The 57,671-nt window shown below is 70.6% G+C and carries 47 protein-coding genes and 1 pseudogene (2 of these 48 cut by a window edge); 32 read left to right on the top strand and 16 right to left on the bottom strand.

The annotated features are described in order from the left end of the window. The 6 genes from G3I60_RS28000 to G3I60_RS28025 form a co-directional block, all read left to right on the top strand. Positions 1–620 carry the end of a bifunctional diguanylate cyclase/phosphodiesterase gene (locus G3I60_RS28000; protein WP_138354931.1) on the top strand. The gene continues 1,519 nt to the left of window position 1, outside the view, so only the last 620 of its 2,139 coding nucleotides appear in the window; its start codon lies off the left edge, out of view; it ends in the stop codon at positions 618–620. Between the two features lie 129 nt (positions 621–749). Next, entirely contained in the window at positions 750–1,046 is a 297-nt protein-coding gene (gatC, locus tag G3I60_RS28005) for an Asp-tRNA(Asn)/Glu-tRNA(Gln) amidotransferase subunit GatC (protein WP_138354932.1), read from the top strand. Between the two features lie 5 nt (positions 1,047–1,051). Then, the gene (gatA, locus tag G3I60_RS28010) at positions 1,052–2,545 is read left to right on the top strand and encodes an Asp-tRNA(Asn)/Glu-tRNA(Gln) amidotransferase subunit GatA (RefSeq protein ID WP_164296656.1); all 1,494 of its coding nucleotides are present in this window, start codon (positions 1,052–1,054) and stop codon (positions 2,543–2,545) included. Beyond that, complete coding sequence (locus tag G3I60_RS28015) at positions 2,542–2,781, top strand: hypothetical protein (protein ID WP_138354934.1); 240 nt, start codon at positions 2,542–2,544, stop codon at positions 2,779–2,781. The genes gatA and G3I60_RS28015 overlap by 4 nt, the downstream gene beginning before the upstream one ends. Positions 2,782–2,792: 11 nt before the next feature. After that, positions 2,793–4,301, top strand: coding sequence for an Asp-tRNA(Asn)/Glu-tRNA(Gln) amidotransferase subunit GatB (gatB, locus tag G3I60_RS28020; RefSeq protein ID WP_164607863.1), 1,509 nt, complete (start codon positions 2,793–2,795; stop codon positions 4,299–4,301). Positions 4,302–4,490: 189 nt separating this feature from the next. Next, positions 4,491–6,713, top strand: coding sequence for an MMPL family transporter (locus G3I60_RS28025; RefSeq protein WP_164296660.1), 2,223 nt, complete (start codon positions 4,491–4,493; stop codon positions 6,711–6,713). Here the strand turns inward: G3I60_RS28025 and G3I60_RS28030 are convergent. After that, positions 6,703–8,625, bottom strand: a complete 1,923-nt coding sequence (locus G3I60_RS28030; protein WP_138354937.1) for a serine/threonine-protein kinase — start codon at positions 8,623–8,625, stop codon at positions 6,703–6,705. The genes G3I60_RS28025 and G3I60_RS28030 overlap by 11 nt on opposite strands. Positions 8,626–8,806: 181 nt before the next feature. On the opposite strand from G3I60_RS28030, the gene G3I60_RS28035 reads away from it, so the two are divergent. The 3 genes from G3I60_RS28035 (at position 8,807) to G3I60_RS28045 (ending at position 12,997) form a co-directional block, all read left to right on the top strand. Then, positions 8,807–9,415 (top strand): hypothetical protein, encoded by a 609-nt coding sequence (locus tag G3I60_RS28035; RefSeq protein ID WP_138354938.1) that lies wholly within the window; start codon positions 8,807–8,809, stop codon positions 9,413–9,415. A gap of 233 nt (positions 9,416–9,648) precedes the next feature. Continuing rightward, the gene (locus tag G3I60_RS28040; RefSeq protein ID WP_164607865.1) at positions 9,649–9,864 is read left to right on the top strand and encodes a hypothetical protein; all 216 of its coding nucleotides are present in this window, start codon (positions 9,649–9,651) and stop codon (positions 9,862–9,864) included. A 37-nt stretch (positions 9,865–9,901) separates the two neighbouring features. Further along, positions 9,902–12,997 (top strand): helix-turn-helix transcriptional regulator, encoded by a 3,096-nt coding sequence (locus tag G3I60_RS28045; RefSeq protein WP_164607867.1) that lies wholly within the window; start codon positions 9,902–9,904, stop codon positions 12,995–12,997. Here G3I60_RS28045 and G3I60_RS44695 read toward each other — a convergent pair. The 3 genes from G3I60_RS44695 to G3I60_RS28055 all read right to left on the bottom strand — a co-directional run bounded on the left by G3I60_RS44695 (position 12,978) and on the right by G3I60_RS28055 (position 15,645). Continuing rightward, the gene (locus tag G3I60_RS44695) at positions 12,978–13,139 is read right to left on the bottom strand and encodes a DUF6191 domain-containing protein (protein ID WP_203674013.1); all 162 of its coding nucleotides are present in this window, start codon (positions 13,137–13,139) and stop codon (positions 12,978–12,980) included. The genes G3I60_RS28045 and G3I60_RS44695 overlap by 20 nt on opposite strands. 17 nt (positions 13,140–13,156) lie before the next feature. Continuing rightward, entirely contained in the window at positions 13,157–14,353 is a 1,197-nt protein-coding gene (locus G3I60_RS28050; protein ID WP_343241971.1) for a PQQ-dependent sugar dehydrogenase, read from the bottom strand. 248 nt (positions 14,354–14,601) lie between these two features. After that, positions 14,602–15,645 carry an aldo/keto reductase gene (locus tag G3I60_RS28055; protein ID WP_164607872.1) on the bottom strand — a complete coding sequence of 348 codons (1,044 nt, stop codon included), beginning with the start codon at positions 15,643–15,645 and terminating at the stop codon, positions 14,602–14,604. Positions 15,646–15,732: 87 nt separating this feature from the next. Between G3I60_RS28055 and G3I60_RS28060 the strand changes: the two genes are divergently transcribed. The 7 genes from G3I60_RS28060 to G3I60_RS28090 all read left to right on the top strand — a co-directional run bounded on the left by G3I60_RS28060 (position 15,733) and on the right by G3I60_RS28090 (position 26,098). Continuing rightward, entirely contained in the window at positions 15,733–16,686 is a 954-nt protein-coding gene (locus tag G3I60_RS28060; protein WP_164296668.1) for a 2-hydroxyacid dehydrogenase, read from the top strand. 267 nt (positions 16,687–16,953) lie between these two features. Continuing rightward, positions 16,954–19,794 (top strand): EAL domain-containing protein, encoded by a 2,841-nt coding sequence (locus tag G3I60_RS28065; protein WP_343241972.1) that lies wholly within the window; start codon positions 16,954–16,956, stop codon positions 19,792–19,794. A gap of 197 nt (positions 19,795–19,991) precedes the next feature. Next, positions 19,992–21,869: an acetolactate synthase large subunit gene (locus tag G3I60_RS28070; RefSeq protein WP_138358734.1), complete on the top strand. Its 1,878-nt coding sequence runs from the start codon at positions 19,992–19,994 to the stop codon at positions 21,867–21,869. Between the two features lie 31 nt (positions 21,870–21,900). Then, positions 21,901–22,428, top strand: coding sequence for an acetolactate synthase small subunit (gene ilvN / locus G3I60_RS28075; RefSeq protein WP_138358736.1), 528 nt, complete (start codon positions 21,901–21,903; stop codon positions 22,426–22,428). 123 nt (positions 22,429–22,551) lie between these two features. Then, complete coding sequence (ilvC, locus tag G3I60_RS28080) at positions 22,552–23,553, top strand: ketol-acid reductoisomerase (protein ID WP_138358738.1); 1,002 nt, start codon at positions 22,552–22,554, stop codon at positions 23,551–23,553. A 235-nt stretch (positions 23,554–23,788) separates the two neighbouring features. Continuing rightward, complete coding sequence (serA, locus tag G3I60_RS28085) at positions 23,789–25,381, top strand: phosphoglycerate dehydrogenase (RefSeq protein WP_138358740.1); 1,593 nt, start codon at positions 23,789–23,791, stop codon at positions 25,379–25,381. A 132-nt stretch (positions 25,382–25,513) separates the two neighbouring features. Then, positions 25,514–26,098, top strand: coding sequence for a Uma2 family endonuclease (locus G3I60_RS28090; protein WP_164296671.1), 585 nt, complete (start codon positions 25,514–25,516; stop codon positions 26,096–26,098). Between the two features lie 21 nt (positions 26,099–26,119). Here the strand turns inward: G3I60_RS28090 and G3I60_RS28095 are convergent, their stop codons facing one another. Continuing rightward, positions 26,120–27,349 (bottom strand): helix-turn-helix domain-containing protein, encoded by a 1,230-nt coding sequence (locus tag G3I60_RS28095; protein ID WP_164607876.1) that lies wholly within the window; start codon positions 27,347–27,349, stop codon positions 26,120–26,122. Positions 27,350–27,484: 135 nt separating this feature from the next. Here G3I60_RS28095 and G3I60_RS28100 point away from each other — a divergent pair, with 135 nt between their 5' ends. Both G3I60_RS28100 and pruA read left to right on the top strand, forming a co-directional pair. Then, positions 27,485–28,414, top strand: coding sequence for a proline dehydrogenase family protein (locus tag G3I60_RS28100; protein ID WP_164298364.1), 930 nt, complete (start codon positions 27,485–27,487; stop codon positions 28,412–28,414). A 121-nt stretch (positions 28,415–28,535) separates the two neighbouring features. Further along, positions 28,536–30,164 carry an L-glutamate gamma-semialdehyde dehydrogenase gene (gene pruA, locus G3I60_RS28105; protein ID WP_164607878.1) on the top strand — a complete coding sequence of 543 codons (1,629 nt, stop codon included), beginning with the start codon at positions 28,536–28,538 and terminating at the stop codon, positions 30,162–30,164. Positions 30,165–30,644: 480 nt separating this feature from the next. On the opposite strand, the gene G3I60_RS28110 is transcribed toward pruA, so the two are convergent. Further along, a complete protein-coding gene (locus G3I60_RS28110; protein WP_138358750.1) occupies positions 30,645–32,237 on the bottom strand; it encodes a metallophosphoesterase family protein in 1,593 nt (530 codons plus the stop codon). Positions 32,238–32,367: 130 nt separating this feature from the next. Between G3I60_RS28110 and G3I60_RS28115 the strand changes: the two genes are divergently transcribed. Both G3I60_RS28115 and G3I60_RS28120 read left to right on the top strand, forming a co-directional pair. After that, positions 32,368–33,405 (top strand): 3-isopropylmalate dehydrogenase, encoded by a 1,038-nt coding sequence (locus G3I60_RS28115; RefSeq protein WP_138358752.1) that lies wholly within the window; start codon positions 32,368–32,370, stop codon positions 33,403–33,405. Positions 33,406–33,648: 243 nt separating this feature from the next. Then, a complete protein-coding gene (locus G3I60_RS28120) occupies positions 33,649–34,737 on the top strand; it encodes a branched-chain amino acid aminotransferase (protein ID WP_138358754.1) in 1,089 nt (362 codons plus the stop codon). A gap of 87 nt (positions 34,738–34,824) precedes the next feature. Here the strand turns inward: G3I60_RS28120 and G3I60_RS28125 are convergent, their stop codons facing one another. Beyond that, positions 34,825–36,252, bottom strand: coding sequence for a cytosine permease (locus G3I60_RS28125; protein ID WP_164298361.1), 1,428 nt, complete (start codon positions 36,250–36,252; stop codon positions 34,825–34,827). A gap of 133 nt (positions 36,253–36,385) precedes the next feature. Here G3I60_RS28125 and ureA point away from each other — a divergent pair, with 133 nt between their 5' ends. From ureA to cimA, 7 genes are all read left to right on the top strand, one after another. After that, positions 36,386–37,135, top strand: a complete 750-nt coding sequence (gene ureA, locus G3I60_RS28130; protein WP_164607881.1) for an urease subunit gamma — start codon at positions 36,386–36,388, stop codon at positions 37,133–37,135. Further along, entirely contained in the window at positions 37,132–38,823 is a 1,692-nt protein-coding gene (locus G3I60_RS28135) for an urease subunit alpha (RefSeq protein WP_164298358.1), read from the top strand. Before ureA ends, G3I60_RS28135 begins: the two co-directional genes overlap by 4 nt. Positions 38,824–38,837: 14 nt before the next feature. Then, complete coding sequence (locus tag G3I60_RS28140) at positions 38,838–39,872, top strand: agmatine/peptidylarginine deiminase (protein ID WP_164298356.1); 1,035 nt, start codon at positions 38,838–38,840, stop codon at positions 39,870–39,872. Between the two features lie 27 nt (positions 39,873–39,899). Beyond that, complete coding sequence (locus G3I60_RS28145; protein WP_343241839.1) at positions 39,900–40,511, top strand: TetR/AcrR family transcriptional regulator; 612 nt, start codon at positions 39,900–39,902, stop codon at positions 40,509–40,511. A gap of 24 nt (positions 40,512–40,535) precedes the next feature. Beyond that, positions 40,536–41,078 carry a hypothetical protein gene (locus G3I60_RS28150; protein WP_164298354.1) on the top strand — a complete coding sequence of 181 codons (543 nt, stop codon included), beginning with the start codon at positions 40,536–40,538 and terminating at the stop codon, positions 41,076–41,078. Positions 41,079–41,142: 64 nt separating this feature from the next. Beyond that, a complete protein-coding gene (locus tag G3I60_RS28155; protein WP_164298352.1) occupies positions 41,143–42,480 on the top strand; it encodes an MFS transporter in 1,338 nt (445 codons plus the stop codon). A gap of 277 nt (positions 42,481–42,757) precedes the next feature. After that, a complete protein-coding gene (gene cimA / locus G3I60_RS28160; RefSeq protein ID WP_164298350.1) occupies positions 42,758–44,356 on the top strand; it encodes a citramalate synthase in 1,599 nt (532 codons plus the stop codon). A gap of 43 nt (positions 44,357–44,399) precedes the next feature. Here cimA and G3I60_RS28165 read toward each other — a convergent pair whose 3' ends face one another. From G3I60_RS28165 to G3I60_RS28185, 5 genes and pseudogenes are all read right to left on the bottom strand, one after another. Next, positions 44,400–45,038 carry a hypothetical protein gene (locus tag G3I60_RS28165; protein ID WP_164298348.1) on the bottom strand — a complete coding sequence of 213 codons (639 nt, stop codon included), beginning with the start codon at positions 45,036–45,038 and terminating at the stop codon, positions 44,400–44,402. Then, positions 45,035–45,634: a hypothetical protein gene (locus G3I60_RS28170; protein WP_164298345.1), complete on the bottom strand. Its 600-nt coding sequence runs from the start codon at positions 45,632–45,634 to the stop codon at positions 45,035–45,037. The genes G3I60_RS28165 and G3I60_RS28170 overlap by 4 nt, the downstream gene beginning before the upstream one ends. Next, positions 45,631–47,001, bottom strand: coding sequence for a hypothetical protein (locus G3I60_RS28175; protein ID WP_164298343.1), 1,371 nt, complete (start codon positions 46,999–47,001; stop codon positions 45,631–45,633). The genes G3I60_RS28170 and G3I60_RS28175 overlap by 4 nt, the downstream gene beginning before the upstream one ends. Before the next feature lie 61 nt (positions 47,002–47,062). After that, entirely contained in the window at positions 47,063–47,359 is a 297-nt protein-coding gene (locus G3I60_RS28180; protein ID WP_164298341.1) for a hypothetical protein, read from the bottom strand. 225 nt (positions 47,360–47,584) lie between these two features. Then, positions 47,585–47,713 (bottom strand): annotated as a pseudogene (locus tag G3I60_RS28185) (DUF397 domain-containing protein); the annotation flags it as partial. 207 nt (positions 47,714–47,920) lie between these two features. Here G3I60_RS28185 and G3I60_RS28190 point away from each other — a divergent pair. After that, positions 47,921–48,424: a hypothetical protein gene (locus tag G3I60_RS28190; protein WP_138358232.1), complete on the top strand. Its 504-nt coding sequence runs from the start codon at positions 47,921–47,923 to the stop codon at positions 48,422–48,424. 68 nt (positions 48,425–48,492) lie between these two features. Here G3I60_RS28190 and G3I60_RS28195 read toward each other — a convergent pair whose 3' ends face one another. The 4 genes from G3I60_RS28195 to G3I60_RS28210 form a co-directional block, all read right to left on the bottom strand. Next, a complete protein-coding gene (locus G3I60_RS28195; protein WP_164298337.1) occupies positions 48,493–49,017 on the bottom strand; it encodes an RICIN domain-containing protein in 525 nt (174 codons plus the stop codon). A 164-nt stretch (positions 49,018–49,181) separates the two neighbouring features. After that, the gene (locus G3I60_RS28200; RefSeq protein WP_164298335.1) at positions 49,182–50,027 is read right to left on the bottom strand and encodes a class II fructose-bisphosphate aldolase; all 846 of its coding nucleotides are present in this window, start codon (positions 50,025–50,027) and stop codon (positions 49,182–49,184) included. Positions 50,028–50,083: 56 nt separating this feature from the next. Then, on the bottom strand, positions 50,084–50,980 hold the full coding sequence (locus G3I60_RS28205) for an SIS domain-containing protein (RefSeq protein ID WP_164298334.1): 897 nt from the start codon (positions 50,978–50,980) through the stop codon (positions 50,084–50,086). A gap of 213 nt (positions 50,981–51,193) precedes the next feature. Further along, positions 51,194–52,957 carry a beta-galactosidase family protein gene (locus G3I60_RS28210; protein ID WP_164298331.1) on the bottom strand — a complete coding sequence of 588 codons (1,764 nt, stop codon included), beginning with the start codon at positions 52,955–52,957 and terminating at the stop codon, positions 51,194–51,196. Positions 52,958–53,152: 195 nt separating this feature from the next. Here G3I60_RS28210 and G3I60_RS28215 point away from each other — a divergent pair, with 195 nt between their 5' ends. The 4 genes from G3I60_RS28215 to G3I60_RS28230 form a co-directional block, all read left to right on the top strand. Beyond that, positions 53,153–55,579: a polysaccharide lyase 8 family protein gene (locus tag G3I60_RS28215; protein WP_164298329.1), complete on the top strand. Its 2,427-nt coding sequence runs from the start codon at positions 53,153–53,155 to the stop codon at positions 55,577–55,579. 53 nt (positions 55,580–55,632) lie between these two features. Further along, a complete protein-coding gene (locus G3I60_RS28220; RefSeq protein WP_343241838.1) occupies positions 55,633–56,166 on the top strand; it encodes a GNAT family N-acetyltransferase in 534 nt (177 codons plus the stop codon). A 144-nt stretch (positions 56,167–56,310) separates the two neighbouring features. Next, positions 56,311–57,372, top strand: coding sequence for a CoA ester lyase (locus G3I60_RS28225; RefSeq protein ID WP_138358200.1), 1,062 nt, complete (start codon positions 56,311–56,313; stop codon positions 57,370–57,372). A gap of 5 nt (positions 57,373–57,377) precedes the next feature. Continuing rightward, positions 57,378–57,671, top strand: partial view of a CoA ester lyase gene (locus tag G3I60_RS28230; RefSeq protein WP_164607883.1) — the 5' portion only. The gene runs 579 nt beyond the window's last position; only the first 294 of its 873 coding nucleotides appear in the window; the start codon lies at positions 57,378–57,380; its stop codon lies off the right edge, out of view.

Here is a 57,671-nt window from a genome sequence, read left to right on the forward strand (position 1 = left end):
GGCGCAAGATGGGCCTGGACGTACCGGTCGCGGTGAACGTCTCGCCGCGCGATGTGCACAGCCCAGGCTTCGCGGGCGCGGTCGCCGCGCGGCTCGCCCGGCACGGCGTCCCGCCCGGCTCACTGCAACTGGAGATAACCGAACACGTCCTGCTGGAGGATCCGCAGCGGGCCGCCGACACCATGGCCGGGCTGACCGGGCACGGCGTGAAGATGTCGCTCGACGACTTCGGCACCGGCTACTCCTCCCTGGTCCACCTGCGCAAACTGCCGGTCAGCGAGCTGAAGATCGACCGCTCGTTCGTGGCCCGGCTGGTCCTCGACAACGAGGACGCCGAAATCGTCCGCTGCACCGTCGACCTCGCACACTCGCTCGGCCTGCTCGTCGTCGCCGAGGGTGTGGAGGACGACGAGACCTGGGAGCGGCTGCGGGACCTGGGCTGCGACGCCGTACAGGGCTGGCTGGTCGCCGCCGCGATGCCGCCCGACGAGGCGACCGCCTGGCTGCGCGCCCGCGGTGAGCACGGCTGGCGGCGCCCCAACGCGCTGGAGCGCGAGCCGGAGCCGGAGCACGCACCGGTGGCGGACGCGGACCAGCCGTCCGGGCAGGCCGTGCCGTAGTACGGGCCGGTTCCCGCCACGCTGTGGGCCGCACCGGCGGCCCGTGGCCTTAACCGTTTCGTCGCCAGGGGGTCCGCCCCCATAGGATTGGGCGCGAAACCATCGAACTCACCCCCAGAGGATCGCTGCATGCCTGGCATCACACGCGAGGAGGTCGCCCACCTCGGCCGGCTGTCGCGTCTTGAGCTGAAGGACGAAGAGCTCGACCACTTCGCCGAGCAGCTCGACGTGATCATCGGCGCGGTCGCCCGCGTATCCGAGGTGGCCGGCGAGGACGTACCCCCGACCTCCCACGCGCTGCCGCTGACCAATGTCATGCGCCCGGACGAGGTCCGGCCGTCGCTGACCGCGGCCGAGGCGCTCTCCGGCGCCCCGGCGCAGGAGCAGCAGCGCTTCAAGGTGCCGCAGATCCTGGGGGAGGACTAATCACCATGACTGACCTGACCAGGCTCACCGCGGCCGAGACCGCCGACGTCGTCGCCACCGGCAAGGCCTCCGCCGTCGAGGTCGCCCAGGCGCACCTCGACCGCATCGGCGCCGTCGACGAGAAGGTGCACGCCTTCCTGCACGTCGACACCGAGGGCGCGCTCGACGCCGCCCGCGCCGTCGACGAGCGGCGCGCCAAGGGCGAGAAGCTCGGCCCGCTGGCCGGCGTCCCGCTCGCGCTGAAGGACATCTTCACCACGAAGGGGATCCCGACCACTGTCGGCTCCAAGATCCTCGAAGGCTGGATCCCGCCGTACGACGCGACGGTGACCAAGCGCCTCAAGGACGCGGGCATCGTCATCCTCGGCAAGACCAACATGGATGAATTCGCCATGGGGTCCTCGACCGAGAACAGCGCCTACGGCCCGACCGGCAACCCGTGGGACCTCACCCGGATCCCCGGCGGCTCCGGCGGCGGCTCGTCCGCGGCGCTCGCCAGCTACCAGGCGCCGCTCGCGATCGGCACCGACACCGGTGGCTCGATCCGCCAGCCCGCGGCCGTCACCGGCACGGTCGGCGTCAAGCCGACCTACGGCGGCGTCTCCCGCTACGGCATGGTCGCCTTCTCGTCCTCCCTCGACCAGGGCGGGCCCTGCGCCCGTACGGTCCTGGACGCGGCGCTGCTGCACGAGGCGATCGCCGGCCATGACCCGCTGGACTCGACGTCCATCGACGCACCGGTCCCGGCCGTCGTCGAGGCGGCCCGCAACGGCAACGTCAAGGGCATGCGGATCGGCGTCGTCAAGGAGTTCGGCGGCGAGGGCTACCAGGCCGGCGTCATGCAGCGGTTCAACGAGTCCGTGGAGCTGCTGCGCGAGCTGGGCGCCGAGATCGTGGAGATCTCCTGCCCCTCGTTCAAGCTGGCGCTGCCCGCGTACTACCTGATCGCGCCGTCCGAGGCCTCGTCCAACCTGGCCCGCTTCGACGCCATGCGCTACGGCCTGCGGGTCGGCGACGACGGCACGAAGTCCGCCGAGGAGGTCACCGCGCTCACCCGCGAGGCCGGCTTCGGCGACGAGGTCAAGCGCCGCATCATCCTCGGCACGTACGCGCTCAGCTCCGGCTACTACGACGCGTACTACGGCTCGGCGCAGAAGGTCCGCACGCTGATCTCGCGCGACTTCGAGGCCGCCTTCGGCACCGTGGACGTGCTGGTCTCGCCGACCACCCCGACCACCGCGTTCCCCATCGGCGAGCGCGTGGACGACCCCATGGCGATGTACCTCGCCGACCTGTGCACCATCCCGTCCAACCTGGCCGGCAACGCGGCGATGTCCGTGCCGTGCGGTCTGGCTCCCGAGGACGGGCTCCCGGTCGGGCTGCAGATCATCGCCCCGGCCATGGCCGACGACCGGCTCTACCGGGTCGGTGCCGCGGTCGAGGCCGCGTTCACCGGACGATGGGGTCACCCGCTGCTTGAGGAGGCACCCGCGCTGTGAGCACCCTGAAGAAGGCCAAGGGCTTCAAGAAGAGCAAGCTCGGCCTGTACATCTCGATCGGCACCACGCTCTTCGGCGCCGTGAGCACCATCAAGCAGGCACGCAACGCTCAGGGCGAGCACGACCGGTTGATGCTGGCCGACGCCGTGATCAGCGCCGCCGCCATCGCCACCGGCCTGGCACTGCTCGTCCGCGAGCTGCGCAGCCTCGCCGACGACGACGTCCTGGCGGACTGAGAGGTAGTGGAATGACCGTCATGGACCTGGAGTCCTACGAGGACGCCCTGTCGGTGTACGACCCGGTGATGGGCCTTGAGGTCCACGTCGAGCTCGGCACGAAGACCAAGATGTTCTGCGGCTGCTCGACCACCCTCGGCGCCGAGCCCAACTCCCAGACCTGCCCGACCTGTCTGGGCCTGCCCGGCTCGCTCCCGGTCGTGAACGCGATCGGCATCGAGTCGGCCATCAAGATCGGTCTCGCGCTGAACTGCGAGATCGCGACCTGGTGCCGCTTCGCGCGGAAGAACTACTTCTACCCGGACATGCCGAAGAACTTCCAGACCTCGCAGTACGACGAGCCGATCGCCTTCAACGGCTATCTGGACGTCGCACTGGAGGACGGCGAGATCTTCCGGGTCGAGATCGAGCGCGCCCACATGGAGGAGGACACCGGCAAGTCCCTCCACGTCGGCGGCGCGACGGGCCGTATCCACGGCGCCTCGCACTCGCTGCTCGACTACAACCGGGCCGGTATCCCGCTCATCGAGATCGTCACCAAGCCGATCGAGGGCGCGGGGGCACGGGCTCCCGAGGTCGCCAAGGCGTACGTCGCCGAGCTGCGCGAGCTCATCAAGGCGCTGGACGTCTCCGAGGCCCGGATGGAGCAGGGCCAGATGCGCTGTGACGTGAACCTGTCGCTGCGCCCGCACGGCCGCGAGAAGTTCGGCACCCGCTCGGAGACGAAGAACGTCAACTCGCTCCGTTCGGTCGAGCGCGCGGCGCGCTACGAGATCATGCGGCACGCGGCGGTGCTCAACTCCGGCGGCACGATCGTGCAGGAGACCCGGCACTTCCACGAGGAGGACGGCTCCACCACGGCCGGCCGCATCAAGGACAACGCCGAGGACTACCGGTACTTCCCGGAGCCCGACCTCGTCCCGATCGCCCCGGCCCGTGACTGGGTCGAGGAGCTGCGCGCCGGACTTCCGGAGCTGCCGCGGGTGCGGCGGGACCGGCTGAAGACCGAGTGGGGCATCTCCGACCACGAGATGCAGTCGGCGCTCAACGCGGGCGCGATCGATCTGATCACCGCGACGATCGACGAGGGCGCCCCGGCCGACCAGGCCCGTAAGTGGTGGATGGGCGAGCTGGCCCGTGCCTCGAACGAGACCGGCAAGGAGCTGGCCGATCTCGGTATCTCGCCGGCGCAGGTCGCGCGCGTGACGGCGCTGGTCGCCGAGGGCTCGCTCAACGACAAGCTGGCCCGCCAGGTCATCGAGGGTGTCCTCGCCGGCGAGGGCGGTCCTGACGAGGTCGTGGAGAAGCGCGGTCTCAAGGTCGTCTCGGACGAGGGAGCGCTCGGCGCGGCCGTGGACGAGGCGATCGCGGCCAACGCCGCCGTCGCCGATAAGATCCGCGCCGGCAACCTCGCGGCCGCCGGCGCCCTGATCGGCGCGGTCATGAAGCTGACCCGCGGCCAGGCCGACGCCAAGCGTGTCCGGGAGCTCGTCCTGGAGAAGCTCGGGGTTCAGGGCTGACCCGAGCAGTCGAAGACGCGTTCGAACGGTGAAAAGGCGGTCCCCGGTGGGGGCCGCCTTTTCCCTGTGAGGAAGCGCACGAAACCACCAAAGGATCATTTTTCGCTGCAAGAGTGACAGCCGCACCTGAAGTGTTCTTTGAGGGCTATTCCCTGAAAGATCCACCCGAGATACCCAGGGAAGCAGGGAATGGCCGCACTCGCCCGGTGGTGTCTCCGCCGTCGTCTCACCGTCGTTCTGCTGTGGATCGTCGCGCTCGCCGGCCTCACCGCCGGTGCCGCCCTCGCCGGTTCCGCCTACTCGAACGACTACGGGATACCGGGCACCGAGTCCGGCCGGGCGACCGCCCTGCTGGAGCAGGCCTTCCCGCACCAGGCCGGCGACTCGGACACCATCGTCTGGCACACCGACGGCACCGGCAGCGTCCGCGCCGACGGCGTCGAGCAGCGGATGACCAGGACCCTCGACCGGATCGCGAAACTCCCCGGCGTCGCCTCGGTGACCAACCCGTACAGCCCCGAGGGCGCCGGACGCATCAGCCATGACGGCCGGACCGCCTACGCCGACGTCACCTTCGACAGCGCCGCCGACGACATCGGCGCCGGCCAGGCCAAGGCCGTCGTGGACACCGCGAAGGCCGCCGAGGGCGGCGGACTGCGGGTCGAGCTGGGCGGCACCGCCGTCGCGGCCACCGAGAGCGGCAGCGCCCACCTCAGCGAACTGATCGGGATCGGCGTCGCCGCCGTGGTGCTGCTGCTGGCCTTCGGCTCCTTCGCCGCCATGTGCCTGCCGATCGCGACCGCGCTGATGGGCGTCGGCACCGCTTACATGGGCATCGAGCTGCTCGGCCATGTGATGACCGTGGCCGACTTCGCACCGATGCTCGGCATGCTCATCGGCCTCGGCGTGGGCATCGACTACGCGCTGTTCATCGTCACCCGGCACCGCAGAGGTCTCAAACGCGGCCTGTCGGTGCGCGACGCGGCCGAGCAGGCCGTCAGCACCACCGGCCGCGCGGTGGTCTTCGCGGGCGGCACGGTCTGTGTGGCGCTGCTCGGCATGCTCATCCTGCAGCTCAGCTTCCTTAACGGGGTCGCCGTCGCGGCGGCGCTCACCGTCATGCTGACGGTGGCCGCCTCGATCACCCTGCTGCCCGCCCTGCTCTCCATGATCGGCATGAAGGCGCTCAGCCGCCGGGAGCGGCGCCGGCTGACCGAGCACGGCCCGCAGCCCGAGGTGCCCACCGGGCTCGCCGCCCGCTGGTCCGCCTTCGTGGAGCGGCACCCCAAGCTGCTCGGCAGCCTGGCCGCGGCCGTGATGCTCGTCCTCGCGCTGCCCACCCTCTCGCTGCACCTCGGCACCTCCGACCAGGGCAACAATCCGGCCGCCAGCACCACCCGGCAGGCCTACGAGCTGCTCGCGGACGGCTTCGGCCCCGGCACCAACGGGCCGCTGACCCTCGTCGCGGACCTCCAGGGCGCCGATGCCCGGCTCGCCCTCGACCAGCTGCCGCAGACCCTGCGCGACACCCCGGGCGTCGCGTCGGTGACCTCCGCGACCGTCAGCGGCGACACCGGCGTGATCACCGTCGTCCCGGACACCGCACCGCAGTCCCGGGACACCTCCGAGCTGGTGAACCGGCTGCGCGACGACGTGCTGCCGCAGGCCGAGGACGGCTCCTCGCTCCAGGTGTACGTGGGCGGCCCCACCGCGAGCTACGACGACTTCGCGTCCGTCATCATCGGCAAGCTGCCGCTGTTCATCGGGGCGGTCGTCGGCCTCGGCTGTCTGCTGCTGCTCCTGGCGTTCCGGTCCATCGGCATCCCGCTGAAGGCGGCGGCGATGAACGTGGCCGCGGTCGCGTCGTCCTTCGGGATCGTCGTCGCGATCTTCCAGTGGGGCTGGGGGAGCGAGTTCCTGGGCCTGGGGGCGGCCGGCCCGATCGAGCCGTTCCTCCCGGTGATCATGGTCTCGGTGCTCTTCGGACTGTCGATGGACTACCAGGTCTTCCTGGTGAGCCGGATGTACGAGGAGTGGCTGGAGACCAAGGACAACCGGCGCGCGGTACGCGTCGGGCTCGCCGAGACCAGCCGGGTGATCAACTCGGCCGCGGTCATCATGATCGCGGTCTTCCTGGCCTTCGTGCTCAGCGGCGACCGGGTCATCGCGATGTTCGGCATCGGCCTGGCGGCGGCCGTCGCGCTGGACGCGTTCATCCTGCGCACCCTGCTGGTGCCGGCGCTCATGCATATGCTCGGCGGCGCCAACTGGTGGCTGCCGGGGTGGCTGGACCGCCGGCTGCCCAGAATCAGCATCGAACCGCCGGCGGCCCCGGCCCCCGCCCTGGCCCCCGCTCCCGTCCAGCTGCCCGGACCCCGGACAGCCGAACGGGAGCCGACGCCTACTTCTTGAGCATCGGGTTGCCGAGCGCTGCCGTGCCCTGGTCCTCGCAGTACTGAGCGGCCGTCTTCCGGTCGTACTCGATCCGCAGGCGCAGCGCGCCCTTCACATCGACGGTGATCTTCTCCGTCGTGCCGAGCACGAGCTTCTTGAGGGCCAGCCGCTTGCCGTCCGCGGTGATGGTCAGCCCGACCGCCGCGTTCTTCGAGGTGTCGAGCAGCCCGGCGTCGACGGTGAAGGTCGTCCACGCCCGGTTGAGGTTGAACTCCTCGAAACCGGTCTCACAGGCCGTCGTCACCTTGGCGTCCGTGTACTCCTTGGTGTTGACGGTCGCCGGGATCTCGTCGAACGCGTCGTTCCCGGAGGCGTCCACCCAGTTCATGGCCGTCAGGGAGACGTTGTCGCCCTCGGTGATCGAGGTCGGCTTGCCCGAGCCGGAGTCCGAACCGGACGGTTCGGGGGAGGACGCCTCGTCGGACGGCGACGCACTCGTCGGGTCCGCCGTCGTCGTCGGCGGCGAACTGATCTGCTGCTGCGCGGAGGTGCTGGTCTTGGGGTCGGCCGCGTCGTCCTTCTTGTCGTCGCCCATGAACTTGACGGCGACCAGCGCCCCGGACGCCATCAGGACGACCGCGAGGACCGCGGCCAGGATCAGCGGGCCCTTCTTGCCGCGCTTGGGCGGCAGCGGGGTCGCCGCCGTCGCCGGACCGGGGCCGGGACCCGGGCCCTGCGGCGGGGGCTGCTGGTGGAACGCGGCCACCGGCGGCTGCACCTGCTCCGGTACCTGCGTCGGTGTCGGCGCCTGCGCTCCGAGCACCACCGTGGGCCTGGTGTCCGTCACCGGGTCCCCCTCCGGCGGCGCCGGGATGTACGAGGGCGGCGGCGTGTGCACCGGCGGTGCGTGGACCGGCACGGGGACGGGGGCCGGCCGGTCCGGGAGCGGCGGTACTGCCGGCGCCTGGCCGGGCGGCGGCGGGGCGGCGTCCGCGACCGGGACCGCGTCCTTGGGTCCCGAGGTGCGCGGAGTGCGCGTCGTCGAGATCACCGCCGGGCGCAGCTCACGCACCCACGCGGAGAGCGACTCCGGCCGGTTCGCCGGATCCGTGGCGAAGACCGCCGCGATCCGTGCCGCCCGCTCCGGCTCAAGACCGGCCAGCTCGGGCAGCGCCAGCAGCGCGGCCCTGACCTGCTCCGGCATGGTGGCCGGCGACTCCCCGCTGAGCAGGAAGTACGCGAGGGCGCCGAAGGCGTAGCGGTCGGTGGCCGCGCTGCGCTTGCCCTCGAAGACCTCCGGCGCGGCGAACCCGGGGGTGAACCACACCTCGGCCGTCTGGTGGTCCGCGGTCAGCTTGCTCAGACCGAAGTCGACCAGCGTGGCCTGGCCGTTGGCGTCGATCATGACGTTGCCGGGGGAGAGGTCGCCGTGCACGACCGAGCGGCCGGAAGGAGTGGCGGAGCCCGTGTGCAGCCAGTCCAGGACGTCGGCGAGCTGCTCCAGGCAGCGCACGGCCTCGCGGCGTTCGGCGGGGGTGTCCAGGGCGCGCTCAGCGCGCCAGTCACGCAGGTCGAGGCCCTCCACATGGTTCATGACCAGGTACAGGGCGCGGCCCGCCGCCTCCGGGGCGGCCTCACCCGTACGGTGCGCGGACGGACCCTCGAAGTGCTCGCGGATGCCGACCACACCGAGGCGGTTGACGAACCGCAACAGCTCGGCCTGCTCACGCCATTTGGAGCTGATCCGGTCGAACTGTTCCTGCGACAGCGTCGTTTTCGAATCGAGCACCTTGACGACGACAGGTTCGGTGCCACCGCCGAGTTCGATCTCGGCGAGGTAGAGCACGGCCTCGCCTCCGCGGCCGATGGATCGCAGCAGGCGGTAACGGTCGGGTGCGCCGTCAGGGCCGATGTACAGACCGGTGTCCACTTGGTGTTTCTTCCCTCCCCCTATATCCCTGGAGTCCCGCGGAAAACATTGCGGCCAGGGGGAGTTCAGGTTGCCGCGCACGACTCGGGCAGGTCAAGCGCAGTTGCCGGGCCGTAACACGGGGATCGCACTCAGCGAGCTCTCAGGCTCCTCTCAGAAACGGAACCTACGGTTTCGTCCCATGGACACCACGAAGACCGACGCACTGGACAAGGCCGTCACCGACCCGGAGACCAAGGACAGCACGGAGAGCACGGACTCCACGGCCACCGCGGCGGACGACCGGGACGCGGCCGTCCCGGCGCAGGGCAGCACCGAACCGGACGCACGCGACGAGGACGGCTTCGACGAGGACGACCTCGACGACGAGCCGGCCGGAACGCAGGGCGCGACCGGTGTGCTGGCCGCCGCGGGCTCGGTCGTCGCGGTCGGGCTGGGCATCTCGTCGCTCACCGGCACCTGGATCGGCGACCTCATGAAGGACCGCGAGCAGCTGATCGGCCAGATCAAGACCTCGGGCGGCTCGGTGCACGCCCAGCTCGCCGCCGGCTACGGCACCCCCTGGCACACCGTGGCGCTCTTCAACGGCATCTTCGCCCTGGTCGCCATCCTGGTCGCCGCCGTCGTCCTGTTCCGTCCGGGCCGGCCCGCCGCGGCCGGGAACCACTGGAGCCAGGCGCTCGCGTGGGGCGGTCTGATCCTCGGCGTCCTCGGCCTGCTGATCGCCGGCGTCATGTGGTTCGACGTCTTCACCGACCTGCCGGTGGTCGCCGCCACGCCTCAGCAGTGAACGCCTCAGCAGAGAACTCCTCAGTGGTGAACCCCTCAGCAGTGAACTCCTCAGTGGTGAACCCCTCAGCTGTGAACCCCTCAGCAGTGAACTAAGGCCCCCCGTGCTGGTAAGGCACCGGGCCTAAGTACCCCCGGCGACCGGAGTTCGGGCAGCTGCCCGATGTGGCGCACCCCCCTTGGGGACGAGGCTTGTCCCAGCGGAACAAGCCGCACAGCCAAGGGGAACACACCATGTACGAGCTCGAACTCCACAAGGTCCGCGCCACCGAACTCCAGCGCCGGGCGCGGGACGAGAACCAGGCCCGCGCGGTCATCGCCGTCCGCCGGAGCGAGCGCCAGGCCCAGCGCCAGGCGCAGCGCGCGGCACGCCGCGAGGGGCGGGTGAACACGGACGCCGGCCGGGTGGGCCGCGCACTGCGCGGCGTACGGCACCACGCGGCGTCGTGAAGTGATATCCGGTACTGCGCTGTCGGACTGCCGTGCGATGCTCAGCAATGTGCAGACCCAGTCCGTCAGCCCCGTCTTCGTCGGCCGCGACAGCGAAATGACCCGCCTCGCCGATGCGCTCGCCCGCGCCCGAGCGGGCGAGCCGCAGGGCCTGGTCGTCAGCGGTGAGGCCGGCGTCGGCAAGACCCGCCTCACCGAGGAGTTCCTCGCGGCCGCCGCCCTGTCGGGCGCGGTCACCGCCGTCGGCGGCTGTGTGGAGATCGGTGCGGACGGCCTGCCCTTCGCACCGGTGTCCACCGCCCTGCGCTCGCTGTACCGGCAGCTCGGGGACGAACTGACGGCCGCGGCCGGCAACCAGGCCGGCGAGCTGTCACGGCTGCTGCCCGAGCTGGGCGAGCACCGCGAGATGACGCGCGAGGGGCGCGATTCGCAGGACGACGACGGCCGGGTACGGCTCTTCGAGCTCACCGCCCGGCTGCTGGAGCGGCTGGCCGCGGACCGCACCGTCGTCCTCGTCCTGGAGGACCTGCACTGGGGCGACCGCTCCACCCGCGAGCTGCTCGCCTACCTCTTCCGGTCGCTGCACCGCGGCCGGCTCGTGATCGTGGCCACCTACCGGTCCGACGACATCCACCGCAGGCACCCGCTGCGGCCCTTCCTCGCCGAGCTGGACCGGCTGCGCACCGTCGACCGGATCGAGCTGTCCCGGTTCAGCCGCGCGGAGGTCCGCTGCCAGATCACCGGCATCCTGGCCGCCGAGCCCGAGGGCGGCATGGTGGACCGGGTCTTCGAGCGCTCCGACGGCAACCCGTTCTTCGTGGAGGAACTGGCCGTCAGCATCCAGCAGGGCTGCAGCTCCGGGCTGAGCGACTCGCTGCGCGACCTGCTGCTGGTGCGGCTCGAAACGCTGTCCGAGGATGCCCAGCGCGCCGCGCGGATCGTCGCCGAGGGCGGCACCACCGTGGAGTACCCGCTGCTCGCCGCCGTCGCGGGGCTCTCCGAGGACGACCTCATCGAGGCGCTGCGCGCCTGCGTCGGCGCCAACATCCTGCTGCCCTCCGAGGACGGCGACGGCTACCGCTTCCGGCACTCCCTGGTCCGCGAGGCGGTCAGCGACGATCTGCTGCCCGGTGAGCGCAGCCGGATCAACCGCCGGTACGCCCAGGCCCTGGAGGCCGGCCCCGGCCTGGTCCGCACGGACGAGCGGGCCGCCCGGCTGGCCAGCTACTGGTACTACGCGCACGACCCGGCCAAGGCGCTGCCCGCCGTGCTGCGCGCCTCCGTGGAGGCCCGGCACCGGCACGCCTACGCCGAGCAGCACCGGCTGCTGGAGCGGGCCCTGGAGCTGTGGGAGGACACCCCCGAGGAGATCCGCGGCGAGCTGCGCCCCGCGGACTACGCCGAGGTCTATCCGCCGTGCGGCTGCCACCCCGACACCCCGCTGAGCTTCCTCGACCTGCTGGCCGAGATCACCGTGTCCGCCCGGCTCAGCGGTGAGCCCGAGCGCGCCTTCGCCGTGGCCAAGCGCGCGCTCCGGCTGATCGACGACACGACGGACGCGCTGCGCGCCGCCTGGTTCCGGGCCCAGCGCTCGCGACTGGTCCAGGACCTGGGCCGCGGCGACGGCTGGGAGGACGTGGGCCGCGCCCAGGAGCTCCTGCGCGGCCTGCCGCCGTCCGCCGTGCACGCCGACGTCCTCGCCTTCGCCGCCGCCTGGATGATGATCCACAAGTCCGGTGAGGAGGCCATCGCCACGGCGGAGCGGGCCGTGGACCTGGCCCGCCTGGTCGGCGCCCGCGAGACGGAACTGAACGCCCGGCTGACCCTCGGGCTGCTGCACGCCGACTCCGGGGACGTCGAGGGCGGTCTGGTGCTGGCCGAGGACGTCTGCCGCGAAGCGCGCAAGCTCGGACTGCCCGGGCTCATCGGCCGCTCCCACGGCAACCTCGCCTCGGTCCTGGAGGGCGTCGGCCGGTCCCATGACGCCATCGCGGTCGCCACCGAGGGCATCGAGCTGGTCCGGGAGATCGCCACCCGCAGCGTCCGCGCCTATCTGCGCGGCAACGAGGGCGAGTCGCTGTTCTCGCTCGGGCAGTGGGAGCGCAGCGAGGCGGCGGTCCAGTGGGCCCGCACCAACGGGTCCGGAAGGATGGCGGCCGGCGGACAGACGATGTACCTGGGCTTCCTCGCCCTGCGCCGAGGCCGGACCGGGGCGGCCGACGAGTACGCGAAGTCCGCCCGTGAGAGCTTTCTGCACGACACCCAGCCGCAGCACCTGATCCCGATCCGCACCCTGACGCTGGAGATCGCCGTCCGGCGGGGGCGCTTCGACGAGGCGCGTACGGTCCTGGCCGACGCCCTCGACGAGGGCCTGGTGCCCGGCACGTCCCGCTACTGGTGGCCGCTGCTGGCCGCCGGCGCCGCGCCCGAGGCGGACGCGCCGTGGATGACCGTTGACGACCAGGACCGCGCGGCGCACCTGAGGCGCATCCGCACCACCGCGGCGTCGCTGCCCCGGCTCGCGCCGGTCTGGGAGGCGTACGCCCTGCTCGTCGAGGCCGAGCTGGCCCGCGCCGAGGGGCAGCCCGCGCCCGAACGGTGGGCCGCCGTGGTCCGCGCCTTCGAGCCGGTGGGGCGCCCGTACGAACTGGCCCAGAGCCGCTACCGGTGGGCCGAGGCGCTGCTGGCCACCGGGCACGAGACCGGGGAGGCCCGCGAGGCCAGGGAGAGCCGCGAGGAGGCCGGCGCGCTCCTCACGCTCGCCCACACGGCCGCCGGGACGCTCGGCGCGCGCCCGCTGTCCGACGAGGTCGCGCTGCTCGCCCAGCGCGCCCGGCTGTCGCTGCACGAGCCGGACGGCAGGGACGCACGGGACGGCGCGCGGGCGGTCCCCGCAGCGGACGAACCCGCCGACCCGGCCGAGGCGCTGGGGCTGACGGCGCGCGAGCGCGACGTGCTGCGGCTGGTCACCGACGGCCGGACGAACCGTCAGATCGCCGAGGAGCTCTTCATCTCGCCGAAGACGGCGAGCGTGCACGTCTCCAACATCCTGGCCAAGCTCAACGTCTCCGGCCGGGGCGAGGCGGCGGCACTGGCGCACCGGCTGCGGCTGTTCACGGTTCCGTCCGTATGACGACCGTCCCGGACTCGAGGTCTATCGACCCGCGTCCGGGATCGTTGTCGCCGGTGTCCTCGCGGGACAGCGCCAGCCGGTTCCGCTCGTCGTCGGTGTGCTTGCGTCCCGGGGTGAACAACTCCTCGAGGGGATTGAACATCGCGCACCTTCCCGCTGTCAGCCGACCTTGAGCCGCAGAATGCGGTCGTCGCCGGGCTTGGGGGTGCCCCGCCCGTCCGTGTTGCTCGTGGTCAGCAGCAGGGTGCCGTCCTCCACGGTGACCACGGTACGCAGCCGCCCGTAGGTTCCTGTGAAGAACGCCTGCGGGGCCGCGGCGGCCTTCGTGCCGTCCAGCGGGATGCGCCACAGCCGCTCGCCCTTCAGCGAGGCCATCCAGATGCAGCCGGCGGCGTAGGCGATGCCGCTGGGGGAGGCGTCGTCGGTGTGCCACTGCGCGACGGGGTCGACGTACCCCGCGCGGTGCGCCTGGCCCTCGACGACCGGCCAGCCGTAGTTCTTGCCCGGCTCGATGAGGTTCAGCTCGTCCCAGGTGTTCTGCCCGAACTCCGCCGCCCACAGCCTGCCCTGGGCGTCCCACGCCAGGCCCTGCACATTGCGGTGGCCGTACGAATAGACCACGGAGTCGGCCTCGGGGTTGCCGTGCGCGGGCTGCCCGTCCGGGGTCATCCGCAGGATCTTCCCGCCCAGCGACGTCTTGTCCTGGGCCAGCGGCTGGTTCCCGCTCTCACCGGTCCCGGCGTAGAGCATCTTGTCGGGGCCGAAGGCGATCCGGCCGCCGTTGTGGTTGGTGCCGCTGGGGATGCCGCGCAGGATCGTGTCCGGCGCCCCCAGCTGCTGGCCGACGGGCCGGGACGGGTCGTAGAGCATGCGCGCGATGCGGTTGTCGTCGGCGGTGGTGAAATACGCGTACACCAGCTTGTCCGCGCCGAACGACGGGGAGATCGCAAGCCCGAGCAGCCCGCCCTCGCTGCCCGGCGTCCCGCCGGCCACCCCCGGCACCGAGCCGACCTCTTGGGTCTTCCCGGTGGCCGGATCGGTCCTGAGGATCTTCCCGGTGTCCCGGGAGGCGACCAGCAGCGCCCCGTCCGGGAGTTCGGCCACTCCCCAGGGCGTGGTGAGGCCGGTGGCGACGGTCCCGGTCACGGTGGCGGTACCGGTCGCGGGAGCGGCGGACTCGGAATCCGACGGCTCGGCGGTCGCCGTGGGAGCGGCGGCGGTGGAGGTGGCGGGCCGTGACGTGGCCGGCGGCTCCGGCACCGCGCCGTCGGGGGAGGAGCAGCCCGCGAGCAGCGCGGCGGCGAGCACGGACGTCACGGCGGTCACGGTGGTCGCGGTGGTGGTACGGCGGTGCACGGTGGGTCCTCCCTCGTGGTGTCCCGCGGCGGCATCACCGGGCTCCGCCCCGCGATGCCGGCCTGGGACTCGGGGACGACCCCCGGGAAATTGCAGCACACAACGGGCCCACAGCGCCCGGCTCTTCGCGGTTCCCATGGCCCGCCTCCGGTTGTCGTCGGTCCGCCCGCGGCCCCCGCGACCCGGTCGCCCGCCGTCTCTCCCGCCCGTCCGTCCCAGTCTCCCGCCCGCCCGGCGAGCCCGTACCGTCAGTCCCAGGAGCCCCGTACGGCGGGCAGCCCGGCGATCTCCGCGAAGTCCGCCGGCTCCAGGCGCAGCGCCGCCGCCCCCGCGTTCTCCGCCGCCCAGCGCTCGGTCTTGGTGCCCGGCACCGGGACCACCGCGGGCCCCTGGCCCAGCACCCAGGCGAGAGCGACCTGGGCCGGAGTCGCGCCGTGCCGTTCCGCGATCCGCCGCAGCCCCGCCACGATCGGCTGGTTGGCGGCCATCATCTCGGCCGTGAACCGGGGGTGCCGGGCCCGCAGATCGTCCGGCTCGAAGCCCTGTCCCGGGGTGAGGGTGCCGGTGAGGAAGCCGTTGCCGAGCGGCATCGCCGCCATGAACCCGACGCCGCGCGCCGCGCACCACGGCACGAGCGCCTCCAGCGCCTCGGTGGACCACACCGACAGCTCCGCCTGCACACAGCTCACCGGGAAGACCTGCTGCGCGCGCACCAGCTGCCGGGTCGTTTCCTCGTGCATCCGCCCGCCCGTCTCCCGCCGCCACCCCTCTGAGGATGCGCTGCGCGCGCCCCCCTTATTGGTACGCCGGTTTCCGCGCGCCCCGACCGCGCACAGCCCCAGCGAACGCACCTTGCCCGCCGCCACCAGCTCCGCCATCGCGCCCCAGGTCTCCTCGACCGGGACCTCCGCGTCGATGCGGTGCAGCTGGTACAGGTCGATGACATCGGTCTGCAGCCGCCGCAGCGACGCGTCGCAGGCCCGTTTGACGTAACCGGGCCGCCCGTTGGCCACGATGTGCTGCTCGCCCACCAGCAGACCGCACTTGGTGGAGACGAACACGTCCTGACGGCGCTCCCGCAGCACCCGCCCGACCAGCAGTTCATTGGTGAAGGGCCCGTACATGTCGGCCGTGTCCAGCAGCGACGTCCCGCTGTCCAGCGCCGTGTGCACCGCCCGCAGGGACCCCTCGCCGTCCTGCCGCGAAGCGCTGTACGCCCAGCTCATGGGCATGCATCCCAGGCCCACGGCGCCCACTTCGAGAGCTGCTGCACCGATTGTCCTGCGCTCCACCTGGCCTGCCCTCCTCACAGCGCCCCAACAGGGGCGTGGACCAAGGTAACGTCCCCCTCGGACAGTGCATCGCATAGCCTCCTGACCATGGCTGACACGTTGCTGAACCACCGGCCCCAGGTCTGGCTGCCCATCCCGGCCGAGGAGATCGGCCCGCTGCCCACCGACCTGGACTACGTCTTCTGGGACGGCGCCGACGCGTACCCGGCGGACCCGTCGACCGCCGCGTTCTACGTCGTCCCGTACATGAAGGGGGCGGAGGTCGCCGCCCGGCCGCTGCCCCGGATGACGGGCCTCCGCGTCGTACAGACCCTGAGCGCCGGTACCGACCAGGTCGCCGGGCATCTCGGGCACCTGCCGCCCGGCGTACGCCTCTGCAACGCCCGCGGGGTGCACGAGGCGAGCACCGCGGAACTCACCCTCGCGCTCACCCTCGCCTCGCTGCGTGGCATCCCGCGCTTCGTCCGCGGCCAGGACGCCGAGGAGTGGCACGACGGCTTCTACCCCGCGCTCGCCGACAAGAGCGTGCTGATCATCGGTTACGGCTCGATCGGTAGTGCGATCGAGGACCGGCTCACCCCGTTCGAGTGCGACGTCGTACGGGTCGCCCGCACCGCGCGCCCCTCCCCGCGCGGCCCGGTGCACGCCCTCGCCGAACTGCCCGAACTGCTGCCGGAGGCCGATGTGGTGGTGCTCAGCACCCCGCTGACCGAGGCGACCAGAGGGCTGGTGGGAGCGGAGTTCCTGTCCCGGATGAAGGACGGCGCACTCCTGGTGAACGTCGCGCGCGGGCCCGTGGTCGACACCAAGGCGCTGCTCGCCGAACTGGAGTCCGGACGACTGCGTGCGGCACTCGATGTCACGGACCCCGAACCGCTGCCCGCCGGACACCCGCTGTGGCACGCTCCGGGCCTTCTCATCAGCCCGCACGTCGGCGGCAGCACCTCCGCGTTCCTCCCGAGGGCCAAGCGGCTGCTGCGCGCACAGTTGTTCCGTTTCGCCACAGGGGAGCCGCTGAGCAACCTGGTCACCACCACCTGACGTCGCAGGTGGAGGGCGTGCGGCACCCGGTGACTGCACTGCGTGGTGGTGATCTCCCTTGCGGTTACGCTGTGTAGAGGAACTATGTCCCTGAGTGACGAGTCTGGTGTATCGTCCCGACCGGGGGACGCGTCACGGATGCCCATGGGTTGACGGCGGCGCGCGAAAGGTCAGCAAGCGAGGGGGGCGACGGGTGATGCACGGCCAATGGCGAGACGACCTGACGCGGTGCAGCGGCGCACCGCGACAGCGATACGGGACCACACGGTGAGCTCGACCGGGGCGGTGATCGCTCAGCCACCCGCCCACACCGGCCGGGCGGCGCTCGTGCCGCAACTCCTGGTCGCCGTGCTCTGCGGAGGCTACGCGACCGGCGCCGCGGTGGGCTGGGGATCGGCCTGGATCGCCGACATCATGGGCGACTTCGGGCTCGCCGCCGCCGCGGCCGCGGCCAGCGTCTCCTCGTTCGTCTACGCCCGGACCCTCACCGGCCGCCAGCAGCCCACCTGGTTCCTGTTCGCCGGCTCGTCCGCGATGGTGGCGCTCGGCAACGGCACCTGGGGCTGGTACGAGGTGGTGCTGGACGGCACGCTGCCGAAGACCTCGATCGCCGACTTCTTCTTCCTGCTCTTCGCCCCGCCGGCGATCATCGGTCTGCTGATGCTCGCCAAGCGCCCGGTCACCCGGGCCGGCTGGGTGTGCCTGGCGCTGGACGCCTGGCTCGTCGGCGGCTCGCTGCTCACCCTGGCCTGGAGCCTCGCGCTCGCCAACGACGCGAGCCTGAACGGGCTCAGCGCCGCCCAGGCCGCGCTGCGGCTCGCCTACCCGCTGCTCGACATCGCGCTCGCCAGCATGGTGCTGGCGCTGCACTTCCGGCGCTCCCCGGCCAACCGCGTCGCGGTCAACACCGCGATCGCCGCCCTCGCGCTGACCGTGCTGTGCGACGCGCTGTTCCGCTCCCCGCTCTGGCGCGAGCACTACCAGTCCGGCCACATCCTGGACGCCGGGTGGTTCGCCGGCAGCATGCTCCTCGCCTACGCCCCCTGGGCGGGCCGGCGGGACGCCGCCCGGCTGGAGCCGCGCTCCCGCGCGCACTCCAGCCGCAAGGTCGCCGGCTCGCTGGCCGCCCTCGTCCCGTACCTCGCGGCGGGCGTCTGCACCCTCGGCATCCTGTACAACGTGATCAGCGGCCGGAAGACCGACCATGTGGTGCTCTTCACCGGCTGCACCGTCGTCCTCGCGCTCGTCGTCCGCCAGGGCATCATGCTGCTCGACAACATCTCCCTCACCCAGGAACTGGCCCAGAAGGAGAACCACTTCCGGTCCCTGGTGCAGGGCTCCAGCGACGTCATCATGATCGCCGCGCCCACCGGCGTGCTGCGCTACGTGAGTCCGGCGGCCCGGGGCGTGTACGGGCGGGACGCCGAGGACATGGTGGGCACCGAGCTCGCCTCGCACATCCATCCCGAGGACCTGGGGCGGGTGGTGCACGAGGTCCGCAGGTTTCTCGCCGCCTCGCCCGCCGCGGAGCCCGCTACGCGCATCGAATGCCGGATCCGCGCCGGCCGCGGCCGGGACGGCGGTGGCTGGCTCAACGTCGAGTCCAGCGTCAACCGCTACCAGGGCGGGCTGATCTTCAACAGCCGCGATGTGACCGAACGGGTGCGATTGCAGGCCCAGCTCCAGCACAACGCCTCGCACGACCCGCTCACCGATCTGCCCAACCGGGCCCTGTTCACCGAGCGGGTGAGCCGGGCCCTCGGCGGCCGGCGCAGCGGCGACGGCGAGGCGGCGGTGCTCTTCGTCGACCTCGACGGTTTCAAGGCGGTCAACGATACGGTCGGCCACCAGGCCGGCGACGAGCTTCTCGTCCAGGCGGCCCGGCGGCTCCAGGAGTCGGTCCGGTCCGGGGACACGGCGGCACGATTGGGCGGCGATGAATTCGCCGCCCTCATCTGTGGCGGGAGCGCCGACCGGCAGCTCCGGGAGTACCAGATCCACGAGATCGCCGACCGGCTGCGCTCCGCGCTCTCCGAGCCGTACCGCGTGGAGTCCGGCGAGGTGCGGGTCGCCGCCAGCATCGGGGTCGCCTTCGCCGAGCCGGGGATCACGCCCAGCGAGCTCATGCGCAACGCGGACCTGGCGATGTACCGCGCGAAACAGGCGGGCAAGGGCCGGGTCGAGATGTACGCGCCCCAGATGCAGGCCGACGTGGTGCGCCGCGCCGAGCTGGCCACCCGGCTGCGCAACGCCCTGCACGACGGGGAGTTCACCCTGCTGCACCAGCCCGTCGTCGAGCTGCGGACCGGCCGGGTGGCGGCCGTCGAGGCGCAGGCCCGCTGGCGCTCCGCGCAGGGCATCCTCTTCACCCCCGCCGAGTTCCTGCGGGTGGCGGAGGACACCGACCGCACCGCGGAGCTGAGCCGCTGGCTGCTGCAGGAGGCGGTCGAGCAGGCCGCGCTGCGGCACGGCTCGGGCCATGCCGTGCCGGTGGCCGTCCGGATGTCCGTCCGCCGGCTGATGCACCGGGACCTGCCGCTCGGCAACATCGAGACGCTGCTGAGCCGCCATGAGCTGCCCGCCGGCGGACTGGTGCTGGAACTGACCGACAACGACCCGCGGATCTCCCTGGAGGAGCTGGAGCGCAGGCTCTCGGCGCTGCGCCGGCTCGGCGTGCAGATCGCGCTGGGCGGCTTCGGCACCGGATACGCCGCGATGACCGCGCTGCGCACCCTCCCGGTGGACCTGCTCAAGATCGACCGCAGCTTCGTGGAAGGAATCGTCGAGTCCGCCCGGCTGCACAAGATCACCGCGGGCATGCTGCGGATCGCCGAGGACCTGGGCATCCGCACCGTGGCGGACGGGGTGGACCGGCCCGAGCAGGTGATCGCGTTGCGCGCCATGGGCTGTACGCACGGCCAGGGCATGGCCTTCTCCGGTCCGCTCGACGAACACCGGCTGAGGGGCTCGCTGGCCCGTGGCGGCTACCCGGTACCTCATGGTTCCATCGCCCTGACCGGCGGCCCACTGCCCGTGCGGCACACCGGAAGCACCGGAACGGGTGATCCCCTTCGCTCAAATGCTGAGACGCCCGTCCCACCCGCTTGACACTCCGAGGGGTCCAGGGGGAGGGTCGTGTCCATGCGCACCCGAATTCTCGTACTTGGAAAGCGCGTCGGCTGACCGAGGCCCACCATCGCCTTGGAAAACGCACCGACGCGCTCCCCTCGCTTGCCTGACGGCACGAGGGGTTTTTTGTTGCCTGGCACCCAGAAGAAACTCATCTTCGAGAGAAGAGAACGCAGATGACCGAGCAGGCCACCGGGGCCCCCCATCCGCAGCAGCGGGCCCGCAGCGGGGGACAGCAGCCCACCACTCCCGAGCGCATGACGGGCGCGCAGTCCCTCATTCGTTCGCTCGAGGCGGTCGGCGCCGACACCGTATTCGGTATCCCTGGCGGTGCGATCCTGCCGGCCTACGACCCGCTGATGGACTCCGTCAAGGTCCGCCACATCCTGGTCCGCCACGAGCAGGGGGCCGGCCACGCCGCCACCGGCTACGCGCAGGCCACCGGCCGGGTCGGCGTGTGCATGGCCACCTCGGGTCCGGGCGCCACCAACCTCGTCACGCCGATCGCCGACGCCCACATGGACTCCGTCCCGCTGGTCGCGATCACCGGCCAGGTCGCCTCCAAGGCGATCGGCACCGACGCCTTCCAGGAGGCGGACATCTGCGGCATCACGATGCCGATCACCAAGCACAACTTCCTGGTGACCAAGGCCGAGGACATCCCGCGGACGATCGCCGAGGCGTTCCACATCGCCTCCACCGGCCGTCCGGGCCCGGTCCTCGTCGACATCGCCAAGGACGCGCTGCAGAACCAGACGACCTTCTCCTGGCCGCCGCAGATGGACCTGCCGGGCTACCGCCCGGTGACCAAGCCGCACGCCAAGCAGATCCGTGAGGCCGCCCGGCTGATCAACGAGGCCAAGCGTCCGGTGCTGTACGTCGGCGGCGGCGTCATGAAGGCCCGCGCCACCGCAGAGCTGCGGATCCTGGCCGAACTGACCGGCGCCCCGGTCGTCACCACGCTGATGGCGCTCGGCTCGTTCCCCGACAGCCACCCGCAGCACGTCGGCATGCCCGGCATGCACGGTGACGTCACCGCGGTCACCGCGCTGCAGAAGTCCGACCTGCTGATCGCGCTCGGCGCCCGCTTCGACGACCGGGTCACCGGCCGGCTCGACACCTTCGCCCCGTTCGCGAAGATCGTGCACGCCGACATCGACCCCGCCGAGATCGGCAAGAACCGCGCCGCGGACGTGCCGATCGTCGGCGACGCCCGCGAGGTCCTCGCCGACCTGATCGTCGCGGTCCAGGCGGACCACGAGGCCGGCCACAAGGGCGACTACGCCGACTGGTGGAAGGACCTCAACCGCTGGCGTGACACCTACCCGCTGGGCTACGACACCCCGGACGACGGCAGCCTCTCCCCGCAGCAGGTCATCGAGCGGATCGGCCAGCTGGCCCCCGAGGGCACCCTGTTCGCGGCCGGCGTCGGCCAGCACCAGATGTGGGCCGCGCAGTTCATCAAGTACGAGAAGCCCAACACGTGGTTCAACTCCGGCGGCGCCGGGACCATGGGGTACGCGGTGCCCGCGGCGATGGGCGCCAAGGCCGGCGTCCCCGGCGCGACCGTCTGGGCGGTCGACGGTGACGGCTGCTTCCAGATGACCAACCAGGAGCTGGTCACCTGCGCGCTCAACAACATCCCGATCAAGGTCGCCATCATCAACAACGGCGCCCTGGGCATGGTCCGCCAGTGGCAGAACCTCTTCTACGGCGAGCGGTTCTCCAACACCGTGCTGCACGCCGGTGAGACCAACTCCGACAGCGGTTCGACGGTCGGCGTCGGCTCGACGGTGAACCGCGGCACCCGCGTCCCGGACTTCGTCAAGCTGTCCGAGGCGATGGGCTGCGTGGGTCTGCGCTGCGAGAGCCCGGACGAGCTGGACGCGGTCATCGCCAAGGCCAACTCGATCAACGACCGCCCGGTGGTCGTGGACTTCATCGTCCACGAGGACGCCATGGTGTGGCCGATGGTCGCGGCCGGTACCTCCAACGACGAGATCCTGGCCGCCCGCGATGTCCGCCCGGACTTCAGCGACGGCCAGGAAGACTGAGGCGCAGGACCGAGAGAAGGAACGAAGCGACATGTCCAAGCACACGCTCTCCGTCCTGGTGGAGAACAAGCCCGGCGTCCTCGCCAGGATCACCGCGCTGTTCTCCCGCCGCGGCTTCAATATCGACTCCCTCGCGGTGGGCACCACGGAGCACCCCGAGATCTCCCGCATCACGATCGTCGTCAACGTGATCGACGAGCTGCCGCTGGAGCAGGTCACCAAGCAGCTCAACAAGCTGGTCAACGTTCTGAAGATCGTAGAACTGGAGCCCGCAGGAGCCGTTCAGCGTGAACTCGTTCTGGTGAAGGTGCGGGCCGACAACGAGTCCCGTTCCAAGATCGTCGAGATCGTCCAGCTGTTCCGCGCCAAGACCGTTGACGTCTCTCCCGAGGCCGTCACGATCGAGGCCACCGGCGGCGCCGACAAGCTCGAAGCGATGCTCAAGATGCTGGAACCCTTCGGCATCAAGGAGCTGGTGCAGTCCGGCACCATCGCCATAGGGCGTGGCGCCCGGTCCATCACCGACCGCTCGCTGCGGGCCCTCGACCGCTCCGCGTAGTGACAGCGCACCGCGCCGCCGCTCCGGCGGCGACGCGGTACCGCATAGCGAGACCGACAAGCTTTCTTCCGCCCACCGGACGTACTGTGTGGGCAATCCACCAGAACCAAGGAGATATCCCAAGTGGCTGCCGAGCTGTTCTACGACGACGACGCCGACCTCTCCATCATCCAGGGCCGCAAGGTCGCGGTCATCGGATACGGCAGCCAGGGCCACGCCCACGCGCTGTCGCTGCGTGACTCCGGCGTCGACGTGCGCGTCGGCCTGCACGAGGGTTCCAAGTCCAAGGTCAAGGCCGAGGAGCAGGGCCTGCGCGTCGTCTCCGTCGCCGAGGCGGCCGCCGAGGCCGACGTGATCATGATCCTGGTCCCGGACCCGCTCCAGGGCAAGGTCTACGAGGAGTCCATCAAGGACAACCTCAAGGACGGCGACGCGCTCTTCTTCGGTCACGGCCTCAACATCCGCTACGGCTTCATCAAGCCGCCGGCCAATGTCGACGTCGCCCTGGTCGCCCCGAAGGGCCCGGGCCACCTGGTCCGCCGCCAGTACGAAGAGGGCCGCGGCGTCCCGTGCATCGCGGGTGTCGAGCAGGACGCGACGGGCAAGGCGTTCGCGCTCGCCCTCTCGTACGCGAAGGGCATCGGCGGCACCCGCGCCGGCGTCATCAAGACCACCTTCACCGAGGAGACCGAGACCGACCTCTTCGGTGAGCAGGCGGTCCTCTGCGGCGGCGCCTCCGCGCTCGTCAAGGCGGGCTTCGAGACCCTCGTCGAGGCCGGCTACCAGCCCGAGATCGCGTACTTCGAGTGCCTCCACGAGCTCAAGCTGATCGTGGACCTCATGTACGAGGGCGGCCTGGAGAAGATGCGCTGGTCGGTCTCCGAGACCGCCGAGTGGGGCGACTACATCACCGGCCCCCGCATCATCAACGACCAGACCAAGGTCGAGATGAAGAAGGTCCTCGCCGAGATCCAGGACGGCACCTTCGCCAAGAACTGGATGGCCGAGTACGAGGCCGGTCTGCCGAAGTACAACGAGTACAAGAAGGCCGACCAGGACCACCTGCTGGAGACCACCGGCAAGAAGCTCCGCAAGCTCATGAGCTGGGTCGACGACGAGGCGTAAGCCTCATCGGGTGCGGGGCGGTCGCAGTGGCCGCCCCGTACCTTGTCCACGGCGTACAGCCACGTGCGGGTGATCCTTCCACCAAGGCACAAGTCGCGCTCGGCGGCGCCGATACACTGCAACTACAAAGCGCGTCAGGCTCACAGCGTCGTGCGTCTTCCACGCGGCATGCCATCCCCTCCCTCCCTGGAGCGTCCGCGGGACCGGCCGCCCACGAAGGACAAGTGAGGACCACGTGAGCCAGAAGCCTGTCGTACTCATCGCCGAAGAGCTGTCGCCTGCCACTGTCGACGCACTGGGGCCGGATTTCGACATCCGGCACTGCAACGGCGCCGACCGGGGTGAGTTGCTCTCCGCGATCAAGGATGCCGACGCCATCCTGGTCCGCAGCGCCACCAAGGTGGATGCGGAAGCCATCGCCGCCGCGCCCAAGCTGCGAGTCGTCGCCCGCGCGGGCGTCGGTCTGGACAATGTCGACGTGTCCGCCGCCACCAAGGCCGGCGTGATGGTCGTCAACGCCCCGACCTCGAACATCGTCACCGCCGCCGAGCTGGCCTGCGGCCTGCTCATCGCCACCGCCCGTAACATCGCGCCGGCCAACTCGGCGCTGAAGAACGGCGAGTGGAAGCGGAACAAGTACACCGGCGTGGAGCTGGCCGAGAAGACCCTCGGCGTCGTCGGCCTCGGCCGCATCGGCGCGCTGGTCGCCCAGCGCATGTCCGCGTTCGGCATGAAGATCGTGGCGTACGACCCCTACATCCAGCCCGCTCGCGCGGCTCAGATGGGTGTCAAGATCCTCAGCCTGGACGAGCTGCTGGAGGTCTCCGACTTCATCACCGTCCACCTGCCGAAGACCCCCGAGACCCTCGGCCTGATCGGTGACGAGGCCCTGCACAAGGTCAAGCCGTCGGTCCGGATCGTGAACGCCGCGCGTGGCGGGATCGTGGACGAGGAGGCGCTCGCCTCGGCCCTGAAGGAGGGCCGCGTCGCGGGTGCCGGCCTGGACGTCTACGCGAAGGAGCCGTGCACCGACTCCCCGCTCTTCCAGTTCGACAACGTGGTGGCCACCCCGCACCTGGGCGCCTCCACCGACGAGGCGCAGGAGAAGGCCGGCATCGCCGTCGCCAAGTCCGTCCGCCTCGCGCTCGCCGGTGAGCTCGTACCGGACGCGGTCAACGTCCAGGGCGGCGTCATCGCCGAGGACGTACGTCCGGGCCTGCCGCTCGCCGAGAAGCTCGGCCGGATCTTCACCGCGCTGGCCGGCGAGGTCGCCGCCCGCCTCGATGTCGAGGTCCGCGGCGAGATCACCCAGCACGACGTGAAGGTGCTCGAACTCTCCGCGCTCAAGGGCGTCTTCGAGGACGTCGTCGCCGAGACCGTCTCCTACGTCAACGCGCCGCTGTTCGCCCAGGAGCGCGGTGTCGAGGTCCGGCTGACCACGTCGAGCGAGTCGCCCGACCACCGCAACATGGTCACGGTGCGCGGCACTCTGACGGACGGCACGGAGGTGTCGGTCTCCGGCACGCTGGCCGGCCCGAAGAACATCCAGAAGATCGTCGCCGTCGGCGACGAGGACGTGGACCTGGTCCTCGCCGACCACATGGCCTTCCTCCGCTACACCGACCGCCCCGGCGTCGTCGGCACGGTCGGCCGCATCCTCGGTGAGGCCGGCGTCAACATCGCGGGCATGCAGGTCGCCCGCGCGGCCGTCGGCGGCGAGGCCCTCGTGGCCCTGACCGTCGACTCCTGCATCCCGCCTGCCGCCCTGGCCGAGATCGCCGAGGAGATCGGCGCCACGTCGGCCCGCGCGGTGGACCTCACGGACTGACCGCAGGTCACCGACCGACCGAGGTCACGACGTCAGCGACGCAGCCGCCCTTCACTCGTATGAGGGGCGGCTTCGTCATTCCCTCCCGCTACGCTGAACGCTGCGGACAGAATCCCGTCCATGGGAGGAATCATGACTGCCGAACCGCTACCGGCCTGGGCCTTCCCGCCCAAGGGCGGATTCACCGCGGACGACCTCGACCGCATCCCCGATCTCCCGCCGCACACAGAGCTGATCGACGGGAGCCTTGTCTTCGTGAGCCCGCAGAAGTATTTCCACATGCTGGCCGTGGATCTGTTGAGCACTTTCCTGCGACAGGCGGCCCCGGAGAAGTTCCGTGTACTGCGCGAGATGACCATTACCGTGAGCAGGAGCAATCGCCCTGAACCCGATATCTCGATCGTCCGGGCCGAGGCCGTGTCGGAATCGGCGAATGAAACCGGTTATCAGGCCTCGGACGTCGTTCTCGCCGTCGAAGTCGTCTCGCCCGAATCCGAGGACCGGGACCGTAAGCGCAAGCCCCAGCTCTACGCGGAAGCGGGCATCCCGCATTTCTGGCGGGTCGAGAAGGGCGAGGGACGGCAGCCGGTCGTCTACGTCTACGAGCTCGACACGATGACCCAGACCTATGTTCCGTCGGGCATCCACCATGAGCGGCTCAAGGTCCCCGTCCCCTTCACCATCGACATCGACCTCACCGAGATCGACCGCCTGTAGGACCCCGCCCGGCCCGCCCCCTCACAACCGCGCCGCCTTCAGTGCCATGTGGAGCAGCAGCCGGTCCTCGCCCTCGTCGAGGTCGAGGCCGGTGAGCTGTTCGATGCGGGAGAGCCGGTAGTAGAGGGTCTGGCGGTGGATGGCGAGGGCGGCGGCGGTGCGGCCGGCCTGGCCGGCGCAGTCGAGGTAGACCTCGGCGGTGCGGGCGAGCTCGCGGTGGGACGGCTCCAGCAACGGGAGCACGGCGGGGTCGGGCGCGGTGCCGCCGCGGAGCGCCGAGAGCATGCGGTACGGGCCGAGGCCCGACCAGTCCGCGACGGGTGCGAGCCGGGGCTGGGCGCGGGCCGCGCGGGCGGCCGCGGTCGCCTGCCGCCAGGCTTCCGACAGGCCGTCCAGCCCGCGCGCCGGGTCACCGATTCCGGCCACCGCGCCGGGCGCGGTCGAGGTCTCCAGCAGTCGGGCGGCGGCGGTCCGGGCGGGGGAGAGGTGCTGGACGGAGCGGAGCCGGACGAGCACGGCGAGCGGGTCGGCGGCCGGGACCGGGCCGGGGGTGGGCGGCCCGTGGGCCGGGACCCGGCAGAGCGCGGCGGCGCCCGGGATCGAGCGGATCCCCGGCAGTTCCGCCGAGCCGTCGTCCGCGCCGTCGGCGGTATCGGACCCGCCCGTACCGGCCGGCGCCGGCGGGGCCGTCCAGCCCAGAACGCACACCAGCGCGTGCACCTCGTCCGCGTCCGGGCCGAGCGCCGCGCTCAGCGCGTCCCGCGCGGCCTCGCGCCGCTGGCCGGGGCCCGCCGTCAGTGCCGCGCGCAGTTCACGGCCGACATCGGCGCCCGCCCGGGACTCGGCGGCCAGCCGGTCGCCGATCCGGTCGCAGACCTCCATCGCGGCGACGAGCCGCGGATCGGGATCCGGTCCGGCGTCCGAATCGTCGAGCAGCCACACATAGCCGTGCACGATGCCCCGATGGCGCACCGGCAGGCAGATCCGGCCCCGGACGACGCCCGCGTCAGGCGCGGCGGGGATGCGCACCGGGCCGGTGGCGCGGGCGATGCCGAAGCGTTCGAACCAGGACCGGACCTCGGCCGTCGAGCGCCGGGTCAGGATCGACCGGGTGCGGACGGGGTCCATCGCACCGTCGTCGCTGTCGTGCGCGCCGAAGGCGATCAGCCGGAAATCGCGGTCCTCCAGGGTCGCGGGCGCGCCGACGAGAGCGGACACCTCGTCGACCAGTTCCTCGTAGTCACCTCGCACCCCGCCATTGTCTCTTACATCTGTATGAGGGATGCCGCACGGATGCGTGACAGGTGTCGATGGTTCACGGGGTAGGTGAACCCTAGATTTCGCGGTGTCGCTGCCTGTTCATGCTCTGATCCTGAAGGAGCCCCCGTGCTCGGTCCCGTGTTGCTCGCCGCCTCGCGCAGCGACCGCATGCGTCGCATCGTCGCCGCCGCGCCGATCACCCGTCCCGTGGTGAACCGTTTCGTCGCCGGCGACGAACTGCATCCCGCCCTGGACAACGTCCGCGAGCTCACCGCCTCCGGCCTGGAGGTCACCCTCGACCACCTGGGCGAGGACGTCACGGACGAGGCCACCGCGCACGCGACCCGCGACGCGTACCTGAGCCTGCTGCGGGCGCTGGAGACCGAGGGCCTCGGCACCCGCGCCGAGGTCTCCGTGAAGCTGTCCGCGTTCGGGCAGGCGCTGCCGGCCGGCGGCCACGACATCGCGCTGGAGAACGTCCGCGAGGTGGCGGAGCTCGCCACCGCGATCGGCACCACGGTCACCCTCGACATGGAGGACCACACCACGGTCGACTCCACCCTGGGGATCCTCGCCGAGCTGCGCAAGGAACACCCCGACACCGGCGCCGTCATCCAGTCGTACCTGTTCCGCACCGAGGACGACGCCAGGAAGCTGGCCGTCGCCGGCTCGCGCGTGCGCCTGGTGAAGGGCGCCTACAAGGAGCCCGCGAGCGTCGCGTTCCAGTCCAAGGCCGAGGTCGACAAGGCGTATGTGCGGGTCCTGAAGATCCTCATGGCCGGTGACGGCTACCCGATGATCGGCTCGCACGACCCGCGCATGATCGCCATCGCCCAGGAGCTGGCCGCGCGCTACGACCGCAAGCCCGGCAGCTACGAGTTCCAGATGCTCTACGGCATCCGCACCGCCGAGCAGCGCCGCCTCGCGCACGACGGCGAGCGCATGCGCATCTACGTGCCTTACGGCGCAGACTGGTACGGATACTTCATGCGCCGCCTCGCGGAGCGTCCGGCCAACCTCGCCTTCTTCCTCCGTTCCTTCCTCCCCAGCCGCTGAGCCCACCCGTCACCCGCCGCCACCCTTCCAACGAGCGCTGCGCGCGCCCCCTTCACTCTCAACCTCGCTGAGTAACCCTCATCCCCGCTGCGAAACCCTCACCCCAAAGGAGCGCACCTCGATGGATGCTGTGACCCAGGTCCCCACGCCGGTGAACGAGCCGATCCACTCCTACGCCCCGGGATCCCCCGAGCGCGCCCGGCTCGAAGCGAAGCTGAAGGAGCTGGCCGGCAATCCGATCGACCTGCCGATGACCATCGGCGGCGAGCAGCGGATGGGCGGCGGCGAGCGCTTCGACGTCGTGCAGCCGCACAATCACAGCGCCCGCATCGGCACCTACGCCAACGCCACCGCCAAGGACGCGCAGGACGCCGTCGACGCCGCCCTCGACGCCGCCCCGGCCTGGCGCGCGCTCTCCTTCGACGACCGCGCCGCGATCATCCTGCGCGCCGCCGACCTGCTGTCGGGCCCGTGGCGCGAGACGCTCGCCGCCTCGACGATGCTCGGCCAGTCGAAGACCGCCCAGCAGGCCGAGATCGACTGTCCGTGCGAGCTCGTCGACTTCTGGCGCTTCAATGTCTCCTTCGCCCGGCAGATCCTCGCCGAGCAGCCGATCAGCAGCGCCGGCGTGTGGAACCGCAGCGACCACCGGCCGCTGGAAGGCTTCGTCTACGCGATCACGCCGTTCAACTTCACGGCCATCGCGGGCAACCTGCCGACCGCCCCCGCCCTGATGGGCAACACCGTCGTGTGGAAGCCGTCCCCGACGCAGACGCACGCCGCCGTGCTGCTCATGCGGGTGCTGGAGGCCGCCGGCCTCCCCAAGGGCGTCATCAACCTGGTGACCGGTGACGGCATCGCCGTCTCCGAGGTGGCGCTCACCCACCCGGACCTGGCCGGCATCCACTTCACCGGCGCGACCAAGACCTTCCAGCACCTGTGGAAGACGGTCGGCACCAACATCGAGAACTACAAGACGTACCCGCGTCTCGTCGGCGAGACCGGCGGCAAGGACTTCGTCGTCGCCCACCCCTCCGCCGACCCGGCGATCCTGAAGACCGCGCTGACCCGTGGCTCCTTCGAGTACCAGGGCCAGAAGTGCTCGGCCTCCTCCCGCGCCTACATCCCGCGCTCCATCTGGGAGAACGGCTTCAAGGAGGAGTTCGCGGCCGAGGTCGACGGCATCACCATGGGTGACGTCACCGACCTGTCGAACTTCATCGGCGCCGTCATCGACGAGCGTTCCTTCGCCAAGAACAAGGCGGCCATCGACCGCGCGAAGTCCGACCCGACGATCGAGGTCGTCGCCGGCGGCACCTACGACGACTCGGTCGGCTACTTCGTCCGCCCGACCGTCCTGGTCTCGACCGACCCGGCGAACGAGATCTTCCGCGACGAGTACTTCGGCCCGATCCTCGGCATCTACGTCTACGACGACGCCGACTTCGACACCATGCTCGCCCAGATGGAGTCGGTCTCGCCGTACGCCCTCACCGGCTCGATCATCGCCCAGGACCGCGCCGCGGCCGTCGACGCGATGGAGAAGCTGCGCTTCGCCGCCGGCAACTTCTACATCAACGACAAGTCGACCGGCGCCGTCGTCGGCCAGCAGCCCTTCGGCGGTGGCCGCGCCTCGGGTACGAACGACAAGGCCGGCGCCGCGTCCAACCTGATGCGCTGGACGTCCACCCGCTCCATCAAGGAGACGCTGGTCCCGCCGACCGACTACCGGTACCCGCACCAGGGCTGATCAGGCCCTTAGCGGCCCCACCGCGGGCCGACGCAGACCGCCGCCCCCGTATTCCGGTCCCCATCCGGATGCGGGGGTGGCCTGCGTTCGGGTGGTCTCCGTCTCAGATAGTAGGAAGTCCGAGTAACTGTGGAGACATAACGGCCGCGCTGACCTAGCTTTGTAGATGCCGAACGAATCGCTCCACCAGCGATCGGCGGATGCGAACCAGCGCCCTTCACGCAGGTCACCCCCTGCCGCGCACGTTCCCCGCCCCGTTCTATGGCGACAACCATCTCCTTGATCTTCCTTTGGAGCTGATCACCATGGACGAGACCGCACGCGAGAACGCGATGAAGGCACTGCAGCGCTCGCTCGACCGCCGGGACAACGGCGGCAGCACGGGCCACGAGGCTCGTTAGCTCGGCGCGCAGCCAACAACGAAGCGGTCCTCAAGCGCCGGACGGGCTTTTCAGCCCGTCCGGCGCTTGAGGATGTTGCTCAGCGAGCCTTGCGCGCCACCGTGAAGTGGTCGACGCGCTCACCGGTCTCCGCCAGCGCGGACACCGTCAGCGTCGACGTCCGGCCGGACGACGCCGGCTCGACCTCGACCGCGATGAACGAGTAGCCCGTGTAGCGGACCCGGGACCAGGCGACGGTCTCGGTGACCTTGCCGCCGCCCTTGGCCGAGTGCCAGGTGGTGACGGAGTCGACGTTGTGCTCGTGACCCTCGTACGAGTCGGGCGCCGGGAAGTCGTAGAGGCTGCGGCCCGCGCCGCCGGCCGTCACGTAGACGACGCCGTCCTTCTCGGGGTGCACCGTGTCGCCGATGGCGACCGGCTTCGAGACCTTGCCGCCGCGGATCGCGTCGGTGCGCTCGTAGACGTGGTTGTGGCCGTTGACGACCAGGTCGACCTGGTGCTTCTCGAAGAGCGGCACCCACTTCTCCTGCACACCGCCGTCGGAGGCGTGCGAGTTGGTGGTCGAGAAGGCGCAGTGGTGGAAGAAGACCACGATGAAGTCGATGCCGCGCTGCCTGCGCAGCTCACCGAGGCGCTTGTCCAGCCACGCGGTCTGCTTGCCGGCGCTGATGTCGTAGTTGGCCGGGATCTCGTACGAGACGTCGTTCGCGTCGAGCGCCACCACAGCGGTGTTGCCGTAGACGAAGGAGTACGCGCCCGGCTGGTTCTTCGCGTCCGGGCCGTTGCCCGGCAGGCTCCAGCGCGCTTCCTGGCCGCCGTAACCGTTGGGGGAGTACCAGGCCTCCATGTCGTGGTTGCCGGTCGTCACCATCCACGGGACACGGGCCGCGACGGACTCGGTCTGGGCCAGGAACTGGTCCCAGGTCCGCGCGTCGTAGACGGAGGAGTCGGACTGCTGGCCGGAACCGGCCGGGTCGGCGTAGCAGATGTCGCCGGCGTGCAGGTGGAACGCCGGGTTCTGCGCCAGGATCAGGCTGTCGTTGGCGAGGGCGTGGTAGCTGACGCCCTGGTCGCCGAAGGCGGTGAAGGTGAACCGCTCACCGCTGCGCGCGGGCGCGGTGGTGAAGGTGCCGATGGTGCCGAACGCCTGGCCGGCGGCCGGATCGAAGCCCTCGTGGCCCACACCGTAGTAATAGGTCGTGCCGGGGTGCAGCCCGTCCAGCGCCGCGTGCAGGTAGTACTGGTCCACCGGCGGCAGCTTGCTGTTGAGCAGCTGCGGGGTGTGCAGCGCACGGACCTCGGCCTGGATCTTGTGGCTGAGGGCCCAGGGCTTGAGGCCCACCCGGATGAACGGCTTCTTGACGGCCAGCGGGACCTGCCAGGAGACCCGGAACTGGGTCTTGGGGTCCGCGCCGAAGGCGAGGTGGCGCCCGAAGGGGGCGACGAGGGAGCCGCTGACGTGATGCCCGGTCGCGGGCTTGCTCAGCAGCGTGGGCGAGGCGGCGGCCGCGGTGCCGCTCAGCAGTCCGGCCCCCGCCACCGCACCGGCGGCAGCGACGGTGCCGCGCATGACCCCGCGGCGGGTCAGCCGGGAGCGCAGGTATTCATGCTGTTCGGCCATGCTCATCCGGTCGGCGAGCTTGTCCGCAATACCCATACGTGGTGTGTCCATGCCGCGCAATCTCGCATTGCCGTTCGACACTTGGTCGTACTCCGGATGAACGGTGCATGGCGACCCTCCCATATGTCCGTCATGCGGACACCATGTGTCATTCAATGGGACGCCGAGTAGGGTTTCCGCCATGTCTCGCACCCTCAGCCTCGCAGTGATCCCCGGTGACGGAATCGGCCAGGAGGTCGTGGCCGAAGGCCTCAAGGTCCTTGCCGCCGCCCTCCCTTCGGACGTGAAGCTGGAGACGAAGTCCTTCGATTTCGGCGCCAAGCGCTATCACGCCACGGGTGAGACGCTCACCGAGGACGATCTGACGCAGCTCAAGGAGCACGACGCGATCCTGCTCGGCGCGATCGGCGACCCGTCCGTGCCGTCCGGAGTGCTGGAGCGCGGCTTCCTGCTGAAGCTCCGCTTCGCCTTCGACCACCACGTCAACCTCCGCCCCAGCAGGCTCTTCCCCGGCGTGGCCACCCCGCTGGCCGGCAGCCCGGACATCGACTTCGTCGTGGTCCGTGAAGGCACCGAGGGCCCGTACACCGGCAACGGCGGCTCCATCAGGACCGGCACCCCGCACGAGGTGGCCACCGAGGTCAGCCTGAACACCGCGTTCGGCATCGAGCGCGTGGTGCGTGACGCCTACGCCCGCGCCCAGGCCCGCCCGCGCAAGAAGCTCACGCTGGTCCACAAGAACAACGTGCTGGTCTACGCCGGCCACCTGTGGACGAACATCTTCAACAAGGTCGGCGAAGAGTTCCCCGACGTGACCACGGACTATCTGCACGTGGACGCGGCGACGATCTTCCTCGTCACCGACCCCGCGCGCTTCGACGTGATCGTCACCGACAACCTCTTCGGCGACATCATCACCGACCTCGCCGCCGCCGTCTCCGGCGGCATCGGGGTCGCCGCCAGCGGCAACATCAACCCCAGCGGCGATTTCCCGTCGATGTTCGAGCCGGTGCACGGCTCCGCCCCGGACATCGCCGGCCAGAGCAAGGCCGACCCGACCGCGACGATCCTGTCCGTGGCCCTGCTGCTCCAGCACCTGGGCTACGCCGACGAGGCCGCCCGCGTCGAGAAGGCCGTGCACGCGGACCTCGCCGAGCGCTCCGCCCCGCGCAGCACGGTGGAGGTCGGCGACGCGCTGGCCGCCCGAGTAGCCGGCTAGCGCCCGCCCGTCTCCCGCCACCGCCCTTCCAGGGAGCGCTTCGCGCGCACCTACCCCTCTGGCCCCCCTGGGCCAATCCCCCGGCCGGGTGCGACCATCGACCCCGGGCCGCACATTTATGCCGATGGCCCCATCGCTGCGATAATCAGCGGTGGGGCCGCTGTGCGAGGGGAAACTCGGACGTCCAAGCACTGGGACGGCGGGTGCGGTCCGCCATGACCTCACGGTGAAGGACACGCAGACATGACGACGACGCCCACGATCGAGCTCAAGCCTTCCTCGCACCCGCTGTCCGACGCGGAGCGCGAGGCGATCCTCGCCAACCCCGGGTTCGGCCGCCACTTCACCGACAACATGGTGACGATCCGGTGGACCGAGGGCCGTGGCTGGCACGACGCGCAGCTCGTGCCGTACGCCCCGCTCTCCATCGACCCGGCGAACATGACGCTGCACTACGCGCAGACGATCTTCGAGGGCCTGAAGGCGTACCGCCAGCCCGACGGCACGGTCGCCACCTTCCGCCCCGAGGCCAACGCCAAGCGCTTCCAGGACTCCGCGCGCCGGCTGGCCATGCCCGAGCTGCCCGTCGAGACGTTCATCGAGGCCGTCGACGCGATCGTCGGCCAGGACAAGGCGTGGGTGCCCAGCGCGGGCGAGCAGTCGCTCTACCTGCGGCCGTTCATGTTCGCCACCGAGGTCGGGCTGGGCGTCAAGCCGGCCAACGAGTACCTCTTCATGGTGATCGCCTCACCGGCCGGCGCGTACTTCGCCGGCGGCGTGAAGCCGGTCTCCGTCTGGCTCTCCGAGGAGTACGTGCGCGCCGCGCCCGGCGGCACCGGCGCCGCGAAGGCCGGCGGCAACTACGCCGCGTCCCTCATCGCCCAGGCCCAGGCCATCGAGCACGGCTGCGACCAGGTCGTCTGGCTGGACGCGATCGAGCGCAGCTGGATCGAGGAGATGGGGGGCATGAACCTGTACTTCGTGTCCGGCAACAAGATCCTCACCCCCGCCCTGACCGGCTCGCTGCTCCCCGGCATCACCCGCGACTCGCTGCTGAAGATCGCCGCGGACCTGGGCTACGACGTCAACGAGGGCCGGATCTCCGTCGAGGACTGGAAGCGCGGCTGCGCCGACGGCACCATCACCGAGGTCTTCGCCTGCGGCACCGCCGCCGTGATCACCCCGGTCGGCTCCGTCAAGTCCACCCGAGCCGACTGGACCGTCGCCGACGGCAACCCCGGCAAGGTGACGATGAAGCTCCGCGAAGCACTCCTGTCCATCCAGACCGGCACGGCCCCGGACCCCCACGGCTGGATGCACCAGCTCGGCTAGGACCCGCACATCTTCGGCCAGGTTGTGCCCACCCGTTCCGCAAGGCGGAACGGGTGGGCACACCGACCACCGGCCCGCACGGGCTTGTCAGACCTGCCGCACGAGCGCCCGCTCCGTTTCCTTCGCCGGAAGCGGATGCGGGCGTTTGGCGTTCAGCGCGAGATACGCGCCGGCCGTGACAGCCGCCGACAGCAGGAAGCTGAAATCGATGCCGCCGGTCCACGAAACGAGCGGTCCGCTGTAAAGCGGCGTATCCACGGCCAGGAGGCCGATCACCGCGCCGGAGGCCCAGGCGGCGGTAGCCGCGACGTTCCAGCCGCCCCGGTACCAGTACAGCCCCCCACGCGTCCCCCGGTTGAAAACCTGCAGCGCATCGGTGTCGTAGCGGCCTCGAACCCGCACGAACCCCAGCAGCGTGACCACCGCCCAAGGTGTCCCCACCGCCGTCAGCAACAGCACGAACGACGTCATCGCGTCCTGCGCCGCCCACGCGAAGTGCCCCAGGAAGACCAGTGCGGTGGAGAAGGCCGCCACGACGTACGTGGCCTGCGTCCGGGACGCGCGGGGCAGGATCGCGTCCAGGTCGAGGCCCATGCTGTAGAGCATCAGGCCGGCGTTGCCGACCGAGCCCGCCGAGGCGTTGGCCAGCAGTAGCGCGAGGTACCAGGCGGGGGCGGCGGCCACCAGCGGGCCCGCGTAGTCGTCGGCGGCGCCGACGGCCAGGGCGGTGAACGTGCCGAACAGCTGCGGCACGAGGAGCCCGACGACCAGGCCCAGACAGGTGGACCAGAAGACCTTGCGCTGACTGAAGCGGCGCGGCGAGATGTAGCGCGTGTAGTCGCCGAGCAGCGTGATGAAGGCGATGGGCCCGCTCAGCCCGGCGGACACGGCCGCGAGCAGCCAGGTCGGCCAGAAGCCGCCGAGCAGGAACGTGGAACCCTCCACCGGTGAGGTGGTGAAGCTCCCGGCGTAGGCGATGAAGCCGATGAGCAGCAGCACGGTGAGGCCGACGGCCAGGGCGCGGCTGAGCCGCAGCAGCATCCGGTAGCCGAAGACGGCGGCGGTCGCGGTGCAGGCGGCGAGGGCAGCGTAGACGACGGCGTAGCTCGCCGCGCCGGTCGGCAGGCCGAAGAGCCGGTTGAGGCAGCCGACGACGGCGTCGCCGCCGACCCACAGGGTCAGGGCGGTGTAGCCGAGCGAGAGCAGCAGGCCGATGACCGATCCGAGCAGCCGGCCGCGTACCCCGAAGTGGGCGCCGCTGCTGGTGGAGAGGTTCGTGGCGCTGCGCAGCGATACGAGGGCGAGCGGCGCGGTCAGCAGCGTGCCGACCAGGGTGCCGGCCGCCAGGGCGCTCACCGAGGCCCACCAGCCGAGGCCGAAGGAGACCGGCAGCCAGCCGAAGACGATCACTCCCAGGGCGAGATTCGACCCGAGCAGGATGCTGACCAGATCGCGCGGGCCGCTGGTGCGCTCCTCGTCCGGAACGGTGTCGACTCCGCGTTGCTCGATCTGCATGGGCGGTCTCCCTACGGGGTTCCTGTCGTCTTTGAACGCCATTCAATGTCTCCCACCTATGGCCTACGGTCAACACTTCCCGTCGACGGGATGAATTGTTAGAGTGGTGTTCTAATTCTTCGAGAGGCGCGACATGCGACTGACCCCGACCGAGCGGGACCGCCTGCTGCTGTTCGGTGCCGCCGAGCTGGCGCGGGCCCGCCGGGCCCGCGGCCTGCTGCTGAACGTGCCGGAGGCGACCGCGCTCATCGCCGACACCGTCTGCGAGGCGGCCAGGGACGGCCGCCGGCTGGCCGAGGCCATCGCCGCGGGGAAGGCGGTCCTCGGGCCCGAGGACGTGCTGCCCGGGGTGGCCGACGTGGTCAGGGAGGTCCACGTCGAGGCCGTCTTCGACGACGGCTCCCGGCTCGCCGTGATCACCGCGCCGATCGGCGGGGGATCGCTCGGCGACGACGCGCCCGGCGCCGTACTGACCGGCCCCGCGGTCCCCGATCGGGCTCCGTCCGTGACGGTGAGCGTGCACAACACCGCGACCGTGCCGATCAGCGTCACCTCGCACTTCCACTTCTTCGAGGCCAATCCGCGGCTGGACTTCGACCGGTCCGCCGCCTACGGCATGCGGCTCGCCGTCCCGGCGGGCTCGTCGGTGCGCTTCGGCCCGGGGGAGTCCGCGCCGGTGGGCCTGGTGCCGATCGGCGGTGCCCGGGTCGCGATCGGCTTCGCGGGTCTGGTGGACGGCCCGCTGGACGCGCCCGGTGCCCGCGAGGAGGCCCTGCGCAGAGCCGCGGCCTGCGGCTACCTCGGCACCCAGCCCCCGACCCCCACCCAGCCCCCGGCCCCCACCCCGCCCCCGAACCCGACCCCGTTGGAGGACGGCTCATGACCGGAATCGACCCGCGCGAATACGTGGCGGTGCACGGTCCCCGCGCCGGGGACCGGGTGCGGCTGGGCGACTCCGGGCTCGTCATCCGCGTCGAGTCCGACGCGCAGCTGCCCGGTGACGAGTTCCTGGCCGGCTTCGGCAAGACCGCCCGCGACGGCATGCACCTCAAGGGCGCCGCGGTCCGCGACACCTGTGACGTCGTGATCAGCAACGTCGTGGTGATCGATGCCGTCCTCGGCATCCGCAAGGTGTCCATCGGCATCCGCGAAGGCCGGATCTGCTCGATCGGCCGGGCGGGCAACCCGGACACCCTCGACGGGGTCGATGTCGTCGTCGGGACCGGCACCAGCATCGTCTCGGGGGAGGGTCTGATCGCGACGGCCGGCTCCGTGGACACCCACGTCCATCTGCTCTCGCCGCGGATCATGGAGGCCTCGCTGGCCTCCGGCGTCACGACGATCATCGGCCAGGAGTTCGGCCCGGTGTGGGGTGTCGGCGTCAACTCGCCCTGGGCGCTGCGGCACGCGTTCAACGCCTTCGACGCCTGGCCGGTCAACATCGGCTTCCTGGCCCGCGGCTCGTCCTCCGACCCGGCTCCGCTGGTGGAGGCGCTCGCCGAGGGCGGCGCCTCCGGCTTCAAGGTCCACGAGGACATGGGCGCGCACACCCGCGCGCTGGACACCGCGCTGCGCGTCGCCGAGGAGCACGACGTCCAGGTGGCGCTGCACAGCGACGGCCTGAACGAGTGCCTGTCGGTGGAGGACACCCTCTCCGTCCTGGACGGCCGCACCATCCACGCCTTCCATATCGAGGGCTGCGGCGGCGGGCATGTCCCCAACGTCCTGAAGATGGCGGGCGTACGGAACGTCATCGGCTCGTCCACCAACCCCACGCTGCCCTTCGGACGGGACGCGGTCGCCGAGCACTACGGCATGATCGTCTCGGTCCACGACCTCAAGCCCGACCTGCCGGGCGACGCGGCCATGGCCCGTGACCGGATCCGCGCCGGGACGATGGGCGCCGAGGACGTGCTGCACGACCTGGGCGCGATCGGCATCACCTCCTCCGACGCCCAGGGCATGGGCCGCGCCGGCGAGACCGTCCGCCGCACCTTCCAGATGGCCGGGAAGATGAAGGCCGAGCTGGGGCCGATGGAGGGCGACGGGCCCGCCGACGACAACGCGCGCGTGCTGCGCTACATCGCCAAGCTCACCATCAACCCCGCCATCGCCCACGGCCTCGCCCACGAGGTCGGCTCCCTCGAAGCCGGCAAACTCGCCGACATCGTGCTGTGGAAGCCGCAGTACTTCGGCGCCAAGCCGCAGATGGTCCTCAAGTCGGGCTTCCCCGCCTACGGCGTCACCGGCGACCCGAACGCGGCCACCGACGACTGCGAACCCCTGGTCATCGGCCCGCTGTTCGGAGCGCACGGCGCCACCGCGGCCGATCTGTCGGTCGCCTTCGTCGCCCGTGCGGCGGCCGGGTCGGCGAACGACCGGATGCCGACCCGCCGCCGCCGGGTGGCGGTGCGCGGAACCCGCGGTATCGGCCCCGCGGACCTGCTGTTCAACTCCCGCACCGGCCAGGTCGACGTGAACGGCAGTACCGGTCTGGTCACCCTCGACGGTGACCCGCTGCGCTCGGAACCGGCCGACCAGGTGTCCCTCAGCCGCCTGTACTTCTTGTGACAAGGATCCGCACCATGAACTCGAACCCCGCAGCCGACGGTTTCCGGATGCCCCCGGAGTGGGCCCCGCACGCCCGCACCTGGATGGCGCTGCCGTCCCCGAGCACCACCTTCGCGGACGACGAGGACCTCGATGTCTCCCGCCGCGCCTGGGCCGGGGTCGCCCGCACCATCAGCCGCTACGAGCCGGTCACCGTCCTCACCGCACCCGGTGACGGCGACGCGGCCCGCTCGCTGCTCGGCCCCGGCGTCGACGTGGTGGAGCAGCCGCTCAACGACGCGTGGATGCGCGACATGGGCCCGACGTTCCTGGTCCGCGACGGCGAACTGGCCGCCGCGAACTGGGTGTTCAACGGCTGGGGCGCCCAGGAGTGGGCGCAGTGGGACCTGGACTCCCAGGTCGGCGCGAAGGTCGCCGAGCTGGCCGGTGCGCGCGCCTACGCCTCGTCGCTGGTCAACGAGGGCGGCGGCATCCACGTCGACGGCGAGGGCACCGTCCTGCTCACCGAGACCGTCCAGCTCGACCCGGGCCGCAACCCGGGCTGGACCAAGGAGCGGGTCGAGGAGGAGCTGCACGCGTACCTCGGCACGACCAAGGCGATCTGGCTGCCGCGCGGGCTGACCGCCGACTACGGACTCTTCGGCACCCGCGGCCATGTCGACATCCTGGCCGCGTTCGTCCGGCCCGGCACGGTCGTGGTGCACAGTCAGCAGGACCCGTCGCACCCCGACCACGCGGTGTCGCAGGAAGCGGTCAAGCTGCTCCGCGACGCCACCGACGCGCGCGGCCGCGCCCTGGAGGTCGTCGAGCTGCCCGCCCCCTCGGTCACCGAGGAGGACGGAGAACTGGTCGACTACTCTTACGTGAACCACTACCTGTGCAACGGCGCCGTCGTGCTGTGCTCCTTCGACGACCCGGCCGACCGGGTCAACGCGGAGATCTTCGGCCGGCTCTTCCCGGAGCGCGAAGTGGTCCCGGTCGACGCCCGCACGATCTTCGCGCACGGCGGCGGCATCCACTGCATCACGCAACAGCAGCCCCAGGTGTGACCCAGGGATACATCGTCGGAGGACAGGGTGACCGGACAGCCCCGCGCCAGGCGGCGGCTCAAGCAGCCCCGTGAACTGGTGATGGCGGCCGCGATGACGGCCATCGCGGAGCACGGTCTGGCCGAACTCACCCTCGCCGGTCTCGGCCGCGAGGTCGGTATGAGCAGCGGTCACGTCCTCTACTACTTCGGCAGCAAGGACGAGCTGCTCCTCCAGACCCTGGAGTGGAGCGAGGAGCAGCTCGGCGCCCAGCGCCGCGCCCTGCTGTCCAAGCCGCTGCCCGCCCGCGAGCGGCTCGACCTGGTCATCGACCACTACCTCGCCGACGGCCACCGCGATCCGCACTGGGTGCTGTGGTCCGAGGTCTGGACCCGCTCCCAGCTGGGCGAGGAAGGCCTCCAGCGACAGCTCTCGCTCGAACTGGCCTGGCACCGGGACCTGGTGGCGCTGGTCGCCGAGGGCATCTCCCGCGGCGAGTTCCGCGCCACCGACCCCGAACGCTTCTCCGTCCGGCTCCGCGCGCTGCTCGACGGCTTCGGCACCCACCTGGTCGTCGGCCTCCCCGGCACCGACCGCGAGGCGGTGCTCGGGCACGTCCGGGAGTTCCTCCAGGACGGCCTGTTCGCGCCCGCCGCGTAGGCTTTCGCGGCTACCGTGGAGAGCGTGACCGCCCTCGTCGTCGCCGTTGTCGGTGTCCTCGGCACACTCCTGACCGCGCTGCTGGCGCACCGCGTTGCCGCCAGGAATGGCAACCGTGCGGAGCGGAAGGCATCGAACGCGCAGCTGAACCAGTCGATCCGGCGGTATCACGACGCGCTGTCCGGCTGCCTGGCCGTGCGGAGCGACGCCCTCGAGATCGCGCGCCGCCAGGTACTGGAGGAGGCGCGCGCTGCGAACCGCGAGACGTACGCGGAGGCCCAGATGGTCATCAGCGACGCGGTGCTGGTCTCCGCGGCGGAGCTCATCGGGCGGTTGAACCGGGTGTACTCGCTGCTCACGCCCGCCGGCGGCGAGCAGCCGTCGGGGGAGCGGCGGAGCGAGGCGGAGACAGAACTGGCCGGGTGCTCCGACGATCTGTATGCGCTGCGCCAGCAGATGCGCCGCGATCTGGGCATCACCGAACTGCCGCCGCAACGGCCGGAGCCCCCGCGGCCGGGGCCCACCCGGTACTCCGGGGGAGGCGGGGGCAGCAGCGCGGGTCCGTGAGTGAGCCGGCGCCGCCGGAGGCGGTCTTGCGGGGGAACGGTCGGTTCCGGCACGGTCGTTGACCATGGGCACCACGGAACGCGCCGACGGTCAGCAGCACTGGAAGAAGATCTGGGTCGGCTCGGCCGGCAACATGGTCGAGTGGTTCGACTGGTTCGTGTACTCGACGTTCGCGACGTACTTCGCGGCCTCGTTCTTCCCCAAGGGGGACGAGACCGCCCAGATGCTGAACACGATGGGCATCTTCGCGGTCGGCTTCTTCATGCGGCCGGTGGGCGGCTGGCTGCTCGGCCGGATCGGCGACCGCAAGGGCCGCAAGGCGGCTCTGACGCTCTCCGTCTCGCTGATGTCGGCGAGCGCGGTGCTGATCGCGGCGGCGCCGACGTACGCGGTCGCCGGGTACGGCGGCGCGGCCGTCCTGCTCGTGGCGCGGTTGCTGCAGGGTCTGTCGGTCGGCGGTGAGTACGCGGCGAGCGCCACGTATCTGACAGAGGCGTCGGCGCCCGGCCGCCGGGGGTTCGCCTCCAGCTTCCAGTACGTGTCGATGACCGTCGGGCAGATCATCGGCCTCGGACTGCAGCTGATCCTGCAGCACACGATGTCCGACGGAGCGCTGCACAGCTGGGGCTGGCGGATCCCGTTCATCGTGGGCGCCGCCGGCGCGGCCATCGTCTTCTACCTGCGGCGCAACATGCTGGAGACGGACGTTTACGAGGGGGCGTCCGCGGAAGCGGGCGAGGCCGGGGAGGACAGCGGCACCCTGGGGACGCTGTGGAAGCACCGGCGCGAGGCGTTCCTGGTCATGGCGCTCACCATGGGCGGCACCGTCGCGTACTACACGTACACCGTGTACCTCACGAAGTATCTGTCCAGCAGCGCGGGCCTGCCCAAGCAGACCGCGACCCTCGTCAGTTTCTGCGCGCTGACGGTCTTCGCCTGTCTGCAGCCGCTCGCGGGAGCGCTGTCGGACCGCATCGGCCGCCGCCCGCTGCTGATCACCTTCGCGGTCGGCTCGACCTTCCTCACCGTCCCGATCATGACCATGCTCCGGCACGTCAGCGGCTTCTGGTCGGCCCTGGGGCCGGCCCTGCTCGCGCTGGTGGTCGTCACCGGCTACACGTCGATCAACGCCTGTGTGAAGGCCGAGCTCTTCCCGACCCACATCCGCGCCCTGGGCGTCGCCCTGCCGTACGCCCTCGCCAACGCCCTCTTCGGCGGCACCGCGGAGTACGTTGCGCTGTGGTTCAAGAAGGGCGGCATCGAGTCCGGCTACTACTGGTACGTGGCGGGCTGCGCGGCCGTGTCGCTCGTCGTCTACCTGTCGATGCGCGAGACGAAGGAGATCGATCTGCACCGGGTGGGCCTCGACACGCGGGACCGTGAGAAGGCGCTCGCATCCTGAGACGGGCCGGAGCGCGGGGGCAGGTCTGTGCCAGACTGCCTTCGTGCTCTCCAACGTCATCATTATGGACAGCGCACGCCGGTCCGCAGTGAGCGCCCCGTAGAAAACGTACGGCAGCGACCACCGTGTCCCAGACCCGCGTGCAGACCTCTCGCATCCGCGAGAGGTTTTTTCGTTTCCCGGCCCACCCACGCCGGACGCGAAGCGCGAGGGATCATTGGGGGCAAGTGGAGACGGGTCTTCCGGTAGCCACTCATCCGACAGGAGTCTCACCACCATGACAGCCGCATTGGACGACAGCTTCCATGTCTTCGACACCACGCTGCGCGACGGCGCGCAGCGTGAGGGGATCAACCTCACCGTCGCGGACAAGCTGACGATCGCCCGGCACCTGGACGACTTCGGGGTGGGCTTCATCGAGGGCGGCTGGCCGGGCGCCAACCCCCGCGACACCGAGTTCTTCGCCCGTGCCGCCACCGAGCTGGAACTGCGGCACGCCACGCTGGTCGCCTTCGGTGCCACCCGCCGCCCCGGCGGCAAGGCCGCCGAGGACATGCAGGTCAAGGCGCTGCTGGACTCCCAGGCTCCGGTGATCACGCTGGTCGCCAAATCCCACGACCGTCATGTCGAGCTGGCGCTGCGCACCACGCTGGAAGAGAACCTGGAGATGGTCCGCGACACCGTCTCCTACCTGCGCGAGCAGGGAAGGCGGGTGTTCGTCGACTGCGAGCACTTCTTCGACGGCTACAAGGCCAACCCGGAGTACGCGAAGCAGGTCGTGAAGACCGCGCACGAGGCCGGCGCCGACGTCGTCGTCCTCTGCGACACCAACGGCGGCATGCTGCCCGCACAGGTACAGGCCGTGGTCGGCCTCGTCCTCGCCGACACCGACGCGCGGCTGGGCATCCACGCCCAGGACGACACCGGCTGCGCGGTCGCCAACACCCTCGCCGCCGTCGACGCGGGCGCCACCCACGTGCAGTGCACGGCGAACGGCTACGGCGAGCGGGTCGGCAACTCCAACCTCTTCCCGGTGGTCGCCGCCCTGGAGCTCAAGTACGGCAAGAAGGTGCTCCCCGAGGGCGCGCTGGCCGAGATGACCCGCATCTCGCACGCCATCGCCGAGGTCGTCAACCTCGCGCCGTCCACCCACCAGCCCTACGTCGGCGTCTCCGCCTTCGCGCACAAGGCCGGTCTGCACGCCTCCGCGATCAAGGTCGACCCGGACCTCTACCAGCACATCGACCCCGAGCAGGTCGGCAACACCATGCGGATGCTCGTCTCCGACATGGCGGGACGCGCCTCCATCGAGCTCAAGGGCAAGGAACTCGGCATCGACCTCGGCGACGACCGCGAGCTCGTCGGCCGGGTCGTCGCCCGCGTCAAGGAGCGCGAGCTCCAGGGCTACACCTACGAGGCGGCCGACGCCTCCTTCGAACTGCTGCTGCGCGACGAGATCAACGGCCGCCCCCGCCGCTACTTCCGCGTCGAGTCCTGGCGCGCGATCGTCGAGGACCGCCCCGACGGCACCCACGCCAACGAGGCCACGGTGAAGGTGTGGGCGAAGGGCGAGCGCATCGTCGCCACAGCGGAGGGCAACGGCCCCGTCAACGCCCTCGACCGCGCGCTGCGCGTCGCCCTGGAACGGATCTACCCGCAGCTCGCCGAGCTCCAGCTCGTCGACTACAAGGTCCGCATCCTCGAGGGCCGCCAGGGCACCGACTCCACCACCCGCGTCCTGGTCACCACCAGCGACCGCAAGGGCGAGTGGAACACGGTCGGTGTGGCCGAGAACGTGATCGCCGCGTCCTGGCAGGCGCTGGACGACGCTTACGCGTACGGGCTGCTGCGGGCGGGCGTCGACCCGCAGGAGTAATGGGCCGAGGCCGGACCTGACCCAGCGCGCTGGTGGCGTGGGGTCAGGTCTTGCTCTTGTCCGGGTCCGGCGTGCAGCGGATGGTGCGGACGAGGGTGTCCAGGTCGGGCAGGACTTCCAGGAAGCGCTCGTGGCTCCAGGACATCAGGAAGACGTGTACGTCGGTGTCGAAGTCGTCGTCGCGGAAGATGTAGTTGACCTGGTCGTACGGGCCGGTTCCGGCGACGCCGCTCCAGTGGGCCTTGACGCCTCTTCCGAGGGACTCGGTCTCGAACCACTCGGCTACCGGGGGGACGGTCGCGGTCTCCGTGCCCCAGTAGCTGTAGTACTGGAACGCTTCTTCCCTGGTCCCTTCGCGTTTCCACAACCCGATGGCAGCCACTACCGGGATCTTCGTGTAGTCGGGGCAGTGGAAGTACAGCTTGTGCCCCGCCAGTTTGCCGGCACCTTGGCTCCGGGCGAGCACGAGGGACTGCGCGAAGGGCAGAACTTCCTTCTTCACGACCTTCTTGTTCAGCTCCCGGCCGCCACGAAGGAAGCGATCACCGGCGTAGTCGAAAGCCCACTCGGCGGCATCCGCCCATTTGGTGCCCTGAAAGCTGATCGGAATGGGGAACCACACATCCCGGTCCCAGGAGGTCTCGGCCCAGTTGTCGGTCACTTTGCGCTGGTCGAAGCTCATGCGTCCTCCTGCTGATACTTCCACCGGAACGTGCTCATGATCGCATCGAACAGCGCGCCGAGGAGTTTTGCGATGTCGTCGTCGGGGCTTCCCCCACCGAATGTGGAGAACGAGGAGAGCAGCCAGCTGTCGGCGGTTCCGGGCACGGGAAGTATGTACTCGATGCGCCGCGACGCGTAATCGACCTCGCGTTCCGGATCGGCGTCGTAGTTCCGATCCGTCCGGATTCCGGAGCACCCGGCGATTTCCACCGGCTCCCCACCCCGAGTCGTCGACAGTACTTCGGCCAGCACCTGCTGCGGGTCGGGAGCGTCGAGCCGCCCGAATTCGACGTAGGAGATCAGGAACGAGGCCGGAAGGTTCTGCTCGCGGTTTCCCATGGGCAGGAAGAGATCGACACCCGCGTTCTGGCGCGCCTGGTTGATCACCTTTTTCAGCCGCGCCTCCAACTCCCGCCGGTACTGGGCGACCTGATCGCGTCCATGCTTCGCGAAGGCGCGGTCGAGCAGGGCGGCGATGGCCTTGTCCGTGCCCCGCTGGACCGGGATCTTCTCCCACTCGTCCGGGACGACCAGCCGGTAGCCGCTCACCGTCATGAGCCGACCTCCACGGTGGTCAGTTCCTTGAACTTGCCGAATATGGGCAATGGCTTGGAGGTGTCGCCTTCCACCACCGGGTGCAGGAGATCCCCGTCGAACCCCTTGCCGTGCACCAGATTCCCGATGAAGTTGAACGTGTCGCTGCCGCCCGCCCAGTGGCTGAACTCATCGGCCGCATTGGCGGCGCCATTGATGATCCGCACCGTCTTCAGGAAGCCGCCGGCGCGGGTGAGCGTGTTGGGGAACAGCCTCGTGTTCGGGAACTCCTCGGCGAGCTGGCGAAGTTTCGTCATGTTTTCCAGGACTTCCTTCTCGCCGCCGGCCAGGAACTTCTGGCCCACTGCGTTGGCGTAGTCGGCCACCGAGGACCACATCCGGCCCGCGGTTCCCTGGTTGGCGCCCGATGCGATGTCAGCGCCCTCGGTTCCGGCCTTGGCGGCGGCCGACACGCCCTCCTCGCCCTCCGTTCCGGCGCGCGTCGCGTTCGCCACTCCCTCGGCGAACTCCGTCGAGCCGTCCAGCAGGCCCTTCGCCCAGGCCGCGGTGCCCAGGGTGACGATGGCGAAGGCGTCCATCGCCACGTCCGTCCAGGAGCCGTCGCCGGTGAGGGCGACGGCGGTATGGCCGAGCAGGGCGGCCAGCATCAGTCCACCGAGCAGGGCGGTGGCGATGTCCAGGCCGGGGATGAAGAGCGAGACGATGATGAGGGCGGTGACGATCCAGGTGCAGATGTCGGCGAGCAGCTTGATCAGCCCGGCGTGCTCATGGATGAAGTCCTTGATCCCGTCCCACCGGCTGTCCTTCAAGCCGTCGTGTTCGGTGTCCTCGATCTTCTGCATCCAATGGTGGGCACGTTCGTCCCGATGGCTCTTCGTATGCGCCAACTGCGTTTTCGCCTGCGCCAGTTCGCCCTGGGCGGTCTGTTTCGCGTGGTCCAGGACATCCTTGTGGTGTTGCTGCTCCGGGGTGAGTTTCGGCGCCGGCTGCCCGGGCGCCGGCTTCGCTTCGGGGGAGTTGGCGGTCGGCGCGACGGCCTGGGCCTTGGTCAGGGCCTTCAGCGACTCGGACTGGCAGTGGTCCAGGTCGTCGGCCCAACTGCCCAGGTACCCGGACACCGTCTCGTACCGGGTGGCGACCTTTCCCAGGTCGCCCTTGAGTTCCGAAGCGGTATCGCGGAGCTTGTCGGCGAACTTGCCGACGTTCTCGTCGCCTGCAATATCCGTCAACAGGCCGATCTGATCGCGGATCGTCTCGGCCATTTTGCTGAGTCGTTTGGCTTCGGCTCGAACCTCGTGCGGTTCCCCGGGTATCGGGTCCTGGCTCTCGTCGAGCACGGCCCATTCATAGTCCGGCGGCCTACTCATGCTGCTGGTTCTCCTCAGACGTGAACATGCTGGATCGACTACTGGCGGGGGGAGACGGGGGCTACTTCTTCTTGCCTGCGCCGTCGAGGCCGTCTTCGAGCTTCTTGTCCACGTCCTTGAAGGCTTCCATGGTCTTCTCGGCCATCTCACCCATCGCCTTCACCTTGTCCAGCAGCTTGTGCCGGTGGTAGTCCCAGTTGCTGGCGAAGTCGTGCATCGCGTGAGCGATGTCACCGGAGCCGAGAAACTCCTTGATTTCCTTCTGGTGCCCGCCCGTGTCCTCCAGCTCCCGCTGGATCGTCTGCAGGCTCTTCGTCGATTCTTCGAGCCTGTCGTAGGACACTTTGAGGTCCGCCATCCCCGCAACCATTCCGCTCGCCCTGGTCATGATCTGAATGCCGGGGAGGATTTCGCGGCATGCGGGCGCGCCACATCAACTGCGGGAGTTCCCCTGTCCGGCAATCCATTGATCGTTTCAAGCCCACGGGGGCCGGACAACCTGGAGCTCGCAAAGAACGGTAAAGACCTGGCCTATTCCTGACTCACGGTGACCAGGCGCTGCGGACCGGGCGGCGTCGTACGCCTACGCGGTGAGGTCGGCCCCGGCGGCGAAGGCGACGAAGCGGGTCCAGGCGGCGGGCGAGACCGTCAGAGCCGGGCCGTCAGGGTCCTTGGAGTCACGGATGTGCACGGCCTGGGGGTGGGCGGCGACGGGTCCATGCTGTGCGATCGCGCCAACGGCCCACCAACACAGCGCCAACGCCTCCGCGGGCACGGCCTGTTACCCGTCCGGCCACCCTCTGGCGGACGCGCGTAGAACTCGGGCACACTCGTCACGCACCAACAGCGGCACCTGCACAACCGCCCCACCGGTTGCACGTATCCCGCAGGAGGTTCCCGTATGAGTCCCAGCAGAGTGATGAAGCTCCGCAGGGTGCTGAGCGCGCTCGTTCTCGCGCTCGGTGTCCTGTTCGCCCCGGGGGTCGGCATCGCCGCCTCCCACGACGCCTACGCGGTCAGCAAGCTGACACACGCACAGGCCACGTCCATGTTCAGCTCGGCGGGGATCACCTGGTCCTCGTCCGGCGGCTGTTCCAACCGCAACGTCTCCACCTGTACGTCCTTCGACCAGCTCAACCTGGCCACCGCGCAGGGTGCCGTCACGCTCAAGCACGCGAGCGGCTGCGCCCTGAACATCACCGGCGGCACGGAGACCGGGCACGCGAGCGGCACGTACAGCCACTGGAACGGCTACAAGCTCGACTTCGGCAAGAACACCTGCATCACCAACTACATCCACCGGTTCACGTACATCGGGCTGCGGGGCGACGGTGCTCCGCAGTACAAGTCCGGGTCGGGGAACATCTACGCCGACGAGGGCAGCCACTGGGACGTCCTCTACTACAACTGCGGCGGCTGCTGAGGGTTCCGAACGAGCCGGTCACGGCCCGCACCGCCCGTGACCGGCTGCCTATATGCGGAGCACCGTGCTCAGAGCCCGGTCTGCCACTGCCACTGCTGGTCGGGGTGGCCGTGGCAGTCCCAGATGACCAGGCGCGTGCCGTTCGCCGTGCTTCCGTTGTTGGCCAGCCCGATGCACTTGTTGACGGCAGCATTACTGCGGAGCGAATTGTTGACCGAGGCGTACCACTGCTGGTCGGGGTGGCCGTGGCAGTCCCAGATGACCAGGGGCGTGCCGTTCGCCGTGCTTCCGTTGTTGGCGAGCCCCACACACTTGTTGGCGCCGGCTTGGCTGTAGAACGCCGAGGCCCCACCGCTGGGGCCACTGGTCCAGCGCTGGTCGGGGTGGCCGTGGCAGTCCCAGATGACCAGGGCCGTGCCGTTCGCGGTGCTTCCGTTGTTGGCCAGCCCCACACACTTGTGCGCGCCGGCGAGACTGTGCCAGAGGTAGCTGTCGGCCTGTGCGTCGGCGTTGGCGGTCCCGGGGAGGACCAGTGCTGCGATACCGGTCGCCGCCGCTAACAGCCCTAGCCGATATTTCAGACGAGATCTCATGAGCGATTTCTCCCTCGGATCAGTGGAAACTGCGTGACGGCCAGATTTCCGGCAAGCCCTTCGGCCTGTCCACAGACGTTCCGCTGAACGGAACCAGCGGCGCTTTTCTCAGCCAGGTGCCGTGACGTCCGGCGAGGACGCTCCCTGGAGCCGGCGCCGGCGCCCTAGCCCGCGACCGGACCGGCCAGTACCCGCAGCAGTCGTGCCACCTCGTCCGTGACGGCGGAGCGCCCCGGGCCGAGGTACTTGCGGGGGTCGGTCAGCTGCGGCTGCGCCGTCAGCGTCTCGCGCACCGCCGCCGTGAAGCAGGCGTTGAGGTGGGTGGCGATGTTGACCTTCACCATGCCGTGCGTGACGGCCCGCGCCAGGTCCTCGTCCGAGACGCCCGACGAGCCGTGCAGGACGAGCGGCACCCTGACATCGGCTCGCAGCCGTCCGATCAGCTCGAAGTCCAGCGCAGCGGTCCGCGTGCTCATCGCGTGCGACGTGCCGACGGCGACGGCCAGGCCGTCCACGCCGGTCGCCGCGACGTACGCCGCCGCCTCGGCCGGATCGGTGCGCACGCCCGGCGCGTGCACCCCGTCCTTGCCGCCCACCTCGCCCAGCTCGGCCTCCAGCCAGACGCCCGCGCGGTGGCAGTGCTCGGCCACCGAGGCGGTGACGGCCACGTTCTCCTCGTAGGGCAGCGTCGAGGCGTCGAACATCACCGAGGTGAGGCCCAGCGCGACGGCCTGCTCCACGAGCATGCGGTCGGTCGCGTGGTCGAGGTGGACGGCGACCGGTACGGAGGCGGCGCGGGCGATGGCGAGGGTCGCGGCCGCGACCGGCTCCAGGGCGCCGTGGTAGAGCACCGCGTTCTCGCTGATCTGCAGGATCACCGGCAGACCCGCGCGCTCCGCGCCCGCCGTGATGGCGGTGGCGTGCTCCAGCTGGATGACGTTGAACGCGCCGACCCCCCGGCCGGCGGCCATCGCGGGGCCGGTGATCTCACCCGTGGTGACCAGTGGCATGGGATCCCCTTCAAGCAGTCGGATTCAGGTAGTCGGACGGAAGCAGGCGGAGCGCGTCAGGACAGGACGACGGAACGCGTCAGGTTGCGCGGGGTGTCGGGGTTGAGGCCGTTCGCCTCGGCGATGGCGACGGCCAGCCGCTGCACCCGGATCAGATCGGCCAGCGGGTCGGTGCCCGAGGCCTCCAGCGTGCCGCCGGTGCGCGCCACGTCCCCGTCCAGGCCCTCCGGGAGATCGCCGAAGACCCAGGCGATCCGGTTCGGGCCGGTGATCGAGATGGGGCCGTGCCGGTACTCCATCGCGGGGTACGACTCGGTCCAGGCGCCCGCCGCCTCCCGCATCTTGAGGCCGGCCTCCAGCGCGATGCCGTAGGACCAGCCGGTGCCCAGGAAGCTGAACTGTTCGGCGCCCAGCAGGTCCGGCGACAGCGCCTCGGCGATCGCGCGGCGCGCGTCGGCGACGGCGGGCGCGATGTCCTCGCCCAGGTGGGTGCGGAGCAGCGCCAGCACGCTGGTCGCGAAGCGGGTCTGGACGACGGACTTCTCGTCGGCGAAGTCCAGCACGACCAGGTCGTCCACGAGGTCCACGATCGGGGTGTCCGGATCGCCGATGACCGCTGTGGTCCTGACCGTTCCGCCCGTTCCGCCCGTCCCGCGCACCTTGCGGAGCAGTTCCAGCACCTCGGTGGTGGTGCCGGAGCGGGTGATGGCCACGATCCGATCGTAGTCGCGGCCGTAGGGGAACTCGGAGGCGGCGAAGGCGTCGGTCACGCCCAGCCCGGCGCGCTCGCGCAGCACGGCGTACGACTGGGCCATGAACCAGGAAGTACCGCAGCCCACGACCGCGACCTTCTCCCCGGTGGCGGGCAGCAGGCCCGCGACCTCGGGGAGGAGTCCGGCGGCGCGCTCCCAGCACTCGGGCTGGGTGACGATCTCTTCCGCGGTGATCGACATGGAGGTGCCGTCCCTTCGTCGTTCCGTCCGTCAGGTCGGACGGTACTGGATGCCCCGCCCGGATCCGGTGGCGAGGTGGAAAAATGGACTAGACCAGATGGGTGGACCGCAGAACCGGTCGACGGAACCGGTCGACGGAACCGGCCAGTGGAGCCGGCCAGTGGAGCCGGCCCGTGGAGCCGGCCTGTGGAACCGGCCTGTGGAACCGGCCGGTCAGCCGAGGTCGGGTTCGGTGCGGATCTCGACGAACGGTCCGGCGTGCCCGTCGAGTTCGAGGACGGCGATCTCGTTGCGGCCGGGACGCAGCAGAGGCCACGGCACGTAGAGGGTCCGCTGCGGGCCGCGGTCCCAGTAGCGGCCCAGGCAGAAGCCGTTGACCCAGACGTAGCCCTTGGTCCAGCCGGGCAGCGCGAGGTAGCCGTCCGCGGGCTCGTCGACGTCCAGGAAGCCGCGGTGGAACGCGGCGGGGGCCGGGCTGCTTGAGGCAGCGGCGGCGCCCCACGGCAGGCTGTCCGGCGTCCCGTCGCCGAGCGGCACCGGCTCGGCGGTCCAGCCGTGCAGGTACTGCTGGGTGTGCAGCACGCCCGACAGGCCCTTGCGGTCGCCGATCGCGGCACCGTAGTTGACCCGGCCCATGGACTCGACGAGCAGCTCCAGCCGGGCGGCCGGCCCGTCCACCGCGATCTCCGGCCGCTCGTCGCCGTCGCGTTCCAGTACGGCGGCCGGTGCGCCGTCCACGAAGACGTGCGCCCGGTCGGCCAGGCCCTCCAGGGTGAGCGGATACGCCTTGCGGGGGCCGGGGATGCTGGTCCGGTAGAGCACCAGGCCGTGGGCCAGGCCGAGTTCCTCGAAGGACGGCGGCACCGGGGAGTGGACGGTGCCGGTCGAGAGCTGCCCGATGACATCGAACAGCGGTACGGACTCGGTGAGTTCGATCCGGGCGGGCGCCAGCAGCGGCGGCATCGGCTCGGGGTCCGGCGCCGGCTGCTCGGCGTAGGCCGCGAGCACCTCGCGGAACGCCCAGAACTTGGGGGTGGGCGCGCCGCGCTCGTCGATCGGCGCGTCGTAGTCGTAGGACGTGATCGTCGGCTGGTAGCCCTCGCCGGTGCGCGGGTCGGCGGTGTTGGCGCCCGCCCAGGTACCGAAGTTGGTGCCGCCGTGCGCCATGTAGAGGTTGACGGAGGCGTCGTTCTCCAGGATCTCGCGCAGCGCGCCGGCGGCGTCCTCGGGGGAGCGGACGGTGTGCTTCTCACCCCAGTGGTCGAACCAGCCGTTCCAGAACTCCATGCACATCGCCGGGTCCTGCGGCCGGAAGCGGCGCAGCTCGCCGAACGCCTCGGTGGCGCGGCTGCCGAAGTTGACGGTGGCGAGATGGCCGGGGGCCGCCCCGCCGGTGAGGAAGAAGTCCTCCGGACCGTCGGAGGTGAACAGCGGGACGTCGATCCCGCGCGACCTCAGGCCGTCGGCGAGGTGCTGCAGGTAAGCGCTATCCGTACCGAATGACCCGTATTCATTTTCTATCTGGACCATCAGCACATTTCCGCCCCTGGTGGTCTGATGGGCCGCGATCATCGGGATCAGCCGGTCGTACCAGCGGTCCACATGGGCCAGGTACTGCGGGTCGGCGACCCGCAGCCGCAGGTCGCGGTCGGCCAGCAGCCACCAGGGCAGTCCGCCGTTCTCCCACTCCGCGCAGATGTACGGGCTGGGGCGCACGATCGCGTGCAGGCCGGCCTCGGCGGAGGCGCGCAGGAAGGCGTCCAGGTCGGCGATGCCGTCGAAGTCGTACTCGCCGGGGCGCGGCTCGTGGAGGTTCCACGGGACGTACGTCTCCACGGTGTTCAGGCCCATCGCGCGCAGCATGCGCAGCCGGTGCGGCCACTGTTCGGGGAGTGTGCGGAAGTAGTGCAGTGCGCCGGACAGCAGGCGCAGGGGGCGGCCGTCGAGGGAGAAGCCCTCGGGTGACATCTCGAGCATGAGGGTTCTCCGGTGCTGTGACGTGCTGCTGCGGTTGGCGTCAGCGTGATCGTAAGTGGGCGTTCCTGTCGCCACAATCCAAAGAATCAAACAGTGTTCAATCCGTTGTGGGGTGCGGAACGCCCATGATAGAAACCGCTTACTAGAGAGAAGTGAAGCACACCGTCGTCTTCGCCCATGGAGGTTCCAACCGCCATGCCCTCCCCCTGGTCCCGCCGGACATTCCTCGCCGGAAGCGGCGCCGCGGCCGTTGCCGCAGGCCTTCCCGCCGCCTCGCCCGCTGCCGCCGCACCTGCTGCCACCGCCCCGTCCGCGGCCGCCACCACGCAGGCCGCGGACGCCTTCGACACCCTGCGGCTGCGCTGGCGCGCCCTCACCCTGGGCACCGGATTCGACGCCGCTGCCGAGCCGTACGCGACGAAGCTCGCCACCCTCGGCACCGCCGCGCGCACCTCACTGGCGTCCATGGCCCCGGCCACCGGATCGCTCTGGCCCGACCAGCCGCTGAGCAGCACCGCCTCCATCACCGGCAGTTACGCCCGGCTCAACGAGATGGCGCAGGCCTGGGCCCAGCCCGCCACCGGCTCCACCGCCGACCCGGCGCTGATCGCGGCCGTCGTGCGGGGCCTGGACCACCTCTACGGGCAGGTCTACAACGAGAACACCACGCCGTTCCTCCCCAACTGGTGGGACTGGCAGATCGGCAGCCCCCGGCTCCTGCTCGACACGGTGACCGTGGCCTACGACGCGCTGAGCGCGGCTCAGACCGACTCCTACTTGCGGGCCGTCGACCACTTCGTGCCGGACTCCGCCGTCGGCTCGTACTCCGGCACCAGCACCGGCGCGAACCGGGTCGACCTGTGCCGGGTCATCGCCACCCGGGGCGTGCTGGGCAAGTCGGCGGCGAAGCTGGTGCTGGCCCGCGACGCGCTGTCGCCGGTCTTCCCGTACGTGACGACCGGCGACGGGCTGTACGCCGACGGCTCGTTCGTCCAGCACACCTATGTCGCGTACACCGGCTCCTACGGCGAGGTGCAGATCGACGGCCTGGCGCGGCTGTTCGCCCTGCTCGCCGGCTCCACCTGGGCGGTCACCGACCCGAACCGGCAGATCATCCTGGACTCGGTCGAGAAGGCGTACGCACCCTTCCTCTACAACGGCCTGGTCATGGACGCCGTCTCCGGGCGCGCCATCAGCCGGGGCATCGCCACCACCGATCCCACCCGTATCCAGGGCGACGACCACCGGCGCGGTCATCCGCTGCTCGCCCACATCGCGCTGCTCGCCGAGGGCGCGAGCGCCACCGAGCGGACCCGCTGGCAGGGCCTGGTGAAGGGCTGGATCCAGCGCGACTACTACAGCCCGGTGCTGGCGGACGCCAAGCTCGGCACAGCCGACCTCGCCCGGCTGCAGGCCATCGCCGACAGCGCCGTGACCGCGGTGGCGGAACCCGTCGCGCACCGGCTCTTCCCCGGCATGGACCGGGCCGTCCACCGCCGCGCCGACTGGGCCGCCGCGATCAGCATGGCCTCGAAGCGCATCACGTACTACGAGAACGGCAACGGCGAGAACCTGCGGGGCTGGCACACCGGCTCGGGCATGCTCTCCTGGTGGGGCTCCACCTACGGCAACGGCCAGTACAGCGACGCCTTCTGGCCCACCGTCGACCCGTACCGGCTGCCCGGCACCACGGTGTCGAAGAAGGCACTCGCGGACGGGGAGGGCGGCGCGTGGGGCGCGGCGCGGCCGGACGTGACCTGGGTCGGCGGCGCCACGGACGGGGTGTTCGCGGCGGTCGGCCAGCACCTCAAGGGCCTGTCGAGCACGATGAGCGCCCGCAAGTCGTGGTTCTGTCTGGACGACACGGTCGTCTGTCTCGGCGCGGGCATCACCAGCACCGACGGCACGGCCGTCGAGACCGTCGTCGAGAACCGGAACCTCGGCGCGACCGGCACCCACGGCCTCGCCGTCAACGGCACCACGCAGTCCACGGCGCTCGGCTGGTCCGCGACGCTGGCCGGCACCACCTGGGCCCGGATCACCGGCTTCGGGGGCTATGTCTTCCCGGGCGGCGGGGGAGCGACGGTGAAGGCGGTGCGCGAGGCGCGCACCGGCACCTGGGCCGCCATCAACACCGGCGGCACGACCGACGCGCTGACCCGCCGCTATCTCACCCTCTGGCTCGACCACGGCGTGAACCCGGCCAACGCCTCCTACGCCTATCTCGTCATGCCGGGCGCGACCGCCGCCGCCACCGCGGCCCGCGCCGCCGCCACCGGCTGGCTGGTGACCCTCGCCAACACCGCCGCCCAGCAGGGCGTCTCGGTGCCGTCGCTGGGGTTCACCGGGATCAACTTCTGGTCGGCGGGCACCGTCGGCGGCGTCACCGCCTCGCTCCCCGCCTCCGTCATGATCCGCGTCAGCGGCACCACGGCCACGGTCTGCGTCTCGGAGCCGCCCCGGTCCGGCGGCTCGCTCGACATCACCTGGAACCGGCCGGTGTCCGCCGTCACCTCCAAGGACGCCACAGTCACCGTCACCGGCACCGGGGCCTCACTGCGGCTCACCATCGCGCCGGGCATCACCGGGGCGACCCACCGGGCCACGGTGACTCTGGCGTGACACGCGGTCTAAATGATTCGTTCACGCGGGCAGCTTGCTCGTAAGGTGCCCGCGTGACGGATGACAGGACGCAGGACAACACGCCCACCGGCCGGTACAACGGCAGGCTGGAGATCCGGCCCGCGGACATCGGGGACGCGGTTGTCATCGCCGAGATCCACATGGCGTCACGCGCCGGCACCATGCCGTACCTCCCTCCGCAGCAGCGGAGCCTGGAGGAGGTCGCGTGGTGGGTGGAGAACATCGTGCTCACCGAGGGCCAGGCCTGGGTGGCGGTCGACTCCTACGGCGAGGTGCTCGGCTACGCCGCGCTGGAGGGCGACATGCTGGAGCAGCTGTACCTGCGGCCGGAGGCCCGCCGCCGGGGCGTCGGCTCGGCGCTCCTCGGCGAGGTGCGGCGCAACAGCCCCGACGGCCTGTCGCTGCACGTCTTCCAGGCCAACACCGGCGCCCGCGCGTTCTACGAGCGGCACGGCTTCACCGTCCTGGACACCAACGACGGCAGCCGCAACATGGAGAACCTGCCCGACATGACGATGCGCTGGATTCCCGGCACGGGCACGGGCACGGGTACGGCTACGGAGTAGGGAGCGTTGGCCAGGGCATACGGCCGGGCTGCTGACACGCGGTGACCAACGGCACACATACTGGCCGGTAACGTGCGGCAGTGGTGGCCGTAGGGTGATCGCCGTACGCTCCTCCCCACCCTCGACCGACATCCGGGAGACCGCATGCGTTCCGCGAAGGACTTCTTCCGCCCGCTGGCCGTAGGGGCTCCGGCCCCGGTACGGGAGGTGCCGTTCCGGCCCTCGCGGATGATCCACTTCTTCGATCCGGGCAACGAGAAGATGGCTGCCAAGGTCCCCTCCATCGCGCCCCAGGTGGACGTGCTGCTGGGCAACCTGGAGGACGCCATCCAGGCCGACCGCAAGGAGGCCGCCCGGAACGGGCTCGTGCAGATCGCCAAGGCGACGGAGTTCGGCGACACCCAGCTGTGGACGCGGATCAACAGCCTGGACTCGCCGTGGGCGCTGGACGACCTGCTCACCCTGGTCACCGAGATCGGCGACAAGCTCGACGTCATCATGGTGCCCAAGGTCGAGGGCGCCGAGGACATCCACTACGTCGACCGGCTGCTGGCGCAGCTGGAGGCGAAGGCCGGCATCACGCGGCCGATCCTGGTGCACGCCATCCTGGAGACCGCGACCGGCGTCGCGAACGTCGAGGAGATCGCCGGCGCCAGTCCCCGGATGCAGGGCATCTCGCTGGGCCCGGCCGACCTGGCCGCCAGCCGCCGGATGAAGACCACCCGGGTCGGCGGTGGCCACCCCGGCTACCTGGTCAGGGAGGACCCGAACCCGTCCGACGCCGACGCCCCGCGCGCCACGTTCCAGCAGGACCTGTGGCACTACACGATCGCCCGCATGGTCGACGCCTGCGCGGCGCACGGGATCCTGCCGTACTACGGGCCCTTCGGCGACATCCGCGACACCCTCGCCTGCGAGGACCAGTTCCGGAACGCCTTCCTGCTCGGCTGCGTCGGCGCCTGGAGCCTGCACCCGGTGCAGATCGCCATCGCCAAGAAGGTCTTCTCGCCCTCCCCGGCCGATGTCGCCTGGGCCCGCAAGGTGATCGACGCGATGGGCGACGGCACCGGCGCCGTCATGATCGACGGCAAGATGCAGGACGACGCGACGTACAAGCAGTGCCTGGTGGTCTCCGAACTGGCCGACACCCTCGCCGCCCGCGACCCCGAGCTCGCCGAGGCGTACGCCGCGGCAGAGAAGGAGTGACGACCATGACGGACAGCACCCTCCGCCCCCGCCGCTCCGTGCTCTACATGCCCGGGGCCAACGAACGCGCGCTGGAGAAGGCCAAGACGCTCCCCACCGACGCGCTCATCCTCGACCTCGAGGACTCCGTGGCGCCGGATGCCAAGGCCGACGCCCGCAAGCGCGTCGCGGCCGCCGCCGCGTCCGGGGAGTACGGCTACCGCGAGGTGACGATCCGGGTCAACGCCCCGGACACCGAATGGCACGCCGACGACCTGCGTGCCGCCGCCGAGGCCGGCCCGGACGCCGTCGTCGTCCCC

It is taken from the genome of Streptomyces sp. SID13666, assembly GCF_010548325.1.
Lineage (GTDB): Bacteria > Actinomycetota > Actinomycetes > Streptomycetales > Streptomycetaceae > Actinacidiphila > Actinacidiphila fildesensis.

What these genes read in the sequence shown, in the direction of transcription:
- gatC (WP_138354932.1), top strand. Translation starts at nt 750, where the DNA reads ATGCCTGGCATCACACGCGAGGAGGTCGCCCACCTCGGCCGGCTGTCG.
- gatA (WP_164296656.1), top strand. Translation starts at nt 1,052, where the DNA reads ATGACTGACCTGACCAGGCTCACCGCGGCCGAGACCGCCGACGTCGTC.
- gatB (WP_164607863.1), top strand. Translation starts at nt 2,793, where the DNA reads ATGACCGTCATGGACCTGGAGTCCTACGAGGACGCCCTGTCGGTGTAC.
- G3I60_RS28025 (WP_164296660.1), top strand. Translation starts at nt 4,491, where the DNA reads ATGGCCGCACTCGCCCGGTGGTGTCTCCGCCGTCGTCTCACCGTCGTT.
- G3I60_RS28035 (WP_138354938.1), top strand. Translation starts at nt 8,807, where the DNA reads ATGGACACCACGAAGACCGACGCACTGGACAAGGCCGTCACCGACCCG.
- G3I60_RS28040 (WP_164607865.1), top strand. Translation starts at nt 9,649, where the DNA reads ATGTACGAGCTCGAACTCCACAAGGTCCGCGCCACCGAACTCCAGCGC.
- G3I60_RS28045 (WP_164607867.1), top strand. Translation starts at nt 9,902, where the DNA reads ATGCTCAGCAATGTGCAGACCCAGTCCGTCAGCCCCGTCTTCGTCGGC.
- G3I60_RS44695 (WP_203674013.1), bottom strand. Translation starts at nt 13,139, where the DNA reads ATGTTCAATCCCCTCGAGGAGTTGTTCACCCCGGGACGCAAGCACACC.
- G3I60_RS28060 (WP_164296668.1), top strand. Translation starts at nt 15,733, where the DNA reads ATGGCTGACACGTTGCTGAACCACCGGCCCCAGGTCTGGCTGCCCATC.
- G3I60_RS28070 (WP_138358734.1), top strand. Translation starts at nt 19,992, where the DNA reads ATGACCGAGCAGGCCACCGGGGCCCCCCATCCGCAGCAGCGGGCCCGC.
- ilvN (WP_138358736.1), top strand. Translation starts at nt 21,901, where the DNA reads ATGTCCAAGCACACGCTCTCCGTCCTGGTGGAGAACAAGCCCGGCGTC.
- G3I60_RS28090 (WP_164296671.1), top strand. Translation starts at nt 25,514, where the DNA reads ATGACTGCCGAACCGCTACCGGCCTGGGCCTTCCCGCCCAAGGGCGGA.
- pruA (WP_164607878.1), top strand. Translation starts at nt 28,536, where the DNA reads ATGGATGCTGTGACCCAGGTCCCCACGCCGGTGAACGAGCCGATCCAC.
- G3I60_RS28110 (WP_138358750.1), bottom strand. Translation starts at nt 32,237, where the DNA reads ATGGACACACCACGTATGGGTATTGCGGACAAGCTCGCCGACCGGATG.
- G3I60_RS28115 (WP_138358752.1), top strand. Translation starts at nt 32,368, where the DNA reads ATGTCTCGCACCCTCAGCCTCGCAGTGATCCCCGGTGACGGAATCGGC.
- G3I60_RS28120 (WP_138358754.1), top strand. Translation starts at nt 33,649, where the DNA reads ATGACGACGACGCCCACGATCGAGCTCAAGCCTTCCTCGCACCCGCTG.
- G3I60_RS28125 (WP_164298361.1), bottom strand. Translation starts at nt 36,252, where the DNA reads ATGCAGATCGAGCAACGCGGAGTCGACACCGTTCCGGACGAGGAGCGC.
- ureA (WP_164607881.1), top strand. Translation starts at nt 36,386, where the DNA reads ATGCGACTGACCCCGACCGAGCGGGACCGCCTGCTGCTGTTCGGTGCC.
- G3I60_RS28135 (WP_164298358.1), top strand. Translation starts at nt 37,132, where the DNA reads ATGACCGGAATCGACCCGCGCGAATACGTGGCGGTGCACGGTCCCCGC.
- G3I60_RS28140 (WP_164298356.1), top strand. Translation starts at nt 38,838, where the DNA reads ATGAACTCGAACCCCGCAGCCGACGGTTTCCGGATGCCCCCGGAGTGG.
- G3I60_RS28155 (WP_164298352.1), top strand. Translation starts at nt 41,143, where the DNA reads ATGGGCACCACGGAACGCGCCGACGGTCAGCAGCACTGGAAGAAGATC.
- cimA (WP_164298350.1), top strand. Translation starts at nt 42,758, where the DNA reads ATGACAGCCGCATTGGACGACAGCTTCCATGTCTTCGACACCACGCTG.
- G3I60_RS28165 (WP_164298348.1), bottom strand. Translation starts at nt 45,038, where the DNA reads ATGAGCTTCGACCAGCGCAAAGTGACCGACAACTGGGCCGAGACCTCC.
- G3I60_RS28170 (WP_164298345.1), bottom strand. Translation starts at nt 45,634, where the DNA reads ATGACGGTGAGCGGCTACCGGCTGGTCGTCCCGGACGAGTGGGAGAAG.
- G3I60_RS28175 (WP_164298343.1), bottom strand. Translation starts at nt 47,001, where the DNA reads ATGAGTAGGCCGCCGGACTATGAATGGGCCGTGCTCGACGAGAGCCAG.
- G3I60_RS28180 (WP_164298341.1), bottom strand. Translation starts at nt 47,359, where the DNA reads ATGGCGGACCTCAAAGTGTCCTACGACAGGCTCGAAGAATCGACGAAG.
- G3I60_RS28190 (WP_138358232.1), top strand. Translation starts at nt 47,921, where the DNA reads ATGAAGCTCCGCAGGGTGCTGAGCGCGCTCGTTCTCGCGCTCGGTGTC.
- G3I60_RS28195 (WP_164298337.1), bottom strand. Translation starts at nt 49,017, where the DNA reads ATGAGATCTCGTCTGAAATATCGGCTAGGGCTGTTAGCGGCGGCGACC.
- G3I60_RS28200 (WP_164298335.1), bottom strand. Translation starts at nt 50,027, where the DNA reads ATGCCACTGGTCACCACGGGTGAGATCACCGGCCCCGCGATGGCCGCC.
- G3I60_RS28205 (WP_164298334.1), bottom strand. Translation starts at nt 50,980, where the DNA reads ATGTCGATCACCGCGGAAGAGATCGTCACCCAGCCCGAGTGCTGGGAG.
- G3I60_RS28210 (WP_164298331.1), bottom strand. Translation starts at nt 52,957, where the DNA reads ATGCTCGAGATGTCACCCGAGGGCTTCTCCCTCGACGGCCGCCCCCTG.
- G3I60_RS28215 (WP_164298329.1), top strand. Translation starts at nt 53,153, where the DNA reads ATGCCCTCCCCCTGGTCCCGCCGGACATTCCTCGCCGGAAGCGGCGCC.
- G3I60_RS28225 (WP_138358200.1), top strand. Translation starts at nt 56,311, where the DNA reads ATGCGTTCCGCGAAGGACTTCTTCCGCCCGCTGGCCGTAGGGGCTCCG.